The 43,093-nt window shown below is 44.9% G+C and carries 30 protein-coding genes and 3 pseudogenes; 14 read left to right on the forward strand and 19 right to left on the reverse strand.

Features of this window, described 5'->3' with window-relative positions; all coding sequences use genetic code 11:
* Window positions 1-180 (forward strand): annotated as a pseudogene (locus ACLGGO_RS23295) (photosystem II q(b) protein); the annotation flags it as partial.
* Between the two features lie 240 nt (window positions 181-420).
* Here ACLGGO_RS23295 and ACLGGO_RS23300 read toward each other — a convergent pair.
* The 5 genes from ACLGGO_RS23300 to purE form a co-directional block, all read right to left on the reverse strand.
* Entirely contained in the window at window positions 421-2,088 is a 1,668-nt protein-coding gene (locus ACLGGO_RS23300; RefSeq protein WP_446421089.1) for an alpha-amylase family glycosyl hydrolase, read from the reverse strand.
* Window positions 2,089-2,398: 310 nt separating this feature from the next.
* A complete protein-coding gene (locus ACLGGO_RS23305) occupies window positions 2,399-2,842 on the reverse strand; it encodes an OsmC family peroxiredoxin (protein WP_446421090.1) in 444 nt (147 codons plus the stop codon).
* A gap of 144 nt (window positions 2,843-2,986) precedes the next feature.
* The gene (locus tag ACLGGO_RS23310; RefSeq protein ID WP_446421091.1) at window positions 2,987-3,541 is read right to left on the reverse strand and encodes a DUF2231 domain-containing protein; all 555 of its coding nucleotides are present in this window, start codon (window positions 3,539-3,541) and stop codon (window positions 2,987-2,989) included.
* Between the two features lie 39 nt (window positions 3,542-3,580).
* Window positions 3,581-5,281, reverse strand: coding sequence for a beta-carotene ketolase CrtO (gene crtO, locus ACLGGO_RS23315; protein WP_446334369.1), 1,701 nt, complete (start codon window positions 5,279-5,281; stop codon window positions 3,581-3,583).
* Window positions 5,282-5,436: 155 nt separating this feature from the next.
* Window positions 5,437-5,964 (reverse strand): 5-(carboxyamino)imidazole ribonucleotide mutase, encoded by a 528-nt coding sequence (gene purE, locus ACLGGO_RS23320; RefSeq protein WP_446334368.1) that lies wholly within the window; start codon window positions 5,962-5,964, stop codon window positions 5,437-5,439.
* A 182-nt stretch (window positions 5,965-6,146) separates the two neighbouring features.
* Here purE and nagA point away from each other — a divergent pair, with 182 nt between their 5' ends.
* Together nagA and bchM are read left to right on the forward strand one after the other, a co-directional pair.
* Window positions 6,147-7,295, forward strand: a complete 1,149-nt coding sequence (gene nagA, locus ACLGGO_RS23325; protein ID WP_446421092.1) for an N-acetylglucosamine-6-phosphate deacetylase — start codon at window positions 6,147-6,149, stop codon at window positions 7,293-7,295.
* A gap of 526 nt (window positions 7,296-7,821) precedes the next feature.
* Window positions 7,822-8,514, forward strand: coding sequence for a magnesium protoporphyrin IX methyltransferase (bchM, locus tag ACLGGO_RS23330; RefSeq protein WP_446421093.1), 693 nt, complete (start codon window positions 7,822-7,824; stop codon window positions 8,512-8,514).
* A gap of 182 nt (window positions 8,515-8,696) precedes the next feature.
* Here bchM and ACLGGO_RS23335 read toward each other — a convergent pair whose 3' ends face one another.
* The 6 genes and pseudogenes from ACLGGO_RS23335 to ACLGGO_RS23360 form a co-directional block, all read right to left on the reverse strand.
* Window positions 8,697-9,560, reverse strand: a complete 864-nt coding sequence (locus tag ACLGGO_RS23335; protein WP_446366902.1) for a VWA domain-containing protein — start codon at window positions 9,558-9,560, stop codon at window positions 8,697-8,699.
* Window positions 9,561-9,958: 398 nt separating this feature from the next.
* Window positions 9,959-10,039 (reverse strand): annotated as a pseudogene (locus ACLGGO_RS23340) (PEP-CTERM sorting domain-containing protein); the annotation flags it as partial.
* A gap of 140 nt (window positions 10,040-10,179) precedes the next feature.
* A complete protein-coding gene (locus ACLGGO_RS23345) occupies window positions 10,180-10,974 on the reverse strand; it encodes an LEVG family PEP-CTERM protein (protein WP_446421094.1) in 795 nt (264 codons plus the stop codon).
* Between the two features lie 469 nt (window positions 10,975-11,443).
* Window positions 11,444-12,244: a hypothetical protein gene (locus ACLGGO_RS23350; protein ID WP_446421095.1), complete on the reverse strand. Its 801-nt coding sequence runs from the start codon at window positions 12,242-12,244 to the stop codon at window positions 11,444-11,446.
* 54 nt (window positions 12,245-12,298) lie between these two features.
* The gene (locus ACLGGO_RS23355) at window positions 12,299-13,288 is read right to left on the reverse strand and encodes a hypothetical protein (RefSeq protein WP_446338933.1); all 990 of its coding nucleotides are present in this window, start codon (window positions 13,286-13,288) and stop codon (window positions 12,299-12,301) included.
* A 288-nt stretch (window positions 13,289-13,576) separates the two neighbouring features.
* Window positions 13,577-15,784 carry a dynamin family protein gene (locus tag ACLGGO_RS23360; RefSeq protein WP_446421096.1) on the reverse strand — a complete coding sequence of 736 codons (2,208 nt, stop codon included), beginning with the start codon at window positions 15,782-15,784 and terminating at the stop codon, window positions 13,577-13,579.
* A gap of 511 nt (window positions 15,785-16,295) precedes the next feature.
* On the opposite strand from ACLGGO_RS23360, the gene ACLGGO_RS23365 reads away from it, so the two are divergent.
* Both ACLGGO_RS23365 and ACLGGO_RS23370 read left to right on the forward strand, forming a co-directional pair.
* On the forward strand, window positions 16,296-16,751 hold the full coding sequence (locus ACLGGO_RS23365; protein WP_446421097.1) for a DUF6978 family protein: 456 nt from the start codon (window positions 16,296-16,298) through the stop codon (window positions 16,749-16,751).
* Entirely contained in the window at window positions 16,751-17,518 is a 768-nt protein-coding gene (locus ACLGGO_RS23370; protein ID WP_446421098.1) for a DUF1828 domain-containing protein, read from the forward strand. Before ACLGGO_RS23365 ends, ACLGGO_RS23370 begins: the two co-directional genes overlap by 1 nt.
* Before the next feature lie 91 nt (window positions 17,519-17,609).
* Here ACLGGO_RS23370 and ACLGGO_RS23375 read toward each other — a convergent pair whose 3' ends face one another.
* Complete coding sequence (locus ACLGGO_RS23375) at window positions 17,610-17,963, reverse strand: nucleotidyltransferase family protein (RefSeq protein ID WP_446421099.1); 354 nt, start codon at window positions 17,961-17,963, stop codon at window positions 17,610-17,612.
* Between the two features lie 222 nt (window positions 17,964-18,185).
* On the opposite strand from ACLGGO_RS23375, the gene ACLGGO_RS23380 reads away from it, so the two are divergent.
* Together ACLGGO_RS23380 and ACLGGO_RS23385 are read left to right on the forward strand one after the other, a co-directional pair.
* Window positions 18,186-19,970 (forward strand): serine/threonine protein kinase, encoded by a 1,785-nt coding sequence (locus tag ACLGGO_RS23380; RefSeq protein WP_446421100.1) that lies wholly within the window; start codon window positions 18,186-18,188, stop codon window positions 19,968-19,970.
* A 136-nt stretch (window positions 19,971-20,106) separates the two neighbouring features.
* Window positions 20,107-21,414, forward strand: a complete 1,308-nt coding sequence (locus ACLGGO_RS23385) for a pentapeptide repeat-containing protein (protein ID WP_446421101.1) — start codon at window positions 20,107-20,109, stop codon at window positions 21,412-21,414.
* Window positions 21,415-21,584: 170 nt separating this feature from the next.
* Here the strand turns inward: ACLGGO_RS23385 and ACLGGO_RS23390 are convergent, their stop codons facing one another.
* Window positions 21,585-22,970 carry an HlyD family secretion protein gene (locus ACLGGO_RS23390; protein ID WP_446421102.1) on the reverse strand — a complete coding sequence of 462 codons (1,386 nt, stop codon included), beginning with the start codon at window positions 22,968-22,970 and terminating at the stop codon, window positions 21,585-21,587.
* 360 nt (window positions 22,971-23,330) lie between these two features.
* Window positions 23,331-24,770, reverse strand: coding sequence for a hypothetical protein (locus ACLGGO_RS23395; protein WP_446421103.1), 1,440 nt, complete (start codon window positions 24,768-24,770; stop codon window positions 23,331-23,333).
* A 69-nt stretch (window positions 24,771-24,839) separates the two neighbouring features.
* On the opposite strand from ACLGGO_RS23395, the gene ACLGGO_RS23400 reads away from it, so the two are divergent.
* Both ACLGGO_RS23400 and ACLGGO_RS23405 read left to right on the forward strand, forming a co-directional pair.
* The gene (locus ACLGGO_RS23400; protein WP_446421104.1) at window positions 24,840-25,073 is read left to right on the forward strand and encodes an AbrB/MazE/SpoVT family DNA-binding domain-containing protein; all 234 of its coding nucleotides are present in this window, start codon (window positions 24,840-24,842) and stop codon (window positions 25,071-25,073) included.
* Window positions 25,061-25,507 carry a type II toxin-antitoxin system VapC family toxin gene (locus tag ACLGGO_RS23405; protein WP_446421105.1) on the forward strand — a complete coding sequence of 149 codons (447 nt, stop codon included), beginning with the start codon at window positions 25,061-25,063 and terminating at the stop codon, window positions 25,505-25,507. Before ACLGGO_RS23400 ends, ACLGGO_RS23405 begins: the two co-directional genes overlap by 13 nt.
* 230 nt (window positions 25,508-25,737) lie before the next feature.
* Here ACLGGO_RS23405 and ACLGGO_RS23410 read toward each other — a convergent pair whose 3' ends face one another.
* The 3 genes from ACLGGO_RS23410 to ACLGGO_RS23420 all read right to left on the reverse strand — a co-directional run bounded on the left by ACLGGO_RS23410 (window position 25,738) and on the right by ACLGGO_RS23420 (window position 32,451).
* Window positions 25,738-30,660: a S8 family serine peptidase gene (locus tag ACLGGO_RS23410; protein WP_446421106.1), complete on the reverse strand. Its 4,923-nt coding sequence runs from the start codon at window positions 30,658-30,660 to the stop codon at window positions 25,738-25,740.
* A gap of 507 nt (window positions 30,661-31,167) precedes the next feature.
* Window positions 31,168-31,368, reverse strand: a complete 201-nt coding sequence (locus ACLGGO_RS23415; protein ID WP_446338501.1) for a hypothetical protein — start codon at window positions 31,366-31,368, stop codon at window positions 31,168-31,170.
* 162 nt (window positions 31,369-31,530) lie between these two features.
* Window positions 31,531-32,451: a PEP-CTERM sorting domain-containing protein gene (locus ACLGGO_RS23420; RefSeq protein WP_446421107.1), complete on the reverse strand. Its 921-nt coding sequence runs from the start codon at window positions 32,449-32,451 to the stop codon at window positions 31,531-31,533.
* 706 nt (window positions 32,452-33,157) lie between these two features.
* Here ACLGGO_RS23420 and ACLGGO_RS23425 point away from each other — a divergent pair.
* The 3 genes from ACLGGO_RS23425 (at window position 33,158) to ACLGGO_RS23435 (ending at window position 37,816) form a co-directional block, all read left to right on the forward strand.
* Complete coding sequence (locus tag ACLGGO_RS23425) at window positions 33,158-34,492, forward strand: AAA-like domain-containing protein (RefSeq protein WP_446421108.1); 1,335 nt, start codon at window positions 33,158-33,160, stop codon at window positions 34,490-34,492.
* A 99-nt stretch (window positions 34,493-34,591) separates the two neighbouring features.
* Entirely contained in the window at window positions 34,592-37,042 is a 2,451-nt protein-coding gene (locus tag ACLGGO_RS23430) for a CHASE2 domain-containing protein (RefSeq protein ID WP_446421109.1), read from the forward strand.
* A 30-nt stretch (window positions 37,043-37,072) separates the two neighbouring features.
* A complete protein-coding gene (locus ACLGGO_RS23435; protein WP_446421110.1) occupies window positions 37,073-37,816 on the forward strand; it encodes a DUF928 domain-containing protein in 744 nt (247 codons plus the stop codon).
* A 236-nt stretch (window positions 37,817-38,052) separates the two neighbouring features.
* On the opposite strand, the gene ACLGGO_RS23440 is transcribed toward ACLGGO_RS23435, so the two are convergent.
* Window positions 38,053-41,082 carry a CHAT domain-containing protein gene (locus tag ACLGGO_RS23440; protein ID WP_446421111.1) on the reverse strand — a complete coding sequence of 1,010 codons (3,030 nt, stop codon included), beginning with the start codon at window positions 41,080-41,082 and terminating at the stop codon, window positions 38,053-38,055.
* Window positions 41,083-41,168: 86 nt separating this feature from the next.
* Between ACLGGO_RS23440 and ACLGGO_RS23445 the strand changes: the two genes are divergently transcribed.
* Window positions 41,169-41,489, forward strand: a complete 321-nt coding sequence (locus tag ACLGGO_RS23445) for a DUF433 domain-containing protein (RefSeq protein WP_446421112.1) — start codon at window positions 41,169-41,171, stop codon at window positions 41,487-41,489.
* Window positions 41,482-41,817 (forward strand): DUF5615 family PIN-like protein, encoded by a 336-nt coding sequence (locus ACLGGO_RS23450; protein ID WP_446338508.1) that lies wholly within the window; start codon window positions 41,482-41,484, stop codon window positions 41,815-41,817. The genes ACLGGO_RS23445 and ACLGGO_RS23450 overlap by 8 nt, the downstream gene beginning before the upstream one ends.
* 68 nt (window positions 41,818-41,885) lie before the next feature.
* Here ACLGGO_RS23450 and ACLGGO_RS23455 read toward each other — a convergent pair.
* A pseudogene (locus tag ACLGGO_RS23455) lies at window positions 41,886-43,093 on the reverse strand (filamentous hemagglutinin N-terminal domain-containing protein); the annotation flags it as partial.

Consider the following 43,093-nt stretch of genomic DNA (forward strand, 5'->3'; position numbering starts at 1 on the left):
TTTAACCAGTCGATTCTGGATTCCCAAGGTCGTGTAGTCAACACCTGGGCAGACGTACTCAACCGCGCCAACTTAGGTTTTGAAGTTATGCACGAGCGCAACGCTCACAACTTCCCCTTAGACTTGGCGGCTGGTGAGGCTACTCCCGTAGCGTTAACGGCTCCTAGCATCAACGGCTAGTTCTCCGATAGATATTTGGTAAAACGTAGGGTGGGCATTGCCCACCCTACAGCTTTTTTGCATCTTTTGACAAAATAGCGATGGTGAAAGCCCCCCGCGTTTCAACCGGGGGATGAAACGCGTGGTTTGCATCTCCTCCATGAGCCTGCTTTTGCTGGATGGAGCGGACGGACACAATGATAAGCTAGCTACAGCTAATATTAGACGGCGCAGTATCGTACTATACAGCGCTTTTCAACGCTACTGCCAGACGAAAACTTGTGCTTCATATTCACCTATATCAATAGTTAACTGATTATCCTCTGCTTGCACATCGTAGTCTCTTGTCCACTCGTGCCAGGTTCCGTTTTCCGGAATATCAGGAACTTGATAACCTTCTAAATACTGCTCGGAGAAGTTGACAACAACAAACACCCGTGAACCTTGATCATTCCAACGCTCGTAAGCAAAGACTTTGCCATCAGAACTGTCATGGAAAAATTTAAGGTTGCCAGTTTGCAGCGCAGGATTTTGCTTGCGTAGTGCGATTAAACCCTTGTAATACTCAAATAAACCACTATTCCGGTCATTCTCTAACAACGACCATTCTAGTTGTTGATTCTTTTCGTCAACATTGATGTCTGTGCCTTCGCCAAACTCTTCACCCATCCAGAGCATGGGAGCGCCTACACTTGTCATTAAAAGAACCGCCCCTAACTTCGCTCGTTTGAAAGCAGCATCATCAAGAATGCTATGTTCTCCCAATTGAAGCATGAGACGTTTTTGGTCGTGATTACTCAGGTAAGTAATTGCCTTAGTAATACCTTCGGGATAACCTTGTTGCTTAGGTTCTAGTGCCTGTTTTAGCTGCTCTAGATTGAACTCGTCTCCTAAAAGATGGGGTATAATTTGATGATAAAAATTGTCATGCCAGCATCCATCCATCGGTCCATTAGGACTTATCAGATCGGGGTTCTCTGGAATATGTTCGCCGATGTTGTAGAAGGGTTTGGAAAATACTGCGTTTTTCGTTTCCTCGATCAGTTCATTCAGGAAGTCACGGTTATCCAGTTGCTTTAATGCGTCGTACCGAATACCATCGATGTGGTATTCCTGAATCCAGAACCGCACGACAGCCTTCATAAAATCGCGGGCAGGAATGGCGTCTCGGTGTTCATCATAATGATTATAGTCAAACTCTGGTCCCCAGTAAAAGGGGTCGTCGGGATGGTGACGATCATGATAATACCAGTAATCCCGGTCAATTTGCAGGAGTGGGCTTTCTTCAGAGGAATGGTTATAAAGTTGGTCTAAAATAACCCGAATACCTCTGCCATGGCATTCATCAATGAGCTGCTTTAAGTCTTCCGTTGAACCGTAGTTGGGCTGTGGTGCAAAAAAGTAACTGGGAGTATAACCCCAGTTATACTCGCCAGGAGCCTCGTTTACTGGCATCAACTCGATTGCGTTAATTCCCAATTCCTGCAAGTAATCTAATTTGGCAATAACATCCTGGTACTGTCCCCGCTTTTCAGTATCACCCTCACGGTGATAAAAATCGGAAACGAGTAGTTCATAAATGACTAACTCATGGTTTGCGGGTAAGGGTTTGTCGTCATTCTGGCAAACGTAGGTATCAACAATCCGTTCGCCCCCTTTAATCCGAACGACTCCATTTTTTGTATCTGGAGTGAGTTCAGTGACGTATGGATCAATGATTTCTACCCATTCATCGGGTTCATTTGACCAACTTTTAGACTGAACTCGGAATTTATAGTGATAAACCCCATCTTCTAGATCAACATTGGTGCAGAAATAACCATTTTCATCTTTCTCCATTGAAATTTCTTGCCAATCCGAAAAAGACCCAATTAAGGCTGCTTTTTTGTTATAAGGAGCGAGTAGTTTAAATTCAATTGAACTTGACATAAATGGTTTTCTTGTTTAATTTTCTTAAAGGCAATAGTCTCTTAGGTATGCATTTCTTTTGGGAGAGTCTCTGATATCCAGGGCAAACTGGGACGTTACCGCATCAGCAGAATATCGGCTGTGATTTTGCGATCGCATCTAGCCCCAGAACGAAAAATCGCTGCTACACACACCTTCGTCCGCCGACGCTTCGGCAAGCTTTGCTAACGCGGACTAGGTGATAACGGGGGTGGCTAACCCGGATTTGGTATGAGTTAGCGTGGGCAGACTGTAACCGTGGGAGCATCACTCAAGGACTATAAACCATGAATTATGACGTTAAAGCCGCATCAAGTTCGATTTCTACATTTTGACGCAAGGCATTAGAAATCGGACAAACTTTCTCCGCTTCTTGGGCAATCTGCCCAAAGAGAGTATTGTCCAGGTTAGGAACTTGTCCTTGTGTGGCTAGACGCATTTTGGTAATCTTGAATCCCCCATTTTCCTGGGATTCTAGTGAGCAGAATGCCTGGGTTTGCAGACTTTCAGGTTGATAGCCTTTTTCTGTCAAGGTATGGGCAAGCGCCATACAATAACAAGCAGCATGGGCAGAGGCAAGCAGTTCTTCAGGATTTGTACCTGGGGTATCCTCGAAGCGCGTGGAAAAGGTGTAGGGAGTATCGTTGAGGATATGACTTGATGCATTAATGTGACCATTGCCGCGTTTCAAGTCGCCATCCCATTGTGCTTGTGCCGTTCGGGTTACTGTAGTCAAGCTCCTACCTCCTAGTGTTATTGAATGGATTTTCTCTTTTGTTAAACGCTGCTGCGTTATTCAAATTATTCGCCAGTTTATGGTATGAGTTATGGTTAGTAACTTCATGTGCCACAAGGTAGATCCTGCCTTATCTTCTGAGCATTAAGAGACATGAGTCTCACCGGGACCAACGATACCAACCTTATGACGGAACATCAATTCACCACCATACCAACCACTGGCTAATAGTAAGATTGACACTATTAACGAGATAATCAGTCCTACGGGAAGAATAATCGTGACTGGATTGCCCAATCGGAGGAAAAAGTTCACACCACTCAATACCAGTACCGCTACATTGAGCAGCGCATGTGCCCAACCGGCTCTACGCTCACGGGCTCGGGCAATACGCAGGAAGTCTACAATACCAACCACTGCTGCGGCAATCGCTGAGAGTAATCCCACTCCCAATAGCCAAACTGAGGCTCTTGACCAAAATACATCGCGGGTTAGCCAGTAACCGATATCTGTACCCGCTACACCACTCAAAAACGCGATCGGGAAGATGACAATAATTGGATGGATAGGGTGACCAAAAATCGCGACAGAACTGGTAATTCCTGTTCCCCGATATTCTGTCTCTCGGCTATCGATGAGGGGTGGAATACTCGGATAAGGAACGTTTCCGCTTTGAGTTTGAAAATCTCTAGTTTCCATGTTTTTCTCCGAATGGTTGTATGGGATTAAATCACTGCTTTATTGTGCAAGTTTAGAAACAGACTCAAATCGGGATTTAAGCCAGTTTCCGGCTTCTTTAAGGTTCTGGCTCAAAGGTTGCTGGGTGTTGAGGAATACGCGGGCGCAATTACGTCCAGGTAGACCGGAAATTGAGCCACCGGGGTGGGTTCCTGCCCCCGTCAGGAATAATCCGTCAATCGGGGTTTTGTAATTGGCAATTTCGGGTAGAGGACGGAAGAATATCATCTGGTCTAGGGTCATATCAATGTGGTAATGATTGCCTTTGTAAACCCCCAGGCGATCGCTTAAGTCAGCCGGACTCTCCACTCGACGGGCAATAACGGAATCTTTGACGTTTGGTGCATACTCGGCTAACTTGTCAATGATCCGATCTGCGACTTGATTCTTGCGCTCCTCTGTCCAACCTGTACCAAATAAACCCGTCCCTTCAGCGCCTCGAATTTGATAGGGGGCATAGAACTCAATCCAGAGAGTATGTTTGCCCTCTGGCGCCATCGAAGGATCGAGGACTGTCGGCACAGCCACCCACAAAGAGATATCCTGTTCAGGAATATGTCCCATGATGGGCAAATTATGAGCCGCTTCTACCTGATTGACCGAGTCGGCAATTAGCACTGACCCCATTAGATATTCATCTTTATGGTCATAAGCTTCAAAACGAGGCGCTTCTGAGAGGGCGCAGTCGATCTTCAAAATGCCGTCATTACTATTGACAATCCGACGCTTGATCCGCTCGTTTAACTCAGGCGCGATCGCTTGGGCATCGGCTGGGTCAATCAGCTGAAGGAATAGACGCTGGGCATCAATGCTGGAGATAATCCCTTTTGTCGCCCGATACTCCTGACCCCCTGCAACCCGAATGGCTTCGGCTCGTCCATTGTTGCCGATTAAAATCTGCTCAACCTGCTGATCACATAAGATCGTGCCTCCATGATGGTTTACCAGCTTAACCAACGCTTGGGTTAATGCACCCGTACCCCCGCGAGGTCTGGCGGTACCAGGGTCATGGCGGAGTGCCATCATCATCGCACCCATGGCGATCGTTTTCTCTGCGGGAGAAGCCCCCAGTTCAGAGGCAAGTCTAGCCAAGGGGGCTTTGACAAATTCTGAGTCAAACCACTCATTTAAGGAGTCCTTAGGACTTGTCAGCATGGTACGGATCAAGTCTAGGGTGTCATCCACACCTCCTAGCAATGAAAGGAGATCTTGCAGGTTATGCAACCCATAGTTCCCTAAAATGTCAACGACCGATTTAGGGGGTGCGTTGAATATAGGAGTAATGGCTTGAATAAGGCGATGCCAAAAGTCCATATACTCTTGATACTTCTGTGCATCACGCTGGTTATAGCGAGCGATTTCTGCACAGGTTTTTTCGACGGAATGATGAGCTAAGAAATACTTGCCATCTGGATGAGGACAGAAAATAGTGGGATCGCAGTATAGATACTCAAGCCCAAACTTGGTTAACTCTAGTTCTTCAACAACCGGTCCTAGGTGAATGAATTCGTGATCGATCGCACAGAGGTTGAAGTAGAAGCCGGGAGCTTCTTCCGGCATGGCTTCCTCAGTTGTAGCGGCTCCACCTGCGATAGAGCGCTTTTCTAGTAGCAAAACGCTGTAACCTGACTTGAGCAAATAGCCTGCACAGACTAAAGCATTATGACCTGCACCAATGATGATGACATCATAAGTTTCCATAAAAAAGTAGAGGTATTGGCTTATATTTCCCAGATGGTAAGGAACCTGAACGGTTTGTTGAATCTATCAGAAGGAAGAGGTTTTCTTTGATTAGCAGGTTTTAATAGTTTCGTCAAAGATAAAGTATCGATTGGTTTTTAACTTCACAGAAGAAGTTAATTATTCTGCGACAGGTATTGTTGATACCCCAATTTTTCTAGCGCCGCTTGCTTATCCATGACCGATTGAGTTAAACTCTGGCGATACTGCTGCACTCGTTCGAGTAACTCAGGTTGCTGGGATGCCAAAATCTGCACGGCTAACAACCCGGCATTTTTAGCATTGCCAATGGCTACTGTAGCCACAGGAATTCCGGCTGGCATTTGCACAATTGAGTAAAGAGAATCCACCCCTTGTAAATGGCGGCTGGGAACTGGAACACCAATGACGGGTAACGGTGTCAGAGACGCCACCATACCAGGTAAGTGAGCCGCACCTCCAGCCCCGGCGATAATCACCTTGAGTCCACGCTGATGAGCGCTTTGGGCATAGTCTACCATGCGTTGGGGAGTTCGGTGCGCGGAAACGATCGCGACTTCGCAGGAAACCTCGAATTCTTCACAAATTGCGATCGCGCCCTGCATTGTGGGCAAGTCGGAATCGCTGCCCATGATAATACCAATTTGGGGTTTGTTATTTGTCATTTGTCATTGGTAAAAGAGGTCAAAACTCGGTCGGGGCGGGTTTAGTCTCATCTTTTGTGAGAACAGAAACGATAATAGTCAAACATAGCCCCTACACAACTGTCGAAATTTTTTATCTGTGTTCCCTGATTATTGATCAAAGATGTATCAGACAATGATGCAGGATTAATGGAAAAGGACAAATGATTATTATTAATGCACGAGTACCCGGTTATCAAGGCTTGCAACAAGTAAGGGTTGATGCTGAGGGAAAAATTTCCGCGATCGCACCCATGACTGATATCGCTCCTGATGCCGCTACTATCGATGTTACAGGAGATTGGCTCTCCTTAGCTGGGGTCGATTTACAAATTAATGGGGCGCTGGGTTTGGCGTTTCCTGATTTAACTCTGGGGGATAGCCAGAAATTACAGCATATTTGCCAATTTCTATCGAATCAGGGGATTGATGGGTTTTTACCCACCTTGGTAACCACCTCGATCCAGAAAATTCAACAATCGCTGGCGGTGATTGCTGATTTTTTAGCCACCTCTTCCCACCATCCGGGAATGGCGCAAATCTTGGGGGTGCATTTGGAGGGACCTTTCTTGCATCCTCAGAAGCGAGGAGCGCATCCTCCAGAATATTTATTACCACTTACCCTAAAAAATGTCAAGCAAGTTTTGGGGGATTATGGCAAACTGGTCAAAGTGATGACTCTAGCGCCGGAGTTAGACGAAACAGGTGAGGCGATCGCGTATGTGCGTTCTTTAGGAATTACCGTAAGTTTAGGTCATTCCCAAGCAACAGCCGCTGAAGCGGAGGAAGCCTTTGCCTTAGGTGCTTCAATGGTAACTCATGCTTTTAATGCGATGCCGGGATTACACCATCGGCAACCCGGATTACTCGGTGCCGCCATAACTCATCCTCAAGTTCGCTGTGGGGTGATTGCGGATGGACAGCATGTTTGTCCGACAATGTTACAAATTCTGCTGCAAGCGAGTGGGTATGAAGCGGGATTGTTTCTGGTGAGTGATGCTTTAGCGCCGTTAGGATTAGGTGATGGGATTTATCCTTGGGATGAGCGTCAAATAGAAGTGAAACAGGGTACGGCACGATTAACGGATGGTACATTAGCGGGAACCACCTTACCGTTATTGGTGGGAGTGCAGAATTTGGTAGAGTGGGGACTGTGTGGAATCGAGAGTGCGATCGCCCTAGCAACAGAGTCACCTCGGCACGCGATCGGTTTACCAGGGATTGGGGTTGGACAACCTGCTAATTTGTTGCGATGGCATTGGCATGAGGAAACATCAAAATTGAGTTGGCAACCTTTAACCTTCAATGGATGATTTGTCATTTGTTAAAGAAGAGAAAACCTAACTCATGGTAAAGTATTTAAGCTCCGGCTTCAGCGGAGCTTGCCGGAGTACTTCACTCGTCCTCACTCCTCCATCCAAACTGACTCTGTAAGCAACCCCGGTCTAAAGCTTGCCCGATAAGCGAAGCGAAGGGACACGGAGCTTTAGCCAAGTAAGTTAAAGCTGTGCTTACCAGCCTAAGTGCTAAGCGCACTACGTTATCGGCAAGTGTTAAAGACCTACCAGTAGATGCGATAGCCAGTCTACTGCTCTAGAACCAAAAAGTTAAACAGTTTTAAGGTCACTGAAACAGTGCTTTTGGATAGTTACCGACTGATAACATTGGCGAGGCTAACTTTACCCCAGAAATGGGAGACAATTGGAGGGGCAACCATACCCCTCCACCCCCTAAAAAAGTATGCTTCTTAAACCGCTACCGCGTGTTCCTCCCTGGTCTAAAGCTTGCCCGATAAGCGAAGCGAAGGGACACAGGGTTTCCCACAACGAAGGAGTTTTTATGAACACCGTTGATGATAAAACCGTAGTTAAAGACTATTTCAACGCCACTGGATTTGACCGTTGGCGGCGGATTTACGGCGAGGGCGAGGTAAATAAAGTCCAACTGGATATCCGTAATGGACACCAGCAAACCGTCGATACTGTCCTAAGCTGGCTTAAGGCTGATGGCAATTTAGCCGAGTTATCTATCTGTGACGCTGGCTGTGGTGTGGGAAGTCTCAGCATTCCCCTAGCCAAAGCCGGCGCGAAAGTCTTTGCCAGTGATATCTCCGAAAAAATGGTGGGTGAAGCCAAGGAACAGGCACAAACTAGCTTGGAGAATTCTGACAATCTTAGCTTTGCCGTGCAGGATTTGGAAGACTTGAGCGGGAGCTATCACACCGTTATTTGTCTAGATGTGCTGATTCACTATCCCCAAGATAAAGCCGCGCAGATGATTTCCCATCTCGCCTCTCTAGCAGAATCGCGCTTAATTGTGAGCTTTGCTCCCAAAAACGTCGTATACAGTTTGCTCAAGAAAATTGGCGAGTTGTTTCCGGGTCCTTCTAAAACCACTCGTGCTTACCTACACCGCAGAGCGGATATTATCAAAATATTGGAGAGTAATGGCTTTTCAATTCAACGCACGGGAATGACCAGTACCCAGTTTTACTTTTCTTACCTCTTAGAAGCAACTAGAAATTCCGATTAACTTATCAGGTTCATCTGACAAAGCTCTGCCTCCCCTCTCAATCCCCATGCAAAAAACGCTCCCGTATCCGCTGGTCTCCTCCTTAAAAAGGGGGACGGAAGGGGGATATAATAGGGGGACGGGAGGGGGATTAAAAGAGGGGTAAGGGGGGATTGAGAGGGGCTGGGGGTGATGGCTAATTTTCAAGCAAACAAATCAGGATATTGATCCTTTGCCCACATCGGTAAACCTGCGGTTGGATTTTCGAGCTGACGGTTCAGTAGCTCAATAATATTGGGCATTTTACTTAACAAGTCAAAAACCACAATATTGCAATCTAATCCCTTAGAATCTGTAAATCCCCTGACATTTTTATCCAGTTCAAGATAAAACTTGGGATTTAATTCACTACCAAACCCGATAATGACAATCTTCAGTTCATCCTGACTTTTCAGTCTGGCACTGGTTGTCTGAATCAAGTTCAAAAATTTATCTCTGTCATCAAACTGACCATCTGTGTAAATGATAATAAACGCTTCCCGATTCGCCTCACGATTGGCAAACCATTGATTAATAACTTGCTCAAGTGTGGGTGTAATAAACGTGCTACTATCGGGCTGGTTTTCATCAAAGATGCTGGGAACCTGAGCTGTATCTTCAAGGTAGATGATTTTGTCACAGGGGCGATTCGGACTAAAAAAGGTTAGGGCAATTTCTTGACAAACCTTGTCCCCATCCAGACTGGTTTCATTGAGAATGCGATAGACATGCCCTTCAATGACTTCCGGTAAAACTTTCCAGCGAATATTATTATTAAATTCTGAATCTCTTCTCACCATTGACCCACTTTGGTCGATGAGCATGAAAACATCTCGGTTAAAAAGTTTTTTACTTGGCATACAGTCCCCTTTTTGAATAACGCCCGTATTTTTGGCTTCAATAATCGTTGCTTGATGCAAAATGGGCGGATTGCTCAGCGTAGTAGCCCTTTGTTTTTTGGGGCATTTTGCCGAGAGACCCGATATGAATAGTTTAATGGTTTTTGCCACCCGATTATAAATAGACATCTGAAGTCGCTACAGTCCATCGGTTGATCAATATTAATTGAATTAAGAATTGTTAAGTGTATTCAAGACATCACATATAGTTTATCTGTACTATTATGTAGGCAGTGCTGTAGGTTGGGTTGAGGTACGTAGGCGTGACGCGCAGCGATAGCGACGTAAGGAGCGTCAGCCTTCTCGTACTCCTTTGGAGTTCCCGAAGGGTAGAGTAACCCAACGCAAGCAGGTTAACGTGAACATTATGTTCAAACTTGCCATGCTCCCTACGCAACGCAATAGGGATTGGAGATGAACATCTCGAATCCCTAGAAGTCTCTTAGCTCTATTCTAATGTGGAGTTAACCAATGATTTGTGCAGATGCTAAAGGCTGAGTTTAGCACCTATTTAACCAATTTAGGCATCAGGCTTTTTTATTGCGCTTGTGTAAACCGAAAGCACCTGCCATTGCCAGAGTCCCTAAGCTAAAGACGGTTCCCGGTTCAGGGACATTTTACAATACTGTTTTTCGATAAATATGTGGTATCTTAATCAATCATCTTAGTTCCGATAGTGGAGTTAACAGAATCTGTATTCAGGTGCTAAAGGTTAAGAACTTTAGCACCTTCTGGGGAAATTTAGATATCAGGCTTTTTTGTTGCGCTTGCGTAAGCCTAGACCACCTGCCATCGCCAGAGTACCTAAGCCAAAGACAGTTCCTGGTTCAGGTACATCTTTAATTAACTGGAAGTCAACACCATCACCTGTGGCTGCTGTATCTTTACCCAACTTTAAGGTAATAAAGCTAACATCTGTCCAGGTCTGGTAATAAACGTTACCATCTGCTCCGGCAGGAACGGGATTTTCTCCTGAAATTAGCATGGCTTCTGGGTTAATGTCCAGCATGTCAGCAATAAAATTAGGCACTCCCGTTGAATTAGTGGACTCTGTATCGAAATATTTGATTTTTAGTTGAGGAATTAGCTTAGTGAAAGTAAATTTGTAAGTACCAACTTCTAGTTGCCCCTCTTCTTCACCAACTGAGCCATCAGCATTTGTTTCTGAGGGACGGAACCATGCTCCCGATGGGGTCGTACCGATATCCTTTGCCCTCAGGGTTGCTGTACCTAAAGAACCACCATCATAAATTGAATCAGTTTCTCCTAATATATCAATAAATAAGCGACTCCGTGTCCCGCTAGTCTCATCTACCAAACTCTCTATACTTTCTATCCAAGAAAGAGAACTGGGAAGTATACATTTGCTGAGATCAAGGCAACCACCTGTAACACCAACATCAATTTCCGTTTCCAGATCTTGCGGAGGAAGTAACGTAATCGCTGAAGCTGAAGGTGTCATAAGCCCTACAGTGACCGTAGAGGCAGCAATTAGCGAGGCAACGGCAGTGGATTGACGGAAAAAAGTTGAGAGAGATTTCATGATCTTGTTTCCTGATAAAGTAGATTGACCTAGTTCTTGGCAAAACTTGAGCTAGCTTCTATAACTGCTTCTGTGATTTAGAGACTCAATAGCTATTTATTAACCCTCTCTTGACCCTTAGCGATAAACTGTATTTTCGAGCAGTTGTTATATTTCAGTTTTGCTCGTAGCCGCCAAGTCTTTTTCATTCACTAACCAAATAATACCCCTATTTGAGCCGTTGTCTATAAAGTTTCGATAAATTAACTGTGAAGCTTGTGTAAAGAATTGGCGAAAAATGTCTTAGACCCCATCGGTCAGTATAGAGATGTTCTCCCGCAACGCTTCTACACCCGGATTTCTCACCGCAGTTGTGTGTAGGGGCGGGTTTCACTATTTGAGCATGAGGACAAGGAAACAGGAAATAGGGAGTATCCAATTTAAATACATATCAGCTTACCTCACCCAGAGGTAACTCAATCTGCCCTGGCTAGGTATCTTTTTGACTCGAAAGTAATTTCACCAGAGAGGCTAACCAATAGGAGAGAATCGATATCAAAACCATGAGCCAGATTAGGGGATTCTTGGATTGGGTTCCCTCCTGCAAATTGGCGGGTAAAAACCAGGGTTGAGGGGATAAATCTTGCCAACTATCGCCCTCTACTAGGGTGGATAGACTGCGCCACACGCCAGCCTCTTGTAGGGTTTCTGGTTTCTTAATCCCTGTCACTACGATGAGAATACCTGGGGTTGGTGGTAAATGACAGGTTCGTAGTTCTTCGGCTAACTCCTGTCTCAGCGTCGCGATGTTCCGTCCGATTTTGGGGGTGAGAGTCGGCGGTTCACTGGATAGTTGCTGGGGATTTCGTACTACGGTAAGCAATCCCTGCATCTGTGGGAATGACACCTGAAAGCCATAGTTACCTCCTAAGCATACTGCTTGATTAAGTTGTGCCACTAGGGGGTGATACTCTTGGTCAATTAATGCAGATGCGGCTAAACTTCGCAGCAGGGGTTCGTCAGTCGTTGCACCCACCCAAGCCATGGCGATGCGGATTTGGCGGTCAAGAAAATCGACTCGTCCTTTGGGTTCAAGTCCTGTCAGTAGCAGCAGCAACTGGTTATCCATTAATCGTTCTAACACAACAGTTGGTGTTTCGCGATCGATTAAATGGGTTACTGTCAATCCGATAGGTGGCAATTTGGGTTGAATTGACCCATCGTTACCAACCTGTAGCCAACGGTAATCATAGTCTTGTTCAAAGCCGCGACTCTGGATATAGATATCCATCAGTTTATTCCTATTTGTAAAATAGTTTTGATTTGTATAGACAAATGACAAATTCTAAAGTGTTAACAACGATTTACCTTGTAGAACAGCAAATCCTCTGTTTGTTTTGCATCCTTGAGCAAACTGCTCTACCGCTTGCTTGAGTTGAGCATCAGGGTTGAATACTTCCCGAACGATGTTAAACATTGACCAATTGCGATTTTGAATGTAAACTTTTAACAGGAATCGCAATAGATACCGCAGCAACTGATCACTATCTTGGGGACTATATTTAGCATTAAAACTCGTCTTGCGAAAATAAAATCGGGGTTGATTGAGATTTTCTACCTCAATTTTCAAGAAGACGACACAGCCAACGGTTTGCACTGGAGTTGTCACCACGGCAATTTTATCAGCTCGTCTTGGCTCTTGAAAAAATTCCAGTAACGGTGCATATTTTTCTTGAATCTGTTTGATCAGATTGTTGGCAGACACTTCATCTTGCATATAGGTTTCACACTTGACAGGAGCCAAAATGACTAACTTGGGTTCATCCAACTTTTGGTATGCTGTTTTAAACAATGTCATAATCTCATCTGGCTTATTTCTCACCTCATGCCATCTGCCATTGAGTTCCATCAGCGCTGGCGTATCAATTGCCACAATAACCGCTGCACATTCCCGCAACATCTTCTGTACAAATCGCCTCCCCGCCACATCACTGGGTAAAATATAGCCGCCGGGATAATCGCGAAACTGAAGCCGCAGGTAATCTTTTTTATCATTTAACCCTAAATCAAAACGGTAAGACGGTAACGATTCAGGTCCTGCAACGGCTAAGGTTCCCCGAATTCCTTTGGTGCGTTCATCGGCTTTAAATTCGTAGGTTAAACTTTTGAGTTGGGCGAGATATCGTTCTAGAATTGCCGCTGTTTCAATATCGGGTTTTAATTGCAGATTGGCTTGACGACTGGTTGCCTCAAATTGCTCATACATTGAGGTTAATAATGTGGTTTTACCAACTCCACTGGCACCTAGCATGGTTATATTGAGTTCTTTAGGCATCTTTCTCCATCCTTTGGGTAGAGACGCGCCATAACACGTCTGTAGGGGCGGGTTTAGGGATTAATATTGATTCTTGTCTTAATTTTTATACAAAACCCGCCCTTAATTTTAATATAATTTTCAACAACTCTGTGTATCTCATGTAGGATGTAGGGGCAGTCGCCAGACTCCAGTTCTTATGAAAGCGGATTGCTTTTTTTGAATCGCCACCCGGAAGCGAAGACAGCGCTCGCTACGAACGGCGAAGACAGCGCTCACTACGAACGAATTGATCGCGCGAATTCTCAATTAATTTAAGAACTGGAGTTCTTTGAGCGAGTTAGTCGCTATGGCTTGATCGACTAACGATAGCCACTGCTGACGATCATCGCCTTCTTGATTTTCACCAAACTCCTTCGACCAAACTTGAGCTTTTTCTTGAAAGAGAAAGATTTGCCATTCATTCTTGACATCTTTTGCTCGCAAAACCTGATCGACAAACTCTTCAACCTCAGCAAACGCCGCTTGACCGGGTTCTCCGTAAAAATTCTCTAAGGCGTGTTGACATTTAAACACAGCTTCTTCTTGCAAGGTTTCTAAATAGGTTAAAGTTTCCTTGGCTTTAATTTCCCGCGACTCTGTGGCATTTGAGGGAGATAAGCGAAGATTGGTTTTATCAGGATTGAGATTATCTAAGTGGGGGCGAATCCGATAATGAAAGTTGGCTTTATAGGACATTTCAAAATTCGACAGCGTTTGGAAGGCGTGCTTGAGTCGAACTAGATTATCAGGAATGATTTCTGCCATAGCTCTAAGAAAGGCTGAGCCTCTACCTGGTGTAAGTTCTCCTAACTGTCCTTGATTTATCAGTACCTCCGTCACCTGAAACTTTGCCTGTTCCACATATTCTTTTAACCCCATGTCCATAGCGTGGAAATGGCGGGTGAGATGATTGCGGATTTCATGGAGGTATTTGGCGTAGGTGGTTTGCCAATCCCCTTCTTCAAACCGTCGGGCAATAATTTCGTTCAGGGGTTCCTCCGTGGGAAGTCCGGTATCGCTTTTGCAGGTTTGGATAATCGATTCAACCTGTTGTTTAAAGATATCTTGTTCATCGCGATCCTTGGCGATATCCAGGTGATCTAATAATTCTTCCAGCCCTCGCGTTAGATTTGCCCAAAGTTTGTTGAATAGGCGCAAAAATTTGGCTTGTTCATTAAGATCGTCCACAATTAATCCGCCTGACAAAACTAGACGGGCTTTTTCCAGTTCGTCATTAATTGAGATTTGCAGTTTCTTGAGTTTTTTCTGGTAAATACGGGCATGTTGCTCGTCTAAATAGGTGATGTTATTTGCCAGATAGTTGAGAACTAAATCAAGAATCCCATTGGTTTCCTCTGGATTAGCACAATCGGCAATTTGGCAGCGGATGACATCAATATGTTTATCGTGAATACTGATTTGATGTTTCTGACAGGCTTCCAGGTTGTCATCGGTTCCGGTGACGTGGTTGAGAATCATAAATGAGCGATTCTCTAGATTATTTAATGCCTCGGCTGCGGTATTATATAAATCCGTATCCCGTTTTTCCCATCCATAACGGAGTCTATCGGGACGGCGAATAAAAATTACTAAATCCACCTCTTGTCCGATGGTTTCCAGGATGAGTTTTTCATCGCCTAAGCGTGTATCTCCTAAACCGGGTACATCCACTAAGGCAATTTTACCGACATCGGAATTTTTGAAGGGACAGAAGATTTTAACTTCGCGAACGGCTAAATGGTCAAAGGTAATTAGTTCGCCTTGGGGAAAGCGGCGTTGGGCGACATATTCATGAATCCGTTCTTTGGGAATGGGGGGAAGTTTTCGGGGTGCGCCAGACAGGAGTAAGTGTCTGTACATGGGTAAGTGTTTATGATAATCTTCTTTGAGATGCTCATACATTGAGTTTTTGGTCGCATCACTTCCCGAAAATTCCGGTAATGTTCCGGCAAATTCGTCTAAGGTTTTGGGAGGATCAGCTAAGTCTAATTCCTGATAGTAGGGCTGAATGACTTCTTGTAAAAAAGTCTGTTCAGAATGAACGGTTACCTCGGCGTAGGTGTCTCCGGGTTGATGATAAATGGTGCTGCGAACAGCGGTACAAGCGCCGCCTCGGAGGGCGGGAATTTCATCATCGGTGAGTCCACTGATACTCTGGAGGAAGGTACTTTTCCCTTGACCCATGAGTCCAACGACGCCAATATTTAAGGTATGGCGGGAGAAGCGATGCCGAAGTTGATGCAGTTGATCCAGTTGCGTGCTAATCTGTAAGCGCAATGGGGAAAAGTCGATTTTGCTGAGGCGATCGCACACTTCGGGTTCGTCTAGTTTGTCCTGTAAGATATGACGCCGTTGATCTAGGGAGCGGAGCAAGTCAGTCAGATTTCTCAGATGTTCCTCGACATCGGCAATACTCTGAACTAAGGGTTGGCGTTGTTCTATAATTTTGGCTATGGTTTCGGCGCGATTAGACATGATAGCGATTAGACATAATAGTTAATTGGGCGGTTGTAGACGCGGAGAAATCGCTGGGCGGTTGAAACCGCAGCTACACAAACAAAACCCGCCTACGCGGGTTTCCCCACCCCTAGTTTTTTTTCTTTCCTTGTCAAGTGTAAGGCTATCCATACATGGTAGCGCGATCGCACAGCTAGGTTAAATGATATTTCGGTTCCTACCACGCCGGGAGACTGATTCATTATGAGGCGTTATACCACTATAGAGGATTGTGCGATCGCGTGGCTGGGCAAGTTGGTAATGGGGTTAAGATTAAGGAAATGAGGTTCCTCCGTTTTAAGGTTGATTTTATTTTGGAGATAGAAGATGACAATCAAAGTAATTAATGACTAACAAGCTTTACAAGACGGCTTAGAAGTCTTAATAGCCCATCTAGAAGCCGCTAAACTTGCTCGTAGAATCTATTAGTTGATTTCGTCACCCCCTTAGATTTATCTTAATAAAGATACCGTTTATACAGGCGGCATTTATGCTATCTCAAAATGAATTTGAGGAAATAATAAGCGATTTAACTAAACGAATAGAAGGAGATATCTTATGGAATGATGATGAGGATCATTCTCCTGCTGTAGAGTTTCGTGCAGAGGTAGTTTCGGATGCTGGTTATCCGATTTCTATCAAAGGAAGCTATAACGCATTTGCTCAGAAGCTTAGCTATGTTATCATACATCGAGCTGCTGGTAGGATTTATGGCTTAGATTTGGGGCAAGACCACAAAAATCCCAATGGCGAACAAGTAGGAGACAAACACAAGCATCGCTGGGACGAACATTATCGAGATAAACAAGCCTATGTTCCACCCGACATAACGGCTCTTATCACTGAGCCAGTCACAGTATGGCAGCAGTTTTGTTTAGAGTCAAAAATCACCCATAATGGAATTATGCAAGAACCACCACCGTTACAGTTGGATCTGTTCCTCTGATGTCTACCGTTTACCAAGAAATAGCTAAAACTATCGGAGAGCTGTTTACCTGCTCTACCGTCAACGGCTTTATCCGTATCCGCACCCCCTACCTCTACCCAGACGGTGACGTAATTGATCTCTTTTTAAAAGAGAAAGACGGACAGTATGTACTAACAGATTTGGGTGAAACTCTACGCTGGTTGCACATGCAAACCAGATCTCCTAAGCGTTCCGAGAAGCAAGAAACCCTTATTCAAGATACCCTCTTAACTCATGGAATCGAGCGATCCCGGGGAATGCTTATACTTCGGATACAAAAAGAAGAAAATTTAGCTTCGGCAATCACACGTTTATCTCAAGCAGCGTTTAGAATTTCTGATATTTGGTTTACCTTTAAAACAAGAGCATTTAAGCCAATTATTGAGGATATTGTAGAATTATTAAAAGAAGCACAAATACCTTTTGAACAAGACAAAAAAATTACGGGTAGCTCTGGTCGTTCTCGAAAATTAGATTTTTATACCCAACCCCCTCGACATAATTCGTTAATAAATGTTCTTAGTATAGGAAGTAAGACAGTCGCGAATAACAGAGCTGATAATGTTTTTAGTGCTTGGTCTGACCTCAGCTACTTAAAACAATCAGAAAGTAATTTACGCTTTATCTCATTATTTGATAATAGATTGGATGTATGGAGTTCAGAAAATATTCGCCTTTTACAAGAAGTATCTGATATCGCATATTGGTCGAGGCGAGAAGAATTTAAAGAAATGCTAGTCAGCTAACAATACATTATTAATTATGAATTATGCCTAGCATTTTTTTTACTGAATTCGATGTCGAACAAGCCACCCTCAACTAGCTATAAAGCTTAGGCTACACTACCCTCCACGTCTCCGACATCTCCCCCGATTCCCCCAATAGTTCAATCGCCTCTTGGAATACATTCTCAGCAATTAGTGGACTTAATCCGCGAGTTGTCGTAATGTCTACCTTACTGTTCAAGAAAGACTCTAAATCATTGATCAATCCTCCGGGAAACCAAGCACTTGTGCAGTTTCGATCATAATCAATCAAAAAATCAATATCGCTCTGTTCGGTTGCTTCTCCCCGTGCGACAGAGCCAAATACCCGTACACTATGAGCGCCATGTTTGGCGAAAATGGCAAGTAATTCATCCCGCCGCGCTTGTAAGTCTTGAATCGTTCGGATTGTTGTTGAGCAGCCCATATTCACTCCTTATCGTAATCTGTAAGGTTACAGCATTGCCCATTGGTGTCAACTTAGAGTGAAAAGCTTTGCCTGTGAGAGTTGGAGTCTCGTTGCCAATTCCTTAACCCCCCTTAATCCCCCCTTGATAAGGGGAGGGTTAGGGTGGGGTTGATTTGGAGAGGGTTTAACCCGATTCATTTATAGTTAGATAGGGAGACTGTCGCTATTCTATCGCCACCTATGCCCCTTTGCATTAACCCCACTTGCCCAAAACCCGACACCTCAGAGAATGAGCATCAGCGCTTCTGTCAAAGCTGTGGCTCAGAGTTGCTGCTGAATGGGCGTTATCGGGTGATGCGTCTGATTAGTGATAAGAGTGGCTTTGGCAATATCTACGAAGTCTATGAAGGGAGTACGCCGAAAATCCTGAAAGTTCTTAAGGATCATCTCAACAGTGACGCCAAGGCGGTGGAACTGTTTGAACAAGAGGCGGTGGTGTTAGGGCGACTGAACCATCCGGGTATTCCGCAAGTGGATAGTTCGTTCCTCTATCAGACACGGAATGGGTTAGGCTTGCACTGCTTGGTGATGGAAAAGATAGAGGGACCCACATTAGAGCAGTGGTTAGAACAACAGCACAATCGACCCATTTCTGAGGCGCAAGCGATCGCGTGGTTAAAACAGCTTGCAATTATTCTACAGCTTATTCATGATCAGCAGTACCTGCATCGGGATATTAAACCCTCTAATATTATGCTCCGCCCTGATGGGCAGTTGGTGTTAATTGATTTTGGTACAGCACGAGAAGTCACCCGCACCTATCTAGCTAAAGTGGGCGCTGGCGGCGGGATTACAGCCGTTATTTCATCCGGGTATACCGCTCCCGAACAAATCAATGGGGAAGCCGTTAGACAATCGGATTTCTTTGCCTTGGGACGTACTTTCGTCTTTTTGTTAACCGGACATCATCCCAGCCAGTTGTATGATGCTCAAACGGATACATTAAACTGGCGGAATCACACCACCGGGATTTCCCCAAACCTGTTGCAGTTAATCGATGAGTTGATGGCGCGACAGGTTCGCGATCGCCCGCCAACAGCCCAAGCTATTCTACAACGCCTGGACGCCTTAGAGCATCAACCCGCCACATTGACCGAAACCCTGAAAGTGGGAGTCGCTCCCCTCCCTCAATCCGAACCCGCCCCAGAACGCCATTCTGGGCGCTGGCAAGTGGTCATTTTAGTGTTAGCCATACTGGTTATTTTAGGGATTGGAATTATCGGTTCAGGCGGGTTAGATTCTCAATGGGTTTGGATATTTACTCCAGCACAAGCGCCGCAAAGAAAGGGAGATGTAGATTATTTTCCTTACGTTGAAGGAACTGATAGTCAGGGGAGAACGGCTGAATTTAGTGTGGCGGTACTTTCACGGGAATATAAATGGAAACTGGGGAGTACCTTTCAAGTCAACTATAATCAACAAATTATCCCCATTGATGCGTTACGGTCAAATTTGGAGGAGGAAGGGATACAGCGCCTGATGGAAAATCCCAGTGAAATTATTTCCGTGGGAACCGCTTCCTGTGAAGGAACTCCAGTGGGAGAAGAACAGCGAGCCTTTAGACGCGCCGAGCAAATCCAACTGTTAGCGAAAAAGTTATTTCGGGATGTTCCATCGGTAGAAAACTATCGCCTATTAAATCTGGGTCAATTTAACCGAGACGATTGTTTACCGGATCAAGATGCCACGTCGTACCAGCGTAGTATTATTATTATTGGCGTGAAGAATAAAACCCCCGGTGTAATTGTAGATGAAGCCTTGCGATCGCGCTTAGAAAACACACCCTTTGGGGATTTTCGTCTAGAGGATTACTCCCTGGGTTCGCCTGAGCGGTTTCAAACCATATCCAGTCAGCTAGAGACGCCAGAGACGCCGGAGATACCGGAAACACCAGAGACACCAGAGACGCCAGAGATACCGGAAACACCAGAGACACCAGAGACACCAGAGATACCGGAATTGTAGGGTAGCAAAACCATGTCATCAAGGGTGGCGAAGGGTTAAAAGTCAAAACTCAAAATTCAAAACTCAAAACTATTGTAGGTTACTGTTTTCTTGAGCTAAGCTGCGACAGGAGAGCAAGTGAAGAGGTTAGCAGTCAATGGCAAATGAAGAACATGGGGCTCTACTCAAACAAGGCGTAGAAACCTGGAATCAGTGGCGGGAGGAGAATCCGCAACTCGTACCCGATTTGAGTCAGTCGGAGCTAAGCAGAGCTAATCTGAATGAGGCAAACTTTAGTGGGGTGAACCTCCAGAATGCTGATTTGAGAATGGCAAATCTCACTGATGCGAATCTCCAAGGTGCGGATCTCAGTGGCGCAGATCTCCGGGGTGCTAACCTGAGAGGGGTTAACCTAAATCAAGCCAATCTAACGGGTACGGATTTAAATGGAGCCTATTTAACCCTAGTTAATTTTATTGACGCTAATCTTACGGCTGTTAACCTGAGTGAAGCGAATCTGAGAATTGCTAACCTCAGTGGTGCTAATTTGAGTGAAGCGAATCTGAGAATTGCTAACCTCAGTGGTGCTAATTTGAGTGAAGCGAATCTGCGGATGGCTAATTTAAGTGAAGCGAATCTGCGGATGGCAAATCTCAGTGAAGCTAACTTAGAAAAAACCCAAGTCTTATCGGCGAACTTCAACAAAGCGATCTTAACAGGAACCTGCTTGCAAGAGTGGCAAATCGACAGCACCACAAACTTAGATGAAGTAATTTGTGATTATATTTACTTGCAAACGGGTCAACAAAAACGCTATCCCAATCAGGGAACTTTTACGCCGGGAGAGTTTACTGAGTTATGGCGTCAGCATCTCAACACGGTTCAAGTAAAAGTGAGTCCGGAGGTTACCCAAGTTCAAGATTCTCCAGTCCAACAAACGAATGCAGTCGTCGCCAGTGTACCAGAAGTCAAAGTCGAAATCCAACAGCCACACCAACCTCCAGTCAATTACACCGCAACGGCTAGCGCACCGGAGATTAAAGTTGATATTCAACCACCTGTTTATCACAGTGTAATGCCTAGGGTTTCAGAGGGAGCAGATAACAGTTCCCAGCCTCCTTCCCCAAGCGACAGCACGATTATCCAACCTAATCTACAACAGGCGGTATCTGAAGTTCACCGACTTCTAGAACAACTGGATCAGGATCTCTCCGAACCAAAATGGTCAGAAGTCGCCGCAGAAATTCAGCAACTTTTGCACGAATTGACTCAAACTTGTCCGACAAGAACACCGTTAGAAAAAGTGATTGCTGTCGCCGCCGCGATTAAACAGATTGAGAGTAATCCTCCCCTAAAAGTCAAGGTTGTAGAAGCGGTACAAAGTGCCGGAATTACCCGACTACAAGAGTACATCGAGCATCCTCTAAGTAAGATTTTACTGCCCGCGATCGCAGAATGGAACTAAGTGGGTTTGTAGTAAAGGCTAAAGCATTTAGATTTTGTTGGGTTTCGTTCCTCAACCCAACCTACAAATGTGTACAAATTTGACATACTCCCTTTTACCCCTCCCTAACCCTCCCCTTGGCAAGGGGAGGGAACTCGAACGACTTTGGTTTGGGGATTAAGAAAACAATTTTAGATAAAAATTGGACGCACAACTTTGAGAACTTCATGCTTGAGTTTAGCAAATAGGGTCATCGGTCGAGTTTCTATGGAGACATAACCCGTCATTCCCGGTTTCATGGGATTCGTGTCATCATTAGTAATCGAAAGTCGTACTGTCCATATAGGTTTAATTTGGTTTTCATCGGATTGGAGGGCTGAGGAACTATTTTCCACCGCCGTGGTATAAGGTTGCAGTTCTCCTTGTTTATAGAACTTGACTTTATCTCCTCTGAGGATAAACTTTTCATCTTCTTGGCGAATCTTGGCAATGACGGTTAAGTCAGATAAATCAACAATTTCCATGATTTTTTTACCCGCAGAATGCCAAGTATTTTTCAGCAAGTCTAAGTCTTCGGTAATGATAGTTCCCGTTGTATCTGCGACTAAAATAAGTTGCTCTCGCCGGGATAGTTGACGCTGAACTTCTGCGGTTAATTCTTCGATTTGACGCTGACGATCCTTAACCACAATTTGGGCGGCGTTAAGATTTTCTTCAACCGAAACTCTGGCGGCGGTGGCGGCGTTTAATTCAGCTTGGGCGCGGGTTAATTGATCGTTAATTTCTTTGATAATGGATTGAATTTGAGCTTGTTTTCTGCTAATTAAACTGGTCAGTTCAGCCAGTTCAGCTTGGCGGCTATAAGTATCATCCAGAAGTTCATCAACACGAATCGCCGGAATCACTGAACTCCCCGCTTCTTGGTTCACAGCTTTAATCGTTTTCAGACGCTGCTGACGAAGGGAGAGACTGGCAGAAAGTTGTTCTTTTTTCTGGTAAAGTCCTTGAATATCCCGTTCTAATGCTTGAATTTGGGGGGGAGAATTTCCTTGATGAATGCTAGCAAGTTCGTGCTGAACTCTATTAGCGGCTTGACGGGCATTGTCTTCTAAGACTAGCATTTCAGTATGGTTCGCCCGTAAATCTTCGACTAATCGCAAGGCGTCTTGTAAGGCGGATTGGGCTTTTCCCAGTTCAGTTTGGGCGTTTGCGATCGCGCTTTCGATCTCCTGGCTTTCTAATTGTACGAGTTTATCACCTTTGTGGACAGGTTGATTCGGTTTTACATAGATTTCTTTAATCACACCAGCCACTTTTAAGGTAACATCTTGGCGGGCGTTTGAGGTAGAGGTGATATCTGCTTCTCCGCGTACTGAGTGAGGGAATTCGGGGATAAAGGTAACGTATCCGACACCTGCGATAATTGCGGTAATTAGGAGCCATTTTTTCAGGTTAACAGATGCTCGTTTTTCCGGTTTTGGCAAAGCCGGGGAATCTGATGCTGGTTGTACCGGGGGTTTAGGTTGTGGCGGCACAACTTTCAGTTGATTTTGACGAGAATTAATGGAAGTATTCATGATGAAATAATCCTGAATTTAATTTTCCTGTAGGGGCGGGGGTCATTATTATCATTTCTTACCTTACCCAGAGGTAACAATAATTTAGATTTTCCGTAGGGGCGGGTTTCACCATTATCCTTTCTTCTTTCACCCCGATGTAACTAAACCCGCCCCAGCCGAGTGAAATAATTTAGATGTTCTGTAGGGGCGGGTTTCACCATTATCCTTTCTTACCTCACCCCGATGTAACTAAACCCGCCCCAGCCGAGTGAAATAATTTTAATTTTTCCGTAGGGGCGGGTTTTACTATTATCGTTTCTTCTCTCACCCCGATGTAACTAAACCCGCCCCGAATCAACACCTAATAAATACATAAAATCATTGATCGCGGGGAAAATAGAAATAAATCGCCCAGACAACCAACAAACTCATCGCCAGAGTTGGAATATTAGCAAAACTCCAGCCTACTACTCGATAGAGAATAAATCCGAAAACGAATTGCAGATAGAGGAAGCTAAACGGGGCATAAGCTGCTAGAATCCAGGCGTCGCGGGGACGTTCTTGGATGGGTTTCCGTCGCAGCAGATTGCCATAAAACTTAAAGGAACGACTACGTAAATTATTAATCCCAGTTAGGGCAACGGCGAGATAATAGCCATCAAATTTAGCCAAAGGATTGAGGTTAAGGGCAACCGTAAATAATGCCGCCCCCATTAATAGATAACTGGTGGTAAATAGCCAACTCCCGGATACAGAACCATTCCATAACCAAAGCGCGATCGCGGCAATAATCAGTTGACAGAGAACCCCGGCGGCGACAACCAGAACTCGTTGATATTGTTTCATCAGACAATAAGCATCACTGGTATTTGTATACGCCGCAGGCATGAGAAACATGAAAAATACTCCCATTTCTGATACTTGCAGATTCAGGTGAGTAACTTGATTGGCATAATGTTTTAGGGTGAAGGCATGACCGAGTTCGTGGAGGGAAACCACGAGTAAGGCGAGGAGGATAAAAGGGAGAAGTAAGTTGCTACCCTCTATAGTGATTAGTTTTTGTCCAATCGCTAAAATTTCCTGACGCTGGTGCAGTCCAATAATTAGAGAAACCGTTAAAAATAGACCTAATGTGAGAGCAAAATGCTTTGTCCAAATCCAGGACAGGTTATTAACATGACGGCTTAACCAAGAATCGGGATTAAACAGGGGAATGCGGAAATATAACAGTTGTAGGGGCGTGAATTTGCCTCGGCGGGGTTTCGGGGGTTTGGTTCCTTCTAGCATGGCGGTGGCGGCGAGTTGCTGGAGTAAGGTTCGCAGTTGGTTGGGGGGAATGTTATAGGTTTGGCAGATAGCATTGGGGGGGAGGTGTTCGAGGGCGTTAATTACGGTTTTGGTTTGGTTGTTGAGTTGGAGAAAGGTTCTATCTTCGGGGTTACGGAGTATCCAATAGTTGTCGGTGTGTTGAATCCATTGCAGGCTGGATTTGAGATGGGGTTGATTGGGATTTGGATTTAAGGATGGGGTAGGGTAGGGTTGGTTTAGGTGGGAGGGTTCTGGGGCTAGAATGTTGAGGGTGATTAATTTTTGCAGGAGTTGTTTGACGAAATTGGGTGGGAGGGTTTCGCCGAGTTTCTGTTGGATTTGGTTGACGGTATAGTGTCCGGTGAAATAGCGTAAGGCTTGGGCTTCAGGGGGAGAGAATTGATGGTGATGGTGGTTATCTGGGGTGTGAAGGATGAATTGGCTGGAGTCTCGTTGTTGGCTGAGTTTCCAATAGGTTGTTATATCGGGACAAATCCAGTTGTTATCCATAGTTTGTTAGTTCCGGATAAACGATAAAAATTGCTATATGATTGGAATCAAATGATTCAGGTTTAGCCGATGACTGTGGCTCAAGTGAGTAGCAATTATGAAATTGAGATTCCGGTGACGGTTCGAGAAGCATTAAAGCTGAAGCCGGGGGATGCCTTAGAAATCAAAGTCGTGGATGGTGCTGTGGTGATGATGCCCGTTCCCAGTTACACATCGCGCCTGTTTGCCAAGCATCAAAATCTCTGGCAGGGGGTGGATGCTGTTGCCTATATTCGTGGGGAACGGGAGTCATGGCGCGATTAGATGACCTGGATGGGGTTGCGATCGCTCTCGACAGTGTGATTTTCATTTATGCTTTAGAAGGAAATCCAGAGTTTGGCGAACTAGCTCGGAAAGTTTTAGAGATGATTGAGCAAGGGAAGTGCCAGGGGGTTGCCTCTGATTTGGTGCTGGCTGAATTAATGGTTAAACCCTTGCGAGATGGATATCCGGACATTGCCGAAGAATATGCTCAGGATTTACCCCATTTTCCTAATCTGAGGTTTTGCCCGGTGACTCAGGCGGTGGTGATTGCAGCCGCCCGGTTACGAGGGAATAGCAATCTAGGCTTGATTGATGATCTACATTTAGCGACGGCTGTGGAAGCTGGATGCAGGGTTTTTCTAACCAATGATGCTACACTTCGTTCTCCCAACGCGGGTTTAGAGATTTGGATGCTTCGAGATATTGAAGATTGATGGATTGAGATCATCAGAAATTGGTGCGTATTCAGGGGAAGGGCGATCGCTCTAGGGATTGGCGCAAACCAGGAGAGAGAGGGCGATCGCACCTGGCAGACTATCACCTTTAATTCGGGTGTAGGGGCGACCCGCTTGCATTAATTAACAACGGTGTCCGCTTAATTTGATCGGGTCGCCCTTTATTCAATTCCCGGTGTCAAACGGTGGTTTTTGAGCGGTTATGTGCGTTATTTATACAGTTTCACAAGTCCCTTTCTTACGGCATTTTGAAATACAGTTGGTACATGAAGCCGACCACTATTAGCAGGAGATTGAGGATTCAAAGGATTAGACATATTAACGTATGCTCGATTGTTATGCACTTCTACATGGGTGTGAGATCCGTAACTTGCACCTGTGTTACCTTCTTTTCCAATTAAAGAACCTGCTGCAATAGTTTTACCTTGTAAATTCTCATTAATTGAACCTTCGGCTAAATGCCAATAGATGAATGTTTGGTTAAGCTCTTTATTGTAGATAGCAACCGTTCCATTGTATCCCCAATACTTAGAACTAACTTCTTTCCCATTTTTGGCTTCAATTACTTCACCGCCAACTAAGGCATAAATCCCCGGGTTACTATCTCCGTCTATCGAATCAACTGCCTCACGAATAATGTGATCGTGATTGTGGCTGTTAGACCCCAATCTATTGTTGATATTGTCTTGATACAGTGCATTCAAGTAGTCAGCATTTGTGTAAATGTAATTTGGATTAGGATTAGTACCACCAGTATTGCGTTTCACCTCCGCATTTAAAACCAAGTGATAGTTTCCACTATCACCAGATTGAGCCTTGACCCGAACATAGTATTCGCTGTTTGCTTTCAACTCATATTCGTCATAAGTTGACTTCCGATTCCGAGAATTAACTTTCTTCAACTCCTTGCCATTCTTGTCATACAAAATTAACTCAACATCTCCCTCCAGAGGTAAACTACCACTACCACTTGGATGACGAACGGCAAATTGTAAGAGTCGAGGATCGGAGCCAGTGGAAAATTTGTAGTAATCCAGCTCACCAGTCGGTACTCCGACGTGGTCATTCACCGTAACCCGTTTCCCTCCAATTTGACCTAGATTCCGAGCATCAGATCGAGTCTGCCCTGCTTGATCTAAGTTATGAACAAAGGTGTAAGAAGATGAAGGCATTGATGGCTTAGGAGTCATCACAACCCGATACTTACCAGGTCGAAGAGAATCATAGCGAAATACACTGTTACCAGTGCTATTTGGATTGACAGCAACCCATTGCCCATTCTGTTGTCGGTAAATTTTAGAGGTGTAGTGAATGGAGTCAATTATCTTACCATTGACATCTCGCACTGCTGTGTGTAGGGTGCGATCTGTCGCATTACTATCAACCCGGAAATTATACTCAAGTTGACCCGTCAAACCTTTAAACTCATGCCGCCCAGATTGCGCCCAGAGTTGTTCAAAGTTTAAGACCAGATCGTAGTTTGTTCGAGAACCATTCCTTGCGGTGACTTCAATATAGTATTTGCTATTAGGTTTCAGGTTTTCGGCTGCGAATGTAGGCTTGCGGTTGACAGAATCAACTGACAATACTTTATTACCATTAGAATCTAACAACCTCATCTTGATATCACCATCCAGCAGCCGATTCTTGGTTTCTTGATTCAAATCACTGTATAAACTACGAACAGCAAACTGTAAGACTGGCTGGAAATTACTGGTGGTAAAGGCATATAAATCTTTGTCACCCTGCGGAACACCCACATGATCGCTGACAATGATGCGCTTACCATCAATTTTTCCATACTCTCGGTTCAAGTTGCGGGTTTTTGCCAAGCTATCCCCAGCTTGGTCTAGATTCACAATCATTTCATAGGGAACGTTCGCTTTGTCCTGTGCAACGTCCACTTTAATGAGATATGTTCCAGCCCGTAAATTCTGGAAACTTGCATAATTGTCATCAGGATTAACGCCAGTCAGGGGGACTTGTTGCAGCCGACCATTACCGAGGTCACGATAGACTGTGGTGCGTAAGTCTGGGTGAGTCAGCACTGTATCTCGCGCCGCCAAATGCATGACATTTTTACTACCCTTTAAATCCACCCAGTATTCGCTACTACCCCGCATATTAGGATAGATGTGACGACCATCCGGAACATCAATAATATTGACTGGGGGGGTTGGTTGCCAAATTGGATAAATGGTTTCAGGTAGGTCAATATTAGGAAGTTGATGCCCTGTCCCAGTGAAATAAGTAATTGCCTTTACCCCGTTCCAGATAATATAGCCGCCATCAAAATAGTGAACGGCAGGCACATTCATTCCGTCAAATGCTTTCCAGTGAACCTGGATGTCTTCCAGAGAGTTATCCAACTCTCCTTGATTAGTTTGATAAGCTTTAAGGATTGCCTCCTTAGCTCGCTTTTCTGCCACTTTCTTAATCAATTCTGGGAGATCTGTGATGGGTGAATCTTCATCCGGAGGCTGTGTTGGTGTTGGACTGGGAAGATAGTCAATAATCGGCACTTCTTGACCTTGACTGCCTTCCAAAAAGTTCATGATCAATCGATATTCATCAATTTTGGAATGGTTTCCACGATTGACTGTCAAAACATAGGAACCAGGACTGAGTTTTCCATCTGAACCCGCGTAAAGCATATTTCCATCAGATTTACCCTCCAGGACAACTTGACCATTCTTGCGAAGAACGGCACTTCCCATAAAGTTCAGCGAAAACTGTAGCGGAGTCGGTTCATCAATCGAGAATGCAAACGTGTCACTGGGATTATTATCATTGAGCCAGCCGTAATACCACCGCCGCCATTCTGGAGGCACAATCACACTCTGAACTGCCCGTTCACCTGGCGTAAACACCCCTTCACCACTCCAAGTTTCAGGACTTAAGATAGCTGGTGTACTGTGTTCCCGGGCTGTCGTGGCTTTCGCCAAATGAACCGCCGCCGCTATATTCAACAAGCCAGCACCTGTCTCAGCATCATGACTCGTACTGCCCAAATCCGTGGCTGTATTCTTAATAATCTCAACCACCTGGCGGTAACTCAACTCAGGATTCGCCGCCCAAACCTGGGACACCGCCCCCGTCACCTTCGCCGTGGCTACGGAAGTCCCCGCCATACCGCTGGTTCCTTCCCCAGTCAAGGACAACTGGGGATTATCCGCAGTTCCGCCATAAGCCATTACATCCAACCCATGACCATAACTGGAATAATCCGTGCGGTCAGACCCCTTCCAAACCGACGTTTCGGGGTCAAACTGTTCCGCCGCCCCCACGGTGAGGATATTGTCAAACTCCTGAGAAGCCTGTCCTAATACCGACATCACATCCCCATCATTGCCAGCCGCCACCACTAACATGACATTATTCTGACGGGCATACTCAATCGCCGCCCGTTCCATTGGGGTAAACTCATAACGAGTGGTAACGTTTCCATCCGCATCAATTTGGGTTAAATCTAAACTCAGATTAACTACAGCATTGGGTTGTCCCGATTCTTGCGCCGCATCAACAAATTCCACTAATGATTCTGCCCACTTGCCAGAACCAACAGCACGCCCAACCCAAAGCGGCGCATCATCGTTAATCCCTTCAACGCCAATATCGTTATCTTGAGTCGCCCCAATAATTCCTAAGACATGGGTGCCATGTTCATTCCCCTCACCAGCTTCCATCAGAGGGTTATTATCGCCATCAATCCGGTCTTGCCCTAAACTGATTCGGCTATAGTCAATATCAGGGTTATTTTCACTGAAGCCTGTATCAATAATGCCGACTAACGGCTGATTTTCCTGGGGAAACTCATACTGGACAGGTTCAGCGAGTTCAGAAGCTGTTGTGGGTTCGGTAACGATTTCACTATTGTTAACAGGTTCATCGATAACAACATCCGTTGATTCTTCAGTCGTGGGTTCGGTGACGATTTCACTCTCATCGACTGGACTGTCATCAGTTGGAGATTCTCCGACTAATTCATCGGTTAATAGTCCACCATCATCAGGCGTATCTGGAGTAATATAAGGTCTGGCATAAGTTGTCAATGCCTCACCCATATCTGTACCGCGCCAATCGTGATTGGGGTCAACCACATCATCCATCAACGCGGCTTTACCTGTAGCCCCCCGCACCTGGAAAACAATATCGTTATAATCCTGGTCATTCCAATCAGCATCTACGCGCAAATCTTCCATAACAAACGTGCTACCATCGCCCGTAACATCGGCAATTTGTCCAGTATGGAAGGCATCTTCTGGATTTGCCGTTGCCATGGAAAATAGGGGACGTACTGCACCCCCCGCATCCGGGTTATCAAAGACCTGCTGCACCGTACTATTTGGTACTAGCATTACGCCAAATTCATCTCCTGGACGCATTTGGAATGTTTTTACACCCAAATACTCGCCAGCGTTATCATTAACTTCTGCGAGTTCATCAGAAAACCGTGCGCCTTCAGTTTGATCGGCAATGGCAATATGACCTAATTCTGAATCACTCAACGCACGAGAGGCGGCTTCCTGGATAAATTCCTCTGAACCGGGTTCAAATTCATCCATGCCATCTAAACTAAAGATGGCTAATTCTCCCTGATAGTTACCCCCATCAAAGAGGAAATCAATACTCACGTCTCCGGTTTCACCGACGGTGAATGTGCCAGACTCAAAGGTGGGATTGATAAAGGGAATATCTTCAAGTTGATCCGTTAACAGTGGCGTCTCTGGCGTCGTTTCGGCAATGCTATCAGCGGTATCTTCTGGGATTAAATCGACATCCCCATCCCCATGGCTAAAGGTTTGACTATCCTCATCTGAGATATCCCAATCCTCACCCAATTCTGGGAGTTCGGGGGTATCAATGTCCATTGTCGCTAAGTCGGGTGTATCATCAATGCCATCCACCAAACCACTGGGGGTGTACATGGGTTCGAGGATAAACGCTTGTAGCAATACGGGAGACTTGTCAACCAGGGATTGATTATGAGGGGGTGATTTTGAGCCGAATAAACCATTCCAAAAACTCGTCAGCCATCGGAAAACACCATTGTGCGATCGCGCCTTGGTGCTGGATGCTGTAGACGGTACAGTGGCTGTCTGTTTACTTGTCGCTACATCTGAACTTTCCATAGAATTATTTTCCTTAAAATCATGATCTAGAACTATATTCATTAAAAAGGGGTTTCTTGGCGCAGAACCCCCCGCAAGGTATCAAGTTCAATCTGGTTATTGCTATCAGAAGGTATCAGAAGGTATCACAACCTGGCGGTGGGGAGTGTGAAAGTTACCCCCTTTTTGAGGAGGCGATTGAAATCGCTGCTACACAAACCAAGTCCGCCTGCGCGGACTGAATTATAACGGGGGTGGGGATGATTGATTTTTAGGTAATTTGGATAAAATAAGGATATCGACCATTTATTCTCGGCGTAAGAGAAAACTGGTATAAGGGCACGACACTGTCGTGCCCCTACGAACATGAATTAGTTCCTTGTTCCCTCCCGGTTCCCTCCCCTTTATAAGGGGAGGGTTAGGGTGGGGTTGATCAGGGGAGGGTTAGGGTGGGGTCAGATCAAGGTATCGCTTTCTTTTTGAAGCTCAAGTTGACACATAAGACAGACCTGCGCCCTACCCTGTATTCTATGTTGTTTCAGCGCTCAATTCTCGCGACTTTTGCCGCACCATTCCCGCAATTACGGCTTGTTGTAATTTCATAAAGGCGTTGATGTCTTCTAAACCATATTTCGTGGTTTGTAGTAATTGCCGGAGTTGGTCTTCTGCTTCAACGCTAAGATAACCATTGGTGATAGCTTGTTGGACAATTTGCCGAATTAAAATCATTGTCTTTATCCCTCCTTGGAAACTGTCATTAACGACGGCTAGGAAACTTTGCTCAAGACTCTAACTTTTCACGGGAAGCCTAGAAACCTTCGTCGGGGCGGGTTTAGTTCAATCTGGGTGCAACCGAAAAGTAGAGACGTTCCATGCAACGTCTCTACTTGTTTACATCCGACGACGCTTACGAATTTGACTGGAAAAAATTAAGCCTACGGTGGCTAACCCAAAGACTGTACTCGGTTCAGGTACAGACTCACAGTAATCCCGTTCGCAAATACCGGATTTGTCAAACTTAAAGCCAATATTGTAATTGCCATCAAACTTATCTAAGTCGTAACCTGCCGTTATTAAATCAGAATCACTCAGATAAATAATATCGGCAATAAACTCTCCCGATGCAATAGAATTGAGACTTTGACCTTGATCAAAATAGGTTGTTGTGGCAGGTAAATCACCAAAACTGGGTTCACATAAACCGGGAATACAGTTTCGGGTAACTACAGCATTATTATAGGCTTCTAGGCTGCCAAAACCATTGTTTTCTTTTGTAACACTTTTGGCGGTGACATTGGCATATAGACCAACTTTAGGTGCGCCTGAATCACTGTTGGGAGAGAAACGAACGGCAAATAAATCACCGACTTCGCTCGCTGTGGTAAAGTCTTGATCAGTCAAGTTTATGAATAAATCACCCCAACCCGTATTCCTGTCATCCGCGCCAGTTCCCTCTACACCGGTTAAAGGCATATTGCCATTGAGGACAACAAAAATGCTATCGACTGTTTCCTTGACAGACATCCCGTAGAGTTCATAGCGATTATCTTTGCCGCCAATGATATCGCCATCAACGCCATCATTGGGGGAATCTTCACTATTTTGCCAGTCATAGTCATCCTTGGGGTTTTCTTCGATCACTAGCGCTCCACCATCGTTGAGACATTCAGCAGAGACATTGAGAATATCTCCTTCATTTAACGCTCTTAATGTGGCGGCTTTTGCGGCTTCTCCTGTGGTCACAATTAAGCCAAGTGCAGCGGTTAAACTGATCAGTTTTGTGGCAAGTAATGGTGTGTTACTATTAGACATCGTTTTCTCCTTGAACCGATTATCGGTGGAATAAGCGTTTCTGTTGAATGCAAATAGGTATCTGTAATTTTGCAACGGAAACACCTGTAGTTAGATTGGTGGGGGCAGGTTTCAGGAAAAACTTTGACACTCTAAAGATAATTTAATGATTAAAACCAGCCCTCGCCCACTATCTGATTTTGGGCTTATCTAGAGGGAAGAATTTGACCGTTGTTGACTAGGGCTTTAATAGCGGTGCGTTACGCTTCGCTAACACACCCTACGGCTATGAATATGACTTTGTGGTTGACTTGAGTAATCCATTTTCGGAATTCACTGACTATAGAATACTCCATTTTGTACATAGGTTGGCATTTTATTTGTAAACCGATACAAACTCAGGATCATCATTTGCCATTTGTCCTTTGCCAGAAAATAGGGAATCCGGCGTTCTCATTCTTGCCTAGCTCCAATCAGTAGATTTTCGGACTATCCTTATTAAAGGGCAAACTTGCCAGCCCTAACCCCCTGAAACCTATCAATTTGCCCGCTAACCTATTGCATTGAAATTTACAGAAAGTATCAAAAGGTATCGAAAAGTATCAAAAGGTATCAAAAGGTATCACCGTTTTGAATCCGGGCGGGTTTTGTGGAGAAGTTATCGGTGGTATCCTCTGGTTATAGGCTAAACCTGCCCCTACCCGTTACCTTACACGGAATTTGCTATATGTTGTGGGATGCATTTCTAAAACGAGTCGCTGATGCTCATAATCTGTTTGGAGAAGATGAGCGACAAGCTTTCCTGGTTCGGTTTACTGAACGAAATTTGCCACGCTCTGATATTCAGGTGGCGCAGGATTTGAATATTAGTGAAGTGACGCTGCAACGGCGACTGGGAAAGGGAGTTTATACTCATTTGGTTACCAGTTGCCCTCAGCTTAATACTGATAAAAAGGGAAAATTTAAGATTGTCCGAGATTGGCTAAAAAAAGGGTATATGATCTGTCAATGCGATGGCAAAGGAGTGATAAAAGCAACGGCTTTTCCTCACCCCTCTCCAATCGCGAATCATCCTTACGTCGAACGCCCCCCGATTGAATCCCTCTGTTATCAAACTCTTTGTGAACCGGGTGCATTGATTCGGATTAAGGCACCACGGCAAATGGGGAAGACGGAGTTAATGGCAAGAGTTTTGAATTTGGCTCAACAACAAGGATATCGCAAAGTCTATTTAAATTTATGTCAACCGGAAGAATCGGTGGTGCAAGATCTGGATCAATTTTTGCGTTGGTTGTGTACAAATGTCAGTCGTCAACTACAAAAACCGCTACAACTCCAGGAATATTGGGATGGGGATCTCAGTAGTAATGATAACTGCTCAGCTTATTTTCAGGACTATTTATTAGAGCAAATCGATAGTCCCCTGGTTTTAGGATTGGATACGGTTGATCGCCTTTTTCCTCATTTGCCTATTGCCCAAGACTTTTTCGGTATGCTGCGGGCATGGCATGAAGATAGTAAAATTATCGATAATTGGCAAAAACTGCGATTAATTGTGTCTCATTCGACGGAAGCTTATATTCCGCTGGATATCAATCACTCGCCGTTTAATGTAGGATTAACCGTTCCTCTACCCGAATTTACAGCCGAACAAGTAACTGAATTAGCACAACAGCATGGGCAGGTATTAAGTAAGGCTGATGCCAGTTTATTAATCAATAGGGTGGGAGGACATCCGGGCTTAATTAAGCAAGCGTTAGTTGGACTCAAAACTTTCCGAAATACCACACTCGAACGGCTATTCAATGAAGCGGCGACGGATGCGGGGATTTATGGGAATTATTTGCGAAAGATTTGGCGAGAGTTGCAGGATAATCCAGCATTGATTCCGGCACTAAAGAAGGTGGTGGAGGCAAGCAATGGTGTAGAATTGGCGTCAAAACTTGCCTATCAGCTTGAAAGTTTGGGACTGGTGCATTTAACTGGAAACAAGGTAAGAATCAGATGTGATCTTTATCGTGACTATTTTGGCTCTCGATTGGCGAATTGGGCGGAGGATTAATTAATGTTCGTAGTAAAGGCTTTAGCCTTTGACGGGAGGCGAAGCCTCGCCAATGGCATTCCCTTTTCAGATCTGGGAACGAGGGAGGGTGAATGATAAATGACAAATGACTATCATGTTGGCGGAAGTTTACCGCCGACTGCGACGAGTTATGTGATGCGTTCTGCTGATCAAGAACTTTATCAAGGATTAAAAGCAGGAGAATTTTGCTATGTGCTAAATTCCCGACAAATGGGTAAATCTAGTTTACGAGTGCAAACCAAAAAACGCCTGGAAGCCGCAGGAATTGCCTGTGCGGTGGTTGATTTAACTCGCATTGGGCGTCAGGCGAATGAACAGCAATGGTATAAGGGAATTGCTTATCGTTTAGTTAGTGAATTGCGACTAGCGAAGCGCGTCAAATGGCGACAGTGGTGGGATGATCATGACTCCTTATCGCCTGTGCAGCGGTTGGGGGAGTTTATTGAAGCGGTTGTGCTGGATATTATTACTCAAAATTTAGTTATTTTTATTGATGAAATTGATATTACGCTGAGTTTATCCTTTCCAAGCGATGATTTTTTTGCCTTAATTCGAGCTTACTATAATGGACGAGATACAAAGAGGCGATGTCAGCGTTTAACCTTTGCATTATTGGGGGTAGCAAGTCCATCGGATTTAATCCAAGATAAAACCAAAACACCGTTTAATATTGGCAAAGCGATTGAATTACAGGGGTTTAAACTGGATGAAGCGCTGATTTTAACCAAAGGGTTTGAAGGAAGGGTTAAGCATCCGCGAAAGGTGCTGGAAGCGATATTATATTGGACGGCGGGTCAACCGTTTCTGACGCAAAAATTGTGTCAGTTGGTGCAACTGTCCTGTGACTCTCAGTTAGACAGTGTTATCGACAAGGATGGGTTGAGGCGAGTTATCGATTTCGGCGATAATTTTATGGGGAAAACCCTGGCGATAAGTCGGGCGGGTTGGGTTGCGTTTGGGGTTTTATCGAGAAGCGTTATGGGTAAAATTTGCCCCGACACCAATGAATGGGGGTTCGTGAAACAAATCGTGCGATCGCAGATTCTGGTAAACTGGGAATTCACGGATCATCCCGAACATCTGAGAACCATACGCGATCGCATCCTCCTCAGTCACCATGGTGCAACAGCGTTACTCCGCCTCTATCAGCAAATCTTACAACGGGGGGAAATCCTCGCCGATGAGAGTCACGAACAACAGGAATTGCTGCTATCGGGGTTGGTGATTCAACGTCAGGGTAAACTCAGAGTTCATAACCCTATCTATAAATCGATCTTTAATCGCCAATGGGTCAACACCCAACTTCCAGCACAAGTTGAGCATTCTGTCAAGACCCCAGCTTGGACAATTCCCGCCATCAGTGGGGTTGTCAGCGTTGTAGTGATTGGGGTGCGATCGCTGGGTTTATTGCAAGGGTTAGAATTGCAAGGGTTGGATGGATTAATCCGGTTGCGCCCAACCGAAGCCTTAGACTCGCGTCTATTGCTGGTGAAAATAACCGAAGCCGATATCAACAAATACCGCTATCCTTTATCCGATGACGTGCTAGTCAAATTATTGCAGAAACTGGAATCGATGCAACCGCGAGTGATTGGCTTAGACATCTATCGAGATAACCCAATTCATTATCGCGACGCACGGCGAGCATCATCCACCGATTTACCCACCTATCTGCGCCAAACCAATCGGGTGATTCATATCTGTAAAGTTAGCAGTGAAAGCGATAAAGGAACCGCGTCTTTCCCCGATATTCCGTGGGAAAATCTCGGCTTTAGTAATGTATTAGTGGATAGCAAAAACACCGAAACCGGTCCACTACGGCGTCAGTTATTATATCAAAGGGTTAGCTCAACCTCACCCTGTCTCACGCCCTACGCCCTTAATGTTCAACTCGCCTTTCGCTATTTAGCTACCGAGAATATATTACCAACATTTACCGCCAAAAACGGCAACTTACAGCTTAGAGATATTATTTTTGCCGATTTAAAACCCCGTGCTGGCGGATATCAACGCTATGATTCTAGAGGTCAACAAATCCTGCTCAACTACCGTGCGGTTCAACCCATCGCCCAATCCGTGACACTGACAGAAGTTCTCCAAGATGAAATTGATCCCCAATGGGTCAAGGATCGGGTAATATTAATTGGCGTTACCGCCACCAGCATAAAAGATAGCTTCCATACCCCTTACGGAGAAATGCGCGGCTTAGAAATTCAGGCGCATGGCGTGAGTCAGATTCTCAGCGCGGTACTGGATAAACGTCCCTTAATTCAACCAGGACATTTCTGGAGTGACGTATTGTGGATTGGGGGATGTTCCTTAGTCGGCGGATTATTAGTTGGCTTCATCCAAAAACGCCGATACCAGATCCTCGCCATCGGTACATCATTAGTTTTATTATCAGGACTCAGTTTAGTCTTATTAATTAACGGGTATTGGATACCCATTGTACCATCCGCTGTTGCCTTAATTGTTTGTAGTAAAGGAACCTTAGCCTTTTACAAGCCTCAAATAGTGACTACACTCTAACAAAAAACAAATAAAAAGGACAAATAACCAATGACCAACAAACTATTCAACCTCGCCATTATACCCATTGTGATCATCGCCCAGCGATCGCCCCTCGACGCCCTCATCTTTAACCAACCGCCACCCCCACCGGATAAAGACACACCAGGTCAACAATCGGATTCAGGAACCCGTGGACCTTGTGATGCACAACCAGAGTCTGAAGCCGATAACGAATTAGTGGCGTTTGTCCCCGCCATTGAAAAACCCGGGATTAGCTTGTCAGAAACTCATGTTTGGGGATTAACCAAGAGTAAACATCCGACATTTTGGTTTTATCTTCCAGCACCAGCAACATCAGCTCAAATCGCCCAATTTAGCATCGAAAATGAAGCGGATTACCCATCCAGCTTTCAATTCAATCTACCCCAAAGTCCCGGAATTGTTAGCCTAACTATTCCCACCAGTGAACCCCCACTAGAACCAGGTAAATGGTATTATTGGTCACTGAAACTCTATTGCCAAACTCAAGCATCCGCGCCTAACTTTTTTGTTGATGGCTGGATTAAACGGGTAGAGGTTGAGACACCCTTGAACGGTGATACTCCCCAAGACAAAGTTATCATTTATGCTCAAAACGGTTTATGGTTTGATACCGTCACCGAATTAGCTAACCTTCACCGCCAAAAGCCCCAGGAAACCGAGCCAGCCTGGGCAGATTTATTAGAATTTATTGGTTGGGAACAGCTTACCGAAAAGCCAATTCTTCCCTGCTGCACCTTGGAAAAACAGTAGAGAACATCCTCACACCTTACCCCTTACCTGACAATCTAAAAAATTGCCTAACAACTACAAACCCTCTCTGCGTACCTCTGCGTTAACCTCTGCGTTCTCTGCGTTAAAAAAACATAATCCTGACACCAATAACCAAACCATCAGCTGTGAAATAGATTTTACAGGTTGAATGGGCGCAAGCCTTGCGCCCCTACAGTTTTAACCTATTAAATTAGGTGCGCTACACCACGACAAATTTATCCTTGAAACAACGAGAGCCAATTTCCGATTAATACGAAGGGTGCCCAATAATAAGGATGCTGATAATTCGCATTCTTTAAAAATTCCTTCTGAACCATCTGTATCGCTTCTGCTTTGCTCATCGGTTCCGTAGAATTGGTTAACTGTTGATAGAGTAACCGAATAAAATCAGTGGTTGATTTATCATTCACTTCCCATAACGTAGCAATTGTACTCCGCGCCCCAGCACGAACCGCTATTCCCGCCAGCCCTAATGTCGCACGAGTATCCCCATTGGCGGTTTGACAAGCACTCAACACTAACAGTTCAATCGGATCAGGTAAACTTTCTTCGCGACTTTTGAGATAGTGACTTAATTCATTCACCTGAATCCGTTTATCCCATGCCAAAATAAAGGTTTCATTGGGATTAGAACTAAATTGTCCGTGGGTGGCGAAGTGAACAATGGAAAAGGGACGGGCGTTGATTTGAGTTTGCAGGGCTTGACTGGTAAATGCATCATTGAGTAGCTTTACATCTGAGGGAATTTGCGATAATTCTATTTCAACATTGGCGAGGGGTTGAAAGCTTTGATGGGGGGCGAAATCTGATCGCACCTGAGATAATCCAAACGCCAGCGTCTGTAAGGGTTGCTGGGAGAGGGGTACAGGGGCGAGTAACTGGGGTTCTCGATTCAGCGCGATCGCATACTTTTCAACTAGATACTGGTTCCCATCCCAAAGCACTCCCATAGGAACGGTTTGTAAGGCTCCATCTAGGACAAAAACTAAGGTGTTTATCCCATTAGTTTTAAGCTGAGTTTCAAAGGGAGCAATTAACCAATTATAGATCGGTTGAGATGTATTTTGAATTTCTTGAGTATAGCGAGAACTACGTTGGGGATTGGTAAGTTGAGCGCGGAGTTGATCGACAGTTTCTTCTATTTGACGGGGGGAAAGCTTGACGCGATGGTGTTGTAAGGTTGGGTGGGTTGCAGATTTAGAATGACTGGGATTAATTTTAGAGACGCGCCAGGGTGTAGAGACGTTGCATGCAACGTCTCTACATTGTTGACATTTGTCGTCGGTAATGTCTTTACATTCCGATGGCTGGGGTAGTTTGAGAATGACTTCTAATCGCTCGTCTAAAAGAATGGTATAAATAACCGCAGTATTGGGGGCGTGTTCGTCTACAATTTGGTCAATTAACGCCGGGGTAGATGGCGCACAGGCTTCTTGTAAGTAGTTCTCTAATTCGGCTAATTGCAGTTGCGCTAAAACCTCTCGGGCTTGAATTAAGTTTTGAGGCGATGGCGTTTCATCTCGTAAAAGCAAATCGATTAATTCTCGATAAATCGGTTCAATTTCATCTCGAAAGGAAAAGCGAACATCAGGGTTAAGGGTAGCTAAATCTGGGCGAATCGTATTGACTGTATTAACGGCGGCTTGATATGCCGCGATCGCACCCAATTCCCCTTCAATCTTTCCCTGGGATTTTCGCAAACGCCCCAGTTGCCATTGCCATTGATAGGCAATATCCCACGCCTGAATTGATTGACTAATTTGAATGGCTTGATTAGTTAAATTCTGGGCATCTTGAATATTCTGATTAGACTCGTATAGTTTACCACTAATTCCTGTCGCATACGCCTCGCTTCGCCGATCATCTAAATCGTGGGCTTGTTGAATAATTTGTTTATTTTTGTCAAAAGTTGTGGTTAATACGGTGTCCATCTTTTGCCAAAATATGTGGCGATGAAGTTGGGGAAATTGTGCCGCGTTTTGGCTAACCGTTTGCTGAATTTGCTTTAAGGTAACTAGAAGTTGGGAGAACTGAATTTGGCAATCAATGGCAGTGTGACTGGTGGGTAATGTGGTAATTTGAGTTTGAATTTGGATTAAATTCGGGAGTTGTGGCTCAATCTTTTCCTGCCACCATGTCTGAGCATTTGACCAGTGACGCTGATTGAGCAACCAGTATTGGGTATTGAGCAAAATACTCAGGTGATTTAGCTGAGATTGGATGGGAATTAGGGACGAATTTGATCGAGTTATTGCCTGTTGATAATAATCGGCAGCTTGGGCAACAGCATCCAGAACGGGTTGAATGTTCTGTAGAGAGGGACGAGTTCTTTCGTAGAGACTGCGCTGGTGATTATAGGTATCATTTGCCCAGTTGCCTAACCGGAAATAAGCCTCAGCAATGGCTTGGGGATTTTCCAATTTTTGCGCCAGAGTCAAACTTTTATCTAACAAATGTTTGGCTTGTTCTAAGTTGGTTAAATTATCTAACTTAAAATACTGTTTTAATGGCGACCAATTGGGATCTGAATAATTAGAGTTACCCACAACCCGCAGCAATTCTCCCAAATGAGACCAAGCCGTAAATTTTAGCAAAGAGTCGGGTTGACTTTGCAGGTGCAATGTTGCCTGAGTTAAACTTTTAAATGCCTCCCGTAACCGTCCTAAACTTTGCAAGGCTTGAGCTTGGTTAATTAAGCTGCCAATGCTTCCGGTTTCATCTCCCAAGCGGGTATAGAGGCGATGTACCTTTTCCCAGGTTTTTAGAGCATCAGCAGCGTTTCCCAGAGAGAGTTGTAGATGCCCTTGATTGTTAAGAACTTGAGCCAATATCAGGCTTTTTTCTGGGGAATTTGGCAGAGATTGCAGTTGGTTTAAACTTGTCGCGATCGCGTCTTTCGCCTCTTGCCATTTCCCTAATTGCTGAAAAGCCAAAGCCAGATAGCTTAAGACTCTCGCTTGTTGGAGTTGATTCCCTTCATCAGCCAATTGGGATGTAGCTTCTTGCCAGAGACTTGCCGCCTGAGTAAATTGTCCGTTTTTATAATAACGTTGACCTTGTTGAATTAAAGTATTTATATCAACGATAGGACTTTGGCTAAGAATTCGCGGGGGTTCTGTACTGAGTGCCGATTGACGAGTGAGATAAGTTTGACCCAAGCCAATCAATAGAGTGAAACAGATACCAATAAGCCCATATTTAAGGAATAGTTTCAGATGGTGCCATACAGACTGGGGTGTAATCATAACTTGGCGATCGGAGAACTCCTCTCTCTACTGTACACATAATATGATAGAATCACTAAAGTATTATTCTTGCCAAAGACGACAACATGCGGCTTCAATCCATAAGCACAGAACATATTGCCATCGATCCTGACTATTGCTTCGGTAAACCTCGCATTGCTGGTACAAGAATGCCAGTGGCTACTATTGCAAAACTCTATCTAGAGATGGGGGAATCTCTAGAAGATATTGCTCAGGAGTATGATTTATCCTTGGCATCTGTTTATGCTGCTATTGCGTATTATTACGATCATCGGGAAGAAATTGACGGTCATACAGCCGAAAGTGAAGCTTATGTTGAACAAATGAAGCGCAATAGTCCTCCTTCCCCTCTCCAAGAAAAGTTGAGAGCTATTCGCGGTGAGTAATCGGATTCGATTTCACTTAGATGAGCAGGTTAAATCTGTTATTGCTCGTGAGTTACGTCGTCGGGGTATTGATGTGACAACAACAGTTGAAGTTGGTTTACGTACTCAAAGTGATCAGGCGCAGTTAGCATTTATTTGTCAAGAGGAACGAGTACTTTTTACTCAAGATGATGATTTTTTGAGAATTGCTAGTTTGACCAGCGATCATCCGGGTATTGCTTATTGTCAACAAGGAACTCGTTCGATTGGACAAATTATTGAAAGTTTGGTGCTGATTTATGAAGTTTATACCCCCAAGGAAATAGTTGGGCGTGTTGAGTATCTTTAGAAGCCATCCAGGGCGTGCGCCGGGAAAGGGCGCACACCATTGGTGCAGGGCGCACGCGACCTGCGCCCCTACGGGACAATCGCTTCATTAGGTGCAGGACAAATCGGGGTTTGCCAGGAACTATACAGCGTGGGATTCGGTGCTGTCGCCACCAGTTCTACCTCTCCATTTTCCTTAATAATCCATCCTTGCGCTTCAATAATCTGAGTTGATTTTGTCGCCGTTTGCGGATTATTTCCCCCTGAATTAACCCGATTTTCTGTCGAACTTATCGGATCACGGAAATCAACCCAACCCTGATTATAACTACCATTATTAATTGGATTGGGCGGTAAACCGCCGCGCCCGGAAATAATAAATTCATTGCTTCCACGCCGTTGACCCACTTGACATCTTGGTTCAATTGGGTCTACAGATTGTAACTGGGGTAAAGGTTCAGGTTGAGGTCGAGTTTCAGTATTAATTTCTTCTGTCCCATCAATCCCCAATTCCGAACTAGCGGTGAAGTCACTCTCTGAAGTGCGGCGGTCTTCAAATTGGCGAAACCCTTCAATCAGTAAAGCCGTCGCCGAAATCGTCCCACCTTGACCCGCAAATGCATTAGCAACGACATCACTATTTTCCGAGAGAATTGCCAAAACAATTCCCCCAGCATTAATCGTAATATTGCCGCCATTGGCAGTCCCAAACGCTTCAGCCGCAATTTCACTATTGAAGCGCATAATAATAGAATCTGCCACATCTAAACGAATATTACCCCCTTCACTGGCAGTTGTCGTTGCCCGCAGGCGTCCTTGATTGATTAAAAAGATAGAATCAGCGGTAATCTCCAAGTCACCGGACGTCCCAGAACCGCTACCACTCACAGTTAATTGTCCGCCATTTTCCACGGTTAAACGACCCGTATTCAGGGTGATTCCTCTAGCATTCGCCAAACTTTGAGACTCAAAATATAAGCCGCTTCCTGTACCCCTAACCTCTACCGATTCCGAAGCGTTAACGTCTATAATTCCGCCCTCTCCGGAGTCAAAGGTTGTCGCGGATACTTGTCCACCGCCTTGGATAACTAATCGTTCGGTGTCTATCTTCAACTCTCCCGCATTACCGGAACCCGAAGAATCGAAGACTAAACGGCTAGGCGTTTGACCATTCGCCGACGCACCGCTAATTTCCACAGATTCAGAAGCATTCACGGCTAATTTTCCCGCTTCCCCGGTATTCGCCGTTGTCGCTGAAACCAATCCTCCATCTTTGACAATTAACCGACTCGTATCAA

The sequence above is a fragment of the Coleofasciculus sp. genome, from assembly GCF_046565525.1.
GTDB lineage: Bacteria > Cyanobacteriota > Cyanobacteriia > Cyanobacteriales > Coleofasciculaceae > Coleofasciculus.

What these genes read in the sequence shown, in the direction of transcription:
- ACLGGO_RS23365 (WP_446421097.1), top strand. Translation starts at nt 16,296, where the DNA reads ATGCTATCTCAAAATGAATTTGAGGAAATAATAAGCGATTTAACTAAA.
- ACLGGO_RS23405 (WP_446421105.1), top strand. Translation starts at nt 25,061, where the DNA reads ATGGCGCGATTAGATGACCTGGATGGGGTTGCGATCGCTCTCGACAGT.
- ACLGGO_RS23445 (WP_446421112.1), top strand. Translation starts at nt 41,169, where the DNA reads ATGCGGCTTCAATCCATAAGCACAGAACATATTGCCATCGATCCTGAC.
- purE (WP_446334368.1), bottom strand. Translation starts at nt 5,964, where the DNA reads ATGACAAATAACAAACCCCAAATTGGTATTATCATGGGCAGCGATTCC.
- ACLGGO_RS23440 (WP_446421111.1), bottom strand. Translation starts at nt 41,082, where the DNA reads ATGATTACACCCCAGTCTGTATGGCACCATCTGAAACTATTCCTTAAA.
- ACLGGO_RS23310 (WP_446421091.1), bottom strand. Translation starts at nt 3,541, where the DNA reads ATGGAAACTAGAGATTTTCAAACTCAAAGCGGAAACGTTCCTTATCCG.
- ACLGGO_RS23345 (WP_446421094.1), bottom strand. Translation starts at nt 10,974, where the DNA reads ATGAAATCTCTCTCAACTTTTTTCCGTCAATCCACTGCCGTTGCCTCG.
- ACLGGO_RS23395 (WP_446421103.1), bottom strand. Translation starts at nt 24,770, where the DNA reads ATGGATAACAACTGGATTTGTCCCGATATAACAACCTATTGGAAACTC.
- bchM (WP_446421093.1), top strand. Translation starts at nt 7,822, where the DNA reads ATGAACACCGTTGATGATAAAACCGTAGTTAAAGACTATTTCAACGCC.
- ACLGGO_RS23400 (WP_446421104.1), top strand. Translation starts at nt 24,840, where the DNA reads ATGACTGTGGCTCAAGTGAGTAGCAATTATGAAATTGAGATTCCGGTG.
- ACLGGO_RS23355 (WP_446338933.1), bottom strand. Translation starts at nt 13,288, where the DNA reads ATGCCTAAAGAACTCAATATAACCATGCTAGGTGCCAGTGGAGTTGGT.
- ACLGGO_RS23385 (WP_446421101.1), top strand. Translation starts at nt 20,107, where the DNA reads ATGGCAAATGAAGAACATGGGGCTCTACTCAAACAAGGCGTAGAAACC.
- ACLGGO_RS23430 (WP_446421109.1), top strand. Translation starts at nt 34,592, where the DNA reads ATGACAAATGACTATCATGTTGGCGGAAGTTTACCGCCGACTGCGACG.
- ACLGGO_RS23410 (WP_446421106.1), bottom strand. Translation starts at nt 30,660, where the DNA reads ATGGAAAGTTCAGATGTAGCGACAAGTAAACAGACAGCCACTGTACCG.
- ACLGGO_RS23380 (WP_446421100.1), top strand. Translation starts at nt 18,186, where the DNA reads ATGCCCCTTTGCATTAACCCCACTTGCCCAAAACCCGACACCTCAGAG.
- ACLGGO_RS23390 (WP_446421102.1), bottom strand. Translation starts at nt 22,970, where the DNA reads ATGAATACTTCCATTAATTCTCGTCAAAATCAACTGAAAGTTGTGCCG.
- ACLGGO_RS23375 (WP_446421099.1), bottom strand. Translation starts at nt 17,963, where the DNA reads ATGGGCTGCTCAACAACAATCCGAACGATTCAAGACTTACAAGCGCGG.
- ACLGGO_RS23370 (WP_446421098.1), top strand. Translation starts at nt 16,751, where the DNA reads ATGTCTACCGTTTACCAAGAAATAGCTAAAACTATCGGAGAGCTGTTT.
- crtO (WP_446334369.1), bottom strand. Translation starts at nt 5,281, where the DNA reads ATGGAAACTTATGATGTCATCATCATTGGTGCAGGTCATAATGCTTTA.
- ACLGGO_RS23335 (WP_446366902.1), bottom strand. Translation starts at nt 9,560, where the DNA reads ATGTCTATTTATAATCGGGTGGCAAAAACCATTAAACTATTCATATCG.
- ACLGGO_RS23425 (WP_446421108.1), top strand. Translation starts at nt 33,158, where the DNA reads ATGTTGTGGGATGCATTTCTAAAACGAGTCGCTGATGCTCATAATCTG.
- ACLGGO_RS23350 (WP_446421095.1), bottom strand. Translation starts at nt 12,244, where the DNA reads ATGGATATCTATATCCAGAGTCGCGGCTTTGAACAAGACTATGATTAC.
- ACLGGO_RS23360 (WP_446421096.1), bottom strand. Translation starts at nt 15,784, where the DNA reads ATGTCTAATCGCGCCGAAACCATAGCCAAAATTATAGAACAACGCCAA.
- ACLGGO_RS23415 (WP_446338501.1), bottom strand. Translation starts at nt 31,368, where the DNA reads ATGATTTTAATTCGGCAAATTGTCCAACAAGCTATCACCAATGGTTAT.
- ACLGGO_RS23435 (WP_446421110.1), top strand. Translation starts at nt 37,073, where the DNA reads ATGACCAACAAACTATTCAACCTCGCCATTATACCCATTGTGATCATC.
- nagA (WP_446421092.1), top strand. Translation starts at nt 6,147, where the DNA reads ATGATTATTATTAATGCACGAGTACCCGGTTATCAAGGCTTGCAACAA.
- ACLGGO_RS23420 (WP_446421107.1), bottom strand. Translation starts at nt 32,451, where the DNA reads ATGTCTAATAGTAACACACCATTACTTGCCACAAAACTGATCAGTTTA.
- ACLGGO_RS23300 (WP_446421089.1), bottom strand. Translation starts at nt 2,088, where the DNA reads ATGTCAAGTTCAATTGAATTTAAACTACTCGCTCCTTATAACAAAAAA.